The following is a 57,671-nucleotide window of genomic DNA, read 5'->3' as shown; positions in this document are numbered from 1 at the left end:
TATCGGGCACGCTGAGCCTGGGCAAGCCCAGTTTTGGCAGTATCCATACGCCCATCGAAAATGTCAGCGCCACCTGTAATGCTGCAACCACCACGTAGATCGCCATTTTACTGAACATAACCACCATGAACGTTGTAGGCATCGTTTTCAGCCTCAGGAAGCTGCCGTTGATGCGCTCCTTGACAATGTTACTACCAAGGGAGACGACCATGAAAAACATGGCAAAAATCGTCCAGGCCGGCACATTGTGCTGGGTGGAATTGGGAATAGCGGTAGAATTGTTATTGCGCGCCACGATCTGATCGATGCCCACGCGGTTGGAGATCATCTTGTCTTTGAGCCTTGCCGATCGTTCTGCGATATCCATATTGGCATACATACGGTCGATCATCAGCGAATTTTCGATCACGCTCATATAGGACTGGATCACGCTCATAACCGAGTAGCTGTAATTTCCCTGTAAAACCGGGTCGTTGTAAAACGAAAGCCTGGGCATGGAGACCTTCCGGCGGGCGGTCGTATCATGCGCAAGCCCCAGATCGTCCATTAAAATCGTGCTCACATCCTCGGCGTTACTTTCAAGGCCAGCCGAAAAGCTGGCCGGGATGTAGAGGGCGATCATTTTCCCTCTCGATAGCAGCTCGGACTTTAAAGATTGCTGCTCAATAGCATTCTGTGAATCGATCTTGAAAAGACCCGATTTGGTCAGCAGATCTACCAGCTTGGCTCCTTCGCTGCCTTTGTCCTGATTGACAACCAAAAGCGGTATCTGGTTCTCGTTGACCATCTTATATGCACTGTCCTGGATGATGGTAATGATAAAAACCAGCAGCAAGGGCATCAGAAACATCAAAGCCAGCCCTACTTTATCATTGATAAGCAGCAGCAGTTCTTTGCGTAATGATGAATACAGTTTGAACATAAGCTTAATCGCGGTATTCCTCGCCGGTCAGATTGATAAATAATGTTTGCAGGTTTTCGACCTGGTGCTCAGCTTTCAAATGCTGCAAGCCTCCCGCTGCAATAAGCTTTCCGTGATCGATCAGGGCGATATTCTTGCAAAACTCCTCGGCTTCCGACATATGGTGCGAAGTATAGATGATGGTCGTTCCCCCCTGGTTGATCTGCTGCAAATAGCGAATAATTGCATTGCGGCTCTGAACGTCCACACCGACGGTCGGCTCATCCAGAAAAAGGATCTGCGGCTGATGAATAATGCCGATCGCAAGGTTCACACGGCGTTTCATACCGCCTGAAAACGTGCCCACCTTCTTGTCTGCCGCTTTTTCAAGGCCCAATACTTCCAGCAAATGCTCCCGGCGTTCTTTGAGCCTGTTTTGGGAAAGATTATACATCGCCCCGAAGTAATCCAGGTTCTGGCGCGCGGTCAGCTCCTGGTAGAAGGCATACTCCTGAGGCACAAAGCCGATGCGGCTCTTTCGTTCGGCATTCGAGTAGGGCGTGCCATTGTGAAAGAAGCGGACATCCCCGGAAGAGACCGGGATGATCCCGCAAAGAATGGAAATCAATGTGGTTTTGCCCGCTCCATTGGGCCCCAGCAAGCCAAATACATCGGATTGCATAATGTCGAGCGACACCTCGGACAGGCTATCTTCCTGGGCGGATTTATAACGCTTACACACGCCTCTGATCTGAATACACACCTGGTCCATCGAGACTTATTTACCCAGTTTCAGGCTGGAAAGCTTTTGAAATGCCTCTTTTTCAACCAGACGGATTTCCAGCATCATATCGGCAATTTCTTCAAAGTCTTTCTGTTCTGTGAGGCGGCCCTTGTAGACGCCTGCCATTTTGATCGCGCTCGCCCGCCACATGTCGCCGGCTTTGGTGAAATCCTCGGAGATGTTCGATACGCGCTCGTCCTGCAAATAGCCGGCAGCTTCTTCCAGAAACGCGCCGTACAAAAAGCGAAAACCGCCTCCGCCCGTACCGATCTCCTCCTGCATGCGCACGATCTGGCCCAGATAAAGGCTCGCCTTGCGCAGTCCCAGCTTATCACGCCACTTACGGACGTGGTTAGAGGTATGGCGAATGCCGTTCACCCCTGCAAAATTGCCCGGGATGCTCAGCATATCGCGCACATTGCGGCGGATCCCGCTCACGATACCTTTGCGGATCATCTCCTGGGAAATCGGCTTTATTTTTTCTGGGAAGTAAATATGTCCTTTCGGCGCCAGCGGGCCCTGCGCGAAACGGACGCGGGAAAGCTCTTCTTTGGAAAGCGATGTGACATCTTCCATCACCGGGTCGCTGATCAGGTAGCGCCCGTCCCGCTCACCAAAAACAATCAGGTTATGCGCATTGAAATGAAAGCGGTATTCCTTGGGAAAATAGCTCAGGTGAAAAACCCCCACCTGGCAGCCTACCGGCACACCCTGCTTTACTTTTTGGTCCAGAAATGCTTCTGCGGCAGCCGGATTCGAGAACTTCTTTCGGGTAACCTCCACGCCAAGGGATTTGCAAGTCCGTTTAAAGATCGCGCCAGGCATCGTCCGGAACGAGATGGCCGGACCGTTGTTAACCGTCAGAAAAGGTATCTGTATATAAAACAGCCCTGAGCCCATACCGAAAGCCAATGGCTCGCTCATGAATTCCAGGCCATGGTAGCGCAGTAGCGCGGTTGTGACCCCGTTTTCGCAATGGGCCGTCTGGACGTGATGGAACGCATCCGTTTGACTTTCAATATTCACTGTATCAACCTTTAAAATTTTTCAACTCGCTCACAGTAATGTCGAAAGCCCTGGCATATTTTTCCAGTTTCCTTTCGCTGAGACCTTTAAAAACCGATGGCTTGAAATGTCGTTTGATAAAAAACGGGAAGAAACCCGTGTAACCCGACAGGACCGGTAAATCCATCAGGCGAAGTTCCATAAAATAGTATACCGGGCTTTTCTCACCACTAGCCACCGCCCTGCGCGCATCCTCCACCCGCTCGTTGACCTCCTCCCAGGCACTGTCCAGCGCCTGTTTTTTCACATCCCATCCTTTGCTCAACGCGGTTTCGTACTTGCCGTCCTGGTTTTTGACATAGCATACTTCCCGGGTAAATTTGTCGAGCGCGCCGGGATCTTGCGGAAGGTCTTCCTTTTTCATGGGTTATGGGCAGCTTTTGTATGGTTTCAGCACACGGTCAGCAGGCAGAACATATACGAGAAACGCGAGCTCTCGGGCACTGCCAGCAGTATTTTTTCGCCCTTTTTCAAGGCGCCGCTATTGAATACTTCTTCCAGCATCATATAGATCGAGGCCGCGCCTACGTTGCCTTTGGTGACAAGGTTGGTGTACCATTTCTCTTTGGGAATAGCCATGCCGTTTTCCCTGAAAAATTCATCGATCTTGCCCTCAAAGAAGTAGCTCGACAAATGGGGCAGAAAATAGCTCACATCCGCTATTGTCACCCCTCTTTTGAGAAGAATATCCCTGAGCTTGGCAAAGCCCAATTTAACGATTTTTTCGCCTAAAAGCTTCACATCCTGCTTGATGCTCAGCACCGAACGCTCCTGGATTTCTTCGGCAGTAAAGTCCTTATAGCTTCTGAGGGTGCCGTCTTCGAGCTTATCTGCGCCCATGTACATGCACGCTTCGATCTCGTTGGCATATGAGCAGCCTTCAATCCAATCTATTTTCAGGGAAATGCCCTCCTTGTTGGGAGCCGGCTCGACCAGGAACGCGCCCGCGCCGTCTGAGAGCATCCAGCGAAGGAAATCCTTTTCAAATGCCAGAAAGGGGTTCTTTTCAAGCCGCGTGAGCTGCTGGATCTCATCCTCGAACTGGTCTGAGCGCAAAACCGTCGACAAACGCTCGGATGCGCAAGCCACCGCTTTTTGCTTCTCGCCAAGTTTGACGGCCATGTAAGCATATTTGAATGCATGCATCCCCGCGCAGCATACGCCCGAGGGTGATACAACCTCTATTGAATCGGCCTGGGGCAGATAACCGTGCACCATTGAACCGTGAGAGGGCATCAGCTGGTCGGGACTGGATGTAGCGCAGCTGAGCAAATCCATTTCGCCAATCTCTGCCGGATTGTTTTTAAAAAGATCCTGGACGGCAAGGGCGGCCATTTCTGCATTGGTATGCGTAGGCGTTCCGTCTTTGCGCAATGCGTAAAACCGGTTTTTGATACCGTTATTACGCAAAACAATGGCTTTTGATTTGGATGGTTTTCCGTTGATGTATCCTAAGTATTCTTCCATTTCCTCATTGGAAACGGACTCATTCGGTAAAAACTTGGTAATCCTGGTAATATATGCTTCTGACATTATGATTTGGTTTCTACACCACAAAAGTATTCTTTTTTCTTCTTAATCGCATTGGCGGCAAAGGGTGCTATCAACACCCTGTAAACCGTAACCAGCACAGGCGCCACCATAAAAAGTGCCACCAGCAGGTAGTATTTAAAAAAACCGACCAGCCGTTTCCGCTTTTCAGGCGTGGTACCTTTGGTTTTGATCAGCTTTGCCCAGATCCGGAATAGTTTCTTGGCCCGCGCTTCGATAAAAAGAATATCAGTGGGTATGTTAATAAGGCCTGTGGCCATGATTTCTCTCTGCAAACCGGCATACTGCCCGCTATCGTATGCCTTTTTGACAATTGCCCCAAAGCGCGAGGCGCTCTGAATGTCCTGCTCGCTCACGCCCGGCTTTGGAAAAATACCCCATTTGCGGTCTTTGCGGCCGGTGAGCATCCAATGCAGAATGGTTACCGCGCTGACAAGGTTGGAAACGCGGTCCATCAGCGGGATATTGCCAACCAGCCTGCCGCCCGCATCGGCGATCAGCTTTTTGACGCTTTCCTGCGAATTGAGCCACATATTCCGCCCCCCGATCACAGTTACGATGGGCGTATCTTTCACCCTGGCTTTAAAGACAGGGCTGTGCAACAGCGCTGTTATCGGCAGCGACGGCGACAAAAACCAGGGCTGGTAACCGATCACGATCAGCTCGTAGCGCTCGGCACCAAAATGCAGCGGTTGGAGCTCGATCGGCTCCTCATGCACGCATTCGGGCATTTTGTCAAAAAATTCGTCGGAAGTCCAGGGAAACACAAAGGACTTTGCAGGAAATATTTCCAACCGCTCTACTCTTTCAGCATCGAACGGAGTCAGGAACTGATCGATGATTTGATTCAACTGACCTGATTGAGAGTAGTTTACAACTAGAATATTTTTCATTGATCCCCAAAAATTCCTTTTAATGCATTCCTATTTAAGATCCGATTCTTTCAACACCTTCGAATCCCTGGCATAATCGGCGATGACGCTTTTAAGGTCTGCGTCCAGCTTCTCATAGCCAGAAACGACGGCCTGTTTGTCGGCATCTATTTCCTTGTTGTATTTCAAAATCCCCGGCGCGTGCTCCTGTACGGTTAGCCGCAGGAAGCGGAACTCTGTATTAGCCGGGTTAGCTTTAATTTCATCTTCGAGCAGGTGCGCGCCTTTTTTGAAAGTCTTCACCTTGCCTCCTACCCCTTTGACAAATCCCGCTTTCTTCATCGTCAATGCACCTATGTAGGCATTCACTTTCGGGGAGGACCTTTCCGCTTCCAGCCTTGTGAGCACCTTATCGATCGATTCCTGCTGGCCGCTGGACAATGCCTTGTAATAAACCCCCTTGTCGATCTGCGCCTGGGCCGACACCGCAAGCAGGACAAGAAGCCAAAGAGCCACTATTTGCTTCATAACAATCAATATTTACGTACTCGGGATCAAAACGGACCGGCCATTAAGCCTTTTTCCTGCATTCCAGAATCGTATGATAGCTGTCGCCAATGAGCGGATAAGTATTAACGACCTCAAATCCAGCCTGGCCGACCAGCTCTTTCATGACACCGATCCTGTACATTTTGCTATTGCCGTTGGCCATAATTGTAAAATACAAAGATGTCGCCACCAGGCTATAATGCGCAGCAGGATAATTCTGGTTATCAAAAAATGGTTCCAGAATGTATAATGTGGTGTTTTCAGAAGCTGCCTGGAAGGCGTTTTCAAGGATTGCTACAATTTGTTCTTTGGAGAAACAATCCAGAAACTGGCTCATCCAGATCACATCGGCGCCCTGCGGGATTTTCTGTGTCGTATCCAGCAGATCGATCGCGTGGAAATCGATGCGGCCCAGCAAACCTCTTTCGGTTGCATTCGCACGCGCTACGTTGAGCTGCACCGGTAGATCGAGTATTTTAATCCTCACATCCGCGTCATGATCGCAGCAAGCAAAGGACCATTTACCCGTATTGCCGCCAATGTCGAAGAGCAGTTTCGGCTTTTTAGCAAAAACAATCTTCAAAGCGTCCGGAAACGCATTGTCCGAATAATAATGATCGAATTCAAACCAGGAAGTTTTCGCGGGTTCGGGAAGGATCGAGAGCCCTTCATAGATCGTCGGCCAGTTGCCCAGCTCTTTGAGCCCTTCGGGTTTACCGTTGACGATGCTCTCGGTCATGTGGCTTGCGCCCTGGTAGCACACATCCTTCATGAAATTCATGTTCACGCGCGTCATCTCGTCCTTCAAGAGGAAAAAACCGACTTTACTGATCTTGACGATCTCATTTTCTATTTCCACCACACCCAGGATTTCGGCCGCTTCCAGCAAGAGGGTCACCCCGTATTCGGAGACATTCACATTTTTGATGATCTTATCAATGCTTACTCCCTTACGGTTTTCGCTGATGTACTGCAAGATACCCAGGTCCCTGAGGGCCACCACCGACTGGAAATACATCGGGCCGAATGCTATCTTCTGTGCTTCATACTTGGCTTCAATAGCCGACAATTCTTTTTTCATTGTACGCTTTTATTGTTCCCTGATTGTTCGGAAGAGGGTATCATCCGATCCTTGTATTTTCTCCTGTATTTCGCTTTTTTCAGATCTTGCTCGTGCCAGACGATGTACTTGCCCATCGTGCCGCGAAAACGTTTGAAAAAACCTTCCTTATCTGAGAGCTTGACAAAACCTTCCTTGACGACTGCATTACTATGGTCGGCCTTGGGCTCGTATACATTCATTGTTTTCACCGTATCGATCACCGTCGGCAGCAACCCGATCGGAAGTTCAAATTTTTTGACGAACTTCTTCATATAGCTCGTCTGGATAGGATCGGTGGCAAGCGCAATTTTCGAAAAGCCAAGCTCTTTTGCAAGGCGGTAGGAATAATACACGTTTTCTGTGCTGTGCTGGGCCCTTTCCTCGGTGAACAGGTGCTCGCGCGGGATGCCGAGCGCCTCAGCGTAATTGGCCATTACTCGGCTTTCGATGTAGGGCGTTGCTACCGCTCCGCCCGAGAAAATCACGTTTTTGGTATAACCCTTCGAGTACAGATAATAGGCCCAGTGAATGCGGAGCTGATGTACCATGTCCCATTTCTGGCCGTTGTAAGGAAAGCCGGGAACGATAATGGCCTCGTAAGGCGCTTGCTTGGCACCTTTCGTGAAAGCCTTTGCCGCTGAACGGTAGAGCATTTTGCCACAGCTTGTCAAGAGCAGGCAGATCAGCAGCAGGGAAAACCAATGGGCGATGCGCACGGTAACGGGTTAGCGGTTTTAAACAGTAAGCTGTGAACGTTCACCGGATTCAGGCAAACAGATCACAGCTTACAAGACGATGATATGGTATCGGTAATCAATCTGAACTTTAAAAATAGACAATTCTATTTACTTTTTAAGCTTTGAATGATTTGCTCCACTTTTTATAAAGGCTTTTGTCGATTTCCTGGTTGATCTTGTAAACCCCGCCGGCCCAATAGTTGCGAAAACCAAAGCCGCCCGCTTTACCTTCCACTTTTTCGGTATGGATCACCTTTTTGGTTGCAAGGTCAATGAATGTAACCCAAACTATGAGCTTTTCCGCATTTTTGTTCAGGCTTTCCACTACATAAACGATGCCGATGCCATCCTTTTCGCTCAGCGAATATTTGGCGACCGATTTCTTGACCTGCTCTTCGGTAATGCTGTACTCGTCGTCGGTGATATTTTTCTCCACGTTCACCGATTTGTTCAAGCTCACCATATCCTCCACTTTCGACTTGTACTGATCGTCCTTAAGGCTGAATGCCTTTTGCAGAGAAAATTTCTTGGCTTCGAGCTCGATCAGGTTGTTCCAGCTTACAATATGCTGGTTTTGAATTGCCTGCGCATCGGTAAAACCTACTTTGCCAATGTATTTGGCTTGTGTAAAATCAAGGCCCAGGAAAACCAGCTTGGTTTTACCTGCAAAAAGGTCAGCCATGGTGTTGTCTGCGTTGGCCACGCTCACCACATGAAACAACACAAATGCGATCAGTAGTAACTTTTTCATAACCGGAAGTAATTTGGAACGTTAGTTTATTTTAGTTTTTTATCCAGAAATGCCGCCAGGGATTTGCCCGCTTTCGCATAAGACTCGGCAATGCGGACGCCGGTATCGAAGTCGAAACCGCCGAACTGGCCGCCCGGAACATTTCTCATTCCAATTTCTGCAACTTTATTGGATTTGTTAGCCGATTCGACAAGGTCTACTTCAAAATCCACATACGCGTTCTTGCGCATCACCCCCACGTTGAAACCCGGTTCTATGAATTTGGTTTTCACAATAAGGGTATACTGAGCGTCGGGACGGGCCGTAACGGCTGAGATACCTTTATCTGCCAGACCTTTGTTGAAAAGCTCTTCGAACTTGGGTTCATAGCGGGCCTTACGGTCTTCCACCCAGGCCTTTTTCCAGGTATCGCCTTTGCCTGCCTCCTTGGCATTGTACTCGGCCGATTTCTTGTCGAGATACTCCTGTTCTGTGGCAAATTTACCTACTCCGAACGCTGAGTAATCGTATTCCACGTTAACGGTTTTCTGGCCCGACAGCACCCCTACATCCCCTGAACGGAGATCGACACGCTGGGCAAGAGCTGCATCTGCGGCAAGGAAGGAAACGGCCATTACAGAGGCGTAAATCAATTTTTTCATAGTAGTAATTTTATTTTTATGGTAACAGAGGCGTCAAATATAGATCAATTTCTCAGGTTTGCGTTTCTCCTGTTTGTAGATCCGGAAAGTTAGTTCTTCAGCGGTCACGAAAGTTAAAGAGGGCGATACGCGGAGCCTGGATTTGAAGAGTGAATGCATGGTTTCCTTGAATGCCGAAGTCTGCAACTGCATGGGCAGCACCACGGTGATCTCATCGTTTCCAAACTCGTTTTTAGATACGACAACCTGGTACAAATCGATTTCCTTCACCGCGTCGAGCACATCAAACAATGCAGGCGGGAATATGGTCGTCCCTTTGAATTTGATCATTTGCTGCTTGCGCCCTACCACTGGCCCCAGGCGCGGGCTGGTGCGTCCGCAACCGCAAGGTTCGTAATACACATTACAAAGGTCGCCGGTCTTGTAGCGCAGCAGCGGCAGGCCTTCCACGCCGAGCGTAGTTACTACCACCTCGCCAAGCTCACCGTCTTTGACCGCATTGCCTTCATTGTCTACTACTTCCAGGATCAAAAGCTCCGGGTTCAGATGCCCGCCCTTGCCTTCGCTGCATTCAGTGAAAGCCGCACCCATTTCAGTAGACGCATAGGTTGAATACAGTTTCACCTCCCATTGCGAGGTGATGCGTTTGCCCAGCTCATTGAGCGAAAAATCCGGGTTACGGATCGGCTCGCCGATGCAGATAATGGATCTGATGCTCGATGAACGGTAATCGATATCGTTGGCAATGGCATAGTCGATCAGTCTTGGGATGAAGGACGGAATGGCAATGATAACTGTCGGCGAAAACCGCTGGATCGACTCCCATTGCAGAAAAGGCGCTCCCGGGCCTACGCGGATCATCCCCGCCCCCATTTTGCGTGCACCCATCCAATAGGCCAGCCCGGCCATAAACCGCCGGTCGATCGTCGTCATAAGCTGGTAAATATCATCCTGGCTGCCACCGGCGCAACGGAAAGATTCAGATTCGTTGTTTGCAAGCCTTTCCACGTCGGAATCTGTGAGGTAAAAAGCGACCGGATCGCTAAGGGTGCCCGATGTGGTTACAAAATCGGTAATGCGGCTTTTGGGCACGCAAAGGAAGTCGTCGTTGTATTGGGCCAGATCGTCTTTGGTTGTAAATGGCAGCTGGCCAAGGTCTGCAACCGTCCGGATCGTGTTTATATCAATATGGTGGGCGCTGAAAACCCGCTGGTAATAGGCGGAATTAGCAGAAACGTAGGATAATAGCTGCTGCAAGCCAGGCTGCTGTGTTTCAGGACTCATGGCAATCAAAAGTTGACGTGGAAAATCTAAAAAAATGGACAACAGCCGTTAATGGCTTTTGTTTGTGCATTCGGTTATCCGCCTCCGGATCGATTTCTGCTCGCTCAGCGATGAAACCTCATGCTTCAAAGCCTTTTCATAGTAACCGATGGCTTTGCCAAAATCACCTTTCTTTTGGTGATACTGTCCGAGGAAAAAATAAGGAAGATAACTCTGCGCGTTATTGGCAATAAATTCCTTCTCGGCCCCTGCCGTCAGCGAAAGCGGTGTGTCCAGCATCACATATTTAGTGATTTTCTGTCTCAGAGATTTAAATGCTTCAAACTTTTTATAATCCGCCGATTCCAGAAAAGGATCACGGGCGATTTCCAGCGAGTCAAATGATTGAAATTGACCTTTTTGTGCAAAAACACGGGTAAGGTCATATCCTACAAACTCGCCGAGCTGGTAAGGAGAAGCTGAAATCCAGAACTGTTTTTGGGCAGGTTTGAAAACAATGCCATGGTGGGCGATCAGCTGGTTGAGCAGCTTCGAGTTGCCATAACCGATAAATTTATCATCTACCCCTTTTTGATCACGCAGAATAGCCGTGGCCTGATTCACATCCATCGGGTAAGATCTGCCCATGAGCTGGTTCATACGGTCAAAACGCGCTTTGGAGTCGGTATCCCTGATATTTTCGATATTGACCGAATCCTTCACAAATGCACTGCTCTGATAATGGTTTGCGCAAACCAGGTAATCTTTGCCCGGATCATACACGCCCATTTTCTGGGGAGATTTCTCGATGATCACCGCCTTATCGTCGGCGGACGAGCCGATCAGCAGCGATTCGGAAACAAATGTCTCGCTTTTGGAAGCAATTTTCCGCGCCTCTTCGATGGTACCGGCATATTGCAGGATCTCCCGCGCCAAAATAGAAATAGGCTCCTTGGCCGAAAAGGGGATATCTGATTTGGAAGCGTTTAATGTAACGGTAATGCCCTTCTCATTCATACCCGAGACCACCCCGGTAAGGCCCGCCCAGGCGTAGGAAGCAAATTTGTATCCTTTCTCGGGGTTCATAAAGACGATCAGCTTGTCCTCGGCAAACGCATCGCCCATGTAAAAGTCGAAGTTGCGGGCAATCAGCAGGGTAGAATCCTTGGTGAGCGAATGGTTGACGGCAAACGAGGTGCAGCCGACCATATTCAAATCCGTCAGCGCGTGGCCGATGTCGTGGGCGGCGTGGTAGTTGAGAATACGGTAATATTTGGGGCCGATGTAGTCGAACTGGTCTGAGAAAGACTGGGAAACACCGTAAATCTCCTGCTGGTTTTCCGCTGGGATATACTTGTAAATCTCGCGGTTGAACCAGCCCACAAAACCTTTCAATACTTGCAGGAACATCGCGCTCGGGATCATCTCCTTGATCTGGCTAACAAAATGCACTTCCTGCTTCTCCATCAGCTCTCTGGCAAGGATCCCGTAAATAAGCCCGCGCTCATAAGGGGAGCCTTCCAGATACATTTCCCAGATGCCGTGCTTGTTCTTTCTGAGCCAGTTGTTGCCCACCCGGTAATGGTTCTCCCCTACCTGCTCGCGCTTGTAACTTTCGACAGTTTTAGTACTTTCAACCTCCGGACTTGGCACGTGGATACGCCACAGGAACAATCCAAAGAGTATGCCGATGATCAGAAGGAAAATCAGGAATGCTTTGAGCGCAGAGCGCAGAACTTTGTTTTTAGGCCACATAAAATAAGCAGAAGGGCCCATCATGTCAGGCCTGATCTGATACCAAAATTAGCAATAAATGGGCATCGTTTCTATAAAAACCATTTCACCGGTATCAATGCTGGCCCTTTGGCGTATGAGCGAACCCTGGGAAGATTTGATGGCTATGCTGGATTTGCCCGCCACCGAACTAGAAACGCTGATGGCAATTTCAAAGGCTAAACGAAGACAGGAATGGCTGGCTTGCAGGGTTTTGCTCAAAGAAATGCGGGGGCAAAATACCCTGATAGGCTATGATGCCCAGCGCAAGCCGCACCTGGCCGGATCGGCCACCGAAATCTCTATGTCACACTCGGGCGAATATGTGTGCGTGTACCTGCGTGAGGGTGCGCCGGTGGGAGTCGATATCCAGCAAATGAAACCATCTATTTCAAAGGGTGCATTCTATTTTTTAAATGATGCCGAGCTCAAATGGGCTGACCTGGAAGACAATCTGCAAATGCATCTGATCTGGTCGGCCAAGGAATCGGTTTTCAAATATGCAGGCAATGCTTTGATCGATCTGAAAAAACATATCGTGATAAATTCGTTTTCCGGCAACCAAAACGGCGGTTTTGAAGTTAATCTGCAAAAAGGCGATTTACCGGAAACGATACAGATTCAATTTGATACATTTGAGGATTATGTACTGACCTGGACGCTATAAGCAGCCCTAAATCAACCACCTTAACCCGTTATGCATCGTTTCTTTACGCTCGCACTGGTACTGTTTGCCACCAGGCTTTTCGCACAGACACCCTCGCTGTCTTCCAGTGAAATCTTCCAAAACATTAAAAAACTAGACGTGCTCGGCTCTGTGCTCTACATTGCGGCCCACCCCGACGATGAGAATACGCTGATGCTCTCGTATTTATCCAAAGACCAGCTCGTGCGAACGGGCTATCTCTCGCTCACGCGCGGCGATGGCGGCCAAAACCTGATCGGCGCCGAGCAGGGCTATAATATCGGCGTTATCCGCACCCAGGAGCTGCTGGCTGCCCGGCGCATTGATGGCGCCCAGCAGTTTTTCTCGCGCGCCTACGACTTTGGCTTTTCCAAGACCCGCGATGAGACGCTCAACTTCTGGGACCGCGATAAGGTCCTTGGCGATGTGGTGTGGATGATCCGCAAGTTCCAGCCCGATGTGATCATTACCCGCTTCCCACCCGATCCGCGGGCGGGCCATGGCCACCACCAGACCTCAGCATACCTGGCCGAAGAAGGTTTTAACCTTGCCGCCGACCCGAAAGCATACCCTGATCAGCTCAAATTTGTCAAAACCTGGCAAACCAAGCGGCTGGTTTGGAATACATTCACGCCCGGCTTTACCAACAAAGCGCCCAGTGATGAGAAGAATCCATTCATTTCCATCGAAATCGGCGGTTATAACCCCGTTATAGGAAAATCCTACACGGAGATCGCCGCATTAAGCCGCAGCCAGCACCGCAGCCAGGGCTTTGGCAGCGCCCCTCAAAGGGGCGACCGGATTGATTTCTTTTTGCACAAAGTCGGGGCGCCCGCGGAGAAAAACCTCTTCGACGGCGTGGATGTAAGCTGGAAACGTGTGAAAGGAAGCCAGAAAGTACATGCCCTTGTTGCGGCAGCGATCAAGAACTATTCGGTAAACAAGCCGTCGGCCTCCATCCCGGAGCTTTTGAAAATCAATGCAGAGCTTAGTAAGCTCGATTCGGGTAACATTTATGTCAAAGCCAAAAAGGAGGAAGTCAAAGACCTGATCCAGCAATGCGCCGGACTTTGGTTTGAGACTAACCCCAATGACTTTTCGGGTGTTGCAGGCGAGCAAGCGCGGATTAATATCGGTGTGGTGAAAAGGTCGGACTATCCTGTAAAGCTCGTCTCGCTGCATTGGACCGGCGAATCGGCCGACAGCGTCCTGAACCTTGCACTGGCTTCCAATGAGATGAACCTGTTTGCCAAAAAGGCGCTATTGCCGGCCAACCTGAGAACCAGCCAGCCCTACTGGCTGGAAAAACCGATCGAGCGCGGCATTTTCCAAATCGATAACCAGCAGGATATCGGCTACCCCGAAAACCGGCCCGAAACCAAGACCAGCTACCAATTCGAGATCGGCGGGCAAGAGTTTGTCTTCGAAAAACCGTGGGTTTACAAATCAGTCGATCCGGCGGAAGGCGAGATTTACCGCCCCTTTGAAATACGCCCGCTTGTTACCACCACCATTACCGAGCCGGTTTTCATATTTCCTTCGATGGAAGCCAAAACGGTCAATATCATCGTCGAAGCCCAGCGCAGCGGCGTGAAAGGCACATTGAAACCTGAAATCCCGGCGGGCTGGAAAGCGGTCCCCGAATCGGTGGAATTCAGTTTAACCAACAAGTACCAGCAGCAATACTTCTCCTTCATCATCACCCCGCCTGCAGGCAATCAGCAAGCCATTATCAAGGCAATCGCGGTTGTGGATGGTAAAAATTATGATAAATCGGTCAAAACCATTGCCTACCAGCATATTCCAAGCCAGACGCTCTTTCCGGAATCCTCGGCCAAACTGGCTAAGATCGATGTAAAAACGACCGCTAAAAACATTGGCTACATTGCCGGTGCGGGCGATGATGTCCCGACCGCATTGCGCCAAATGGATTGCCAGGTAACGATGCTCAACGAAGCCGGCCTTGCCAAAGAGCTCAATGCTTACGATGCGATCGTTGTAGGTGTGCGGGCCTACAACACGGAAGGTTATTTGAACAACTATCAGGCCAAACTGATGGATTACGTTAAAAACGGCGGCACGATGGTGGTCCAATACACGATTCCGGGCGGGCAGAAAGTGAGGCAGATCGGCCCGTTTAATATTGAACTAGGGCGAGAAAGGGTTACCGAGGAAGATGCCCAAATGCATTTTCTGCAACCTGAAAACCCTATTTTGAATTACCCCAACAAAATCACGCAAAAGGATTTTGAGGGCTGGATTCAGGAGCGCGGGCTGTATTTCGCCCAGGATTGGGACAAAAAGAATTACCAGGCATTGTTTTCGGCCCATGACAAAGACGAGCCTGCCCGCGAGGGAAGTACGCTTTACGCGCAATATGGCAAGGGGCACTACATTTACACCGGCCTGTCATTCTTCCGGGAGCTGCCCGCGGGCGTGACCGGCGCCTATCGCCTTTTTGCCAATATGATCTCGGTTGGCAGCAAATAATTAAAGTGTTGTCAGGTGTTGTCATGGGTTGAATATGCGCATCTGAGCGGCAATAGCTGACAACACCTGACTTTACTTGACGTTCTTTCTTCTGTTGCGCTGAAAATCTTCGAGTACAAAGCCGCCTAGTCCCTGCAAATTGCTGTAATAAGCCCGGCCGTTGTTGACCTGCGTGAAATTCTGCACAAACTGTTTCAGGTAAGGGTCAGTGGCGATCATAAAGGTCGTTACCGGAATATCGAGCCTGCGGCACTGGGCAGCTAATGTGAGTGTTTTATTGATGATCTTCCGGTCCAGACCGAAGCTGTTTTTATAGTAGCGGATGCCTTCTTTCAGACAGGTCGGCTTACCGTCGGTGATCATAAATATCTGCTTGTTACGCGTTTTCTTGCGGCGCAGAATGTCCATTGCCAGCTCCAAACCAGCCACCGTGTTGGTGTGGTACGGACCTACTTCAAGGTAAGGCAGGTCTTTGAGCTGTATCTGCCAGGCATCATTTCCAAAGACAATGATATCCAGCGAATCTTTGGGATATTTGGTCCGGATCAGCTCGGCGAGTGCAAGCGCCACCTTTTTAGCCGGCGTAATGCGGTCCTCGCCATAAAGGATCATCGAATGGCTGATATCGATCATGACCACAGTCGCAGTAGTGGTTTTTTGCTCGCGCTCTACCACTTCCAGGTCCTTTTCCATCAGCATAAAATCCCCGATACCGTGATTGACCTGCGCATTTTTGATCGATTCGGTCATCGAAATCTGGTCGAGCGTATCCCCGAACTGAAAATCGCGGATGTCGCTGGTCAGCTCATCGCCCGCGCCCAGGTGCGGCGTGTGATGGTTACCGCCGGATTTGGACCGTTTGAGCTTACCAAAAATCTCGTCCAATGCGCTCTTGCGAATGCTTTTCTCGGCTTTGGGCGTCATAATGAGCCTGCTTTCGCCTTCCTGCTTTTCTTCGGTGACATAACCTTTCTTTTTCAGGTCTTCAAAGAAATCACCTATCCCGTACGAATCGTTGGTCAGGTTATATTGGCGGTCGAGCTGGCTCAGCCACGACATGGCCTCCGAGACATCGCCCGAAGTCATCAGCAGCAGCTGTTGAAAAATATCAAAAAGCTGGTCGAACTTGCTGTTAGGCCCTTGCTCGGGCGGAATGTATTTCGTGAAACGGTGTCCTCGCATATGGGCAGCTATTAAAACAGACGGCTACTTTCAAATGTAATCGAAAGTAGCCGTCACCTGATTAAATAAGTTTCGAATTATGCCTCTTCTGTGCAGAATTCTTCGAAAGCCATTTGCAAATGCTGGGCGATCATCTGGGCCGAACGGCCTTCGATATGGTGGCGCTCCACAAAATGGATCAGCTCCCCGTCTTTGAAGAGCGCAACGGCTGGCGAAGATGGAGGATAAGGCAAAGTATACTCACGCATTTTAGCGGTAGCTTCCAGGTCAGCACCTGCAAATACCGTTGCCAGGTGATCAGGCTTTACCTCACTGCCGGCTAATGCCGCTCTCACGCCCGGACGCGCAGCACCTGCCGCACAGCCACATACCGAATTGATCACAACCAAAGCAGTTCCTTTGGTATTTTGCATGAAGTTGTCGACTTCCTCTGCCGTTGTCAGATCCTGAAAACCGGCGCTGGTCAGCTCGGCTTTCATCGGAGCCACTAATTGTGGTGGATACATATATTGTAATGTTTAAAAGTTGTTGTTACTATTTTACATGAACCCGAGCTCGAGCTTAGCCTCCTCGGACATCATTTCTGTGGTGTATGGCGGATCAAAGGTCAGCTCTACGCTCACATCGTTTACCCCTTCTACTTCGCGGATCTTCTGCTCGACCTCGCCGGGCAGCGTTCCTGCCGACGGGCACGAGGGCGAGGTCAGCGTCATGGACACAAATACATTGTTGATCGGAAACACTTTCAGATCATATATCAATCCAAGCTCATAAACGTCAACCGGTATCTCCGGGTCGTAAACCGTTTTAATGGCGCGGATCACCTCTTCTTTCAAATCTTCCTCTGACATCGCAAGGTCTTATTAGTTGTTATGCATTCACTGATTTGGCCTGGTAAGCAAAGCCGTATGCTTTCATTTGTTTGAGCATCGCTGCTAGCCCGTTCGAGCGGGTTTGAGCCAAATGCTGGTGCAGACCTACTCTTTCCATAAAATACACATCGGCTTTGGCAATTTCCTCAGGGGTATGCCCCGAAAGCACCTTCACCAGCATGCTCACCAGCCCGCGCACGATAATCGCATCGCTATCGGCCTCAAATTTCAAAAGCCCTTCTTCCATGTAAGCATTCAGCCACACCCTCGACTGGCATCCTTTGATAATATTATCCTCGGTTTTGTATTGCTCTTCCAATGGGGGGAACTGCTTTCCGAGATCGATGATGAACTCGTATTTGCTCTCCCAGTCATCAAACAATTCAAAATCCGAAATTAGTTCGTCCTGTGTTTCGTTTATGGTCATTTGTAAAAATCAATTTATGCCATCGCTAAAATGAAACAATGCCAGTAATTTAAAAAATTATCTCAACATCCGCTTCACCTTATGCAGCCCCTGCACGAGCTTGTCTATCTCCTCGATCGTATTATAAACAGCAAACGATGCGCGTGAGGTTCCGGTAATATTAAAGCGGTTCATCAGCGGCTGCGTGCAATGGTGGCCGGTGCGGACTGCGATGCCCTGCTGATCGAGCAAAACGCCGATATCCTGGTGGTGAATGCCATCGATCACAAAGGATAGCACACTTACTTTCTCTTTGGCCTGACCAATAATTCTCAGCCCTTCGATCTCTTTTACCGCGCCGGTTGCATAGGCCAGCAGCTCGTTCTCGTAGGCGGCGATGTTTGCTTTACCCAACGCGTCTACATAATCCAGCGCGAACTTGGCTGCTACCACATCGGCAATATTAGGCGTACCGGCTTCGAATTTGTATGGCAGCTCGTTATAGGTCGTCTTGGCGAAAGTAACTTCTTTGATCATCTCCCCGCCGCCCCGGTAAGGAGGCATTGCATTCAATAGATCGCGCTTGCCGTATAGAATGCCCATTCCGGTAGGGCCGTATATTTTGTGCAGCGAAAGCGAATAAAAGTCACAATCCAGATCCTGCACGTCGATTTCAATGTGCGAGCTGGCTTGCGCCCCGTCGATGAGCACCTTCGCCCCGACTGCGTGAGCCTTGGCGATGATTTCCTTGATCGGGTTAATAGTGCCCAGTGCATTGGAGACGTGCACCATCGAGACGAATTTGGTTTTTTCCGTGAGCAGTTTCTCATATTCGTCCATCAAAAGCTCGCCCTGGTCGTTGATCGGGATCACTTTCAGGATGCAGCCCTTCTCTTCGCAAAGCATTTGCCAGGGCACAATGTTCGAATGGTGCTCCATGGTCGAGATGATCACCTCGTCGCCTTCCTTGAGGAATTTGCGGCCATAGGAAGATGCCACCAGGTTGATACCATCAGTGGTCCCATAGGTGAAAATGATTTCTTCCGAATGGGCCGCATTCAAAAACGCCTGCAAACGCTTTCTGGACTGCTCGAATGCGGAAGTGGCCTTTTCTGCCAGATGGTGGATTCCGCGGTGGATATTGGCATTATAGTGCTCATAGTAACCCGCCAGCGCGTCCAGTACCAGGCGCGGTTTCTGGGTCGTTGCCGCATTATCGAAATAGACGAGTTGTTTGCCATTGACGACTTCGTTTAAAATCGGGAAGTCGCCTCTGATGGATGCGATATTGAGATTGTGGCTCATTGTGATTCGTCATTTAAGAAAAATACCCAACCCCAAAAATGGCGGTTGGGTACCAGGAAATGTATCAATTCGGACCGTTAGATCCGTTAAAAGCTATTTCGAAGCCAGTTTCTGGGTGATCACGTTTTCGAGGTATTCGCGAACCGAATCGATCTTGATCTGCGAGACCACATCGGCACAGAAGGCAAACATCAAAAGCGACATCGCTTCGGGCTGCGAGATCCCGCGAGAGCGCATGTAGAACAAGGCCTCCTCGTCAATCTGCCCGGTGGTGGTCCCGTGCGAGCATTTCACATCGTCGGCAAAGATTTCCAGCTGAGGCTTGGTGTTCATCGATGCATCCGGGGAGAGCACGATGTTTTTGCAAGACTGGAATGCATTGGTTTTCTGCGCGTCAGGCCGAACAAAGATCTTTCCGTTGAAAACACCTTTGGACTTATCGCGCAAAATACCCTTATAAAGCTCGTTGCTTTCCGAGTTGGGTTTCTGGTGATCCGCCACCGTATGGTTATCCACATGCTGGGAACCATCCGGGAAATACAGCCCGTACATGTGCGCATCGCAATGCTCCCCGTCCAGGACAATATTCAGGTTGTTGCGCGTGAACTTGCCGTTCAGCGTCACAGTTCCCGCGTAGAAATGCGAGCGGTCGGCCATGCGCACCTGGGTAGTACCGATGTGGTAGGCATTCTCGCTCTCATTCTGCACTTTATAATATTGCACGTTGGCTTCCTGGGCCACGTTAATTTCTGTCACCGCATTGGTGAAAGAGCGCTGCTCGCCCAAAGTCCTGAACGCTTCCGCTATTTTAACGTGCGAGTTTTTTCCGACTGAAATTATATTGCGCGGCTGGCTTCCTACATTCTTCTCGCGTGCATCGCTCACAAAACGAAGGATAATCGGGTGCTCTACCGACTGGTTATCCGGAATATGGACAAACACGCCGTCCTGCGTAAATGCCGTGTTCAATGCCGTGAATGCATCGTCTGCGTCTTTGGTCAGCTCGTTAAAATAAGAAGCAACCCTGGCCGGATCGTTTTTGTAGGCATCTGCCAGTGAGCTGATTGTGATCTTTTCGACTGGCGAAATAATGGTAGAAAGCTCGGCATTGTAGCGGCCATTTACAAAATAGAGGATATTGGCCTGCTGGGCGGGCACTTTCAAATCTTCCAGCTCGGCAAGGCCAATGGAGCTTTCCGCATTGAAATCGTAAGAAACACTGATAAGGTCCCTCACATTGCTATATTTCCACTCCTCGTGTTTGATTGTGGGGAAGCCCAACTGCTCAAAACGGGCCAGTCCTGCGCGTTTTTTCTGGTGGAATTCAGAAGACGCCTCACCGTTCATCACCGCTTCGCGGGCATGAAAATCGGTGATCAGTCTGGTTTTTAAATCTATTGTCTCGGTACTCATCGATAATGGGGTATGGTGCTGTGTTGGGTTAAGTTTTAAACGGACAATCTGCCTTTACTTAACCTACCGCTTCAACTTCCGCTTTGATCCAATCGTAACCTTTTTCTTCCAATTCGAGGGCAAGCTCCTTCGGCCCGGATTTAACGATGCGACCTTTGTATAAAACATGCACAAAATCAGGGACGATGTAATCCAAAAGACGCTGATAGTGCGTTACAACGATCGTGGCGCGCTCTGGGGAGCGAAGCGAGTTGACCCCTTCGGCTACGATGCGCAACGCGTCGATATCCAGGCCCGAGTCTGTCTCATCCAAAATCGCCAGTTTCGGTTCAAGAACCGCCATCTGAAAGATCTCGTTGCGTTTTTTCTCACCACCCGAGAAGCCTTCGTTCAATGCACGTTTGAGCAGCGAATCGTTCATGCTAACCAGCTTGGCCTTTTCACGCACCATTTTCAGGAACTGTGCAGCGTCCAGCGGGCTTTCGCCCTTGTATTTACGGATTTCGTTAACCGCCGTTTTCAAAAAGTTGATCGTGGTAACGCCCGGAATCTCAACCGGATATTGGAATGCGAGGAAAATACCTTCCGCAGCTCTTTCTTCGGGAGCCAGTTCAAGAAGATCTTTTCCTTCAAAAACTACACTTCCACCAGTAACCTCGTACTCCTCCCTTCCTGCCAACACCGAAGCCAAGGTACTTTTGCCGGAACCGTTGGGCCCCATAATCGCATGCACTTCACCCGGTTTGACTTCCAGATTGATGCCTTTTAATATTTCCTTACCTTCAATGGAGGCACGCAAGTCATTAATAGAGAGCATAACTGATTTTATACTTAAAAGATAGTTCGTGGTAATTTCCCGCAAAAGTAATACGCATTAGCCGTAAATGAAAATGAGCGTCAATGTCTTAAAGTGCGGGCCACTCATTTTGTACAACCTTTTTAAGTGGCAGGATGTTCCCGCACGGCAGATATTTATCCCTTAAACACCCAGAGATTAAGCGGGTTGAACCAGGGCCGGTTTTTAATTCCCAAAGAAACATTTACTTTGTGCCCCAAGCGTTCCAAACACTTCATTTATGGCTAATAATCCGATATCCGGACTTCCTGTTGGTGTATCCTCCGAAACAGCTACCCTAAGAAGGCTGCTGATCCACAGCCCCGACCGCGGCCTGGGCAAAGTGGTCCCCAGCAAAGCCCAGGACTGGCTTTTCGAGGACATCGTGCACCTGGATACCATGCGCAGGAAAGAATATGATTACTATGTCAAACTGCTGCTGTATTTTCTGGACCCTGAAAAAATCAAAGGCAAGCTTGCCGAAATTAACGAGGACCCGACACGCTCCTTCTTTATTCCCGGTACGGAAAAGTACTTCGCCTCAGATCATGTGGTGGACATTCAGCGGCTGCTGGGGGATATATTGGAAGACCCAAATGTCCGAATCAAGCTCACCGCCGCCATTTGCGGCATAGAACGCTGCTCCTACCAGATCCAGGAAGAGCTCCACCGCTTCGATGCCCACGAGCTGGCCCGCATATTCATTTCAGGGTATTGTTCCGATAAACGGATGCTCTTTGCGCCTTTGCCCAACCTTATTTTCACAAGAGACATCGGCATTGTCATCAACGACCATATTCTGCTCAATAAACCGGCCAAAGCCGCCCGTACCCGCGAGTCGATACTGGCGCAGTTCGTGTTTTTTTATCACCCGATGTTTGCCAATTTCAAAGAAAATATCATTGAAATACCTGAAAATGAGCGGCATTTTCTGCTGCCCGACGACGAAAAGGCCAGCGACTATCAACGCTGTACGCTCGAAGGGGGCGATGTGATGATGGTCGCCCCGCGGCACCTTCTGATCGGTTGCAGCGAGCGCACATCCATTTACGCTGCTCAGCAGGTGATGAAGATTTTGTTTGATAAAAGTGTGGTCGACAAGATCACTATCATTAAAATCCCTAAAAAAAGGGATTATATGCATATCGACACGGTTTTCACCCAGGTCAGACGAGACGTCTGGGTGCTGCTGAGCGCGCTGGCCCGCGTGGGTGATGAGGCCCGCAAGAAGGATGTGCTGCATTTCTTTGCGCCGGTAGATGTCAACAAGGAGTTCCGCATCTTGCAGTTTGTCAAAGGAAATCAACAGCATCCACGGGAAATCGAGAACCTGGAAGATTTGCTCACCGAGATCAGCCAGGGCGATTTGGGCGTGACCGGGCCGGTCCGCTTCATTTATTCAGGCGATAATGAATTTCCCTACGGAGAGCGCGAGCAATGGACCGATTCCTGTAACCTGCTCGCACTGCGCGACGGCGTGGTGATCGGCTATGACCGCAACGACAAAACACTCGAAGCATTCAAAAAACAGGGCTTTAAGGTAATAACAGCCAAAAGACTGCTTGAAAAATTCGAGCACAACGAGCTAGCGCCCCAGGATCTTACCGACACGTTCATCACCTTGCCCTCTGCTGAGCTTTCCCGCGCGCGCGGCGGCTCGCATTGCATGAGCATGCCCCTGCTACGCGGGTAGTTGCTTGGCGGCCGCTGCCTGGGCATCCGCGCTACCAAACTTTGTTCTTGTAATCGAGCTGTCAGAATCGTAAATTGCATTAGGGACTTTCGTCCTCATTTTCAAAAAATCCGGTCTCCAAACATTACCTCATACTCCTATGCGCGTCATCACCTCATCCGCTCAAATCCAGCCGCAGTCCACAGCCCGGATCATGATGATCAGGCCCGTACGGTTCGGATTCAACCAGCAAACTGCTGCAAGCAACGAGTTTCAGCAGGAGTCCTTCGCCCGACAAACCGAAGGTACAGCCCAGCAAGCAGCGCGGGAAGAGTTCGAGCTGATGATCGACCAGTTGGAAAAAGCAGGCCTGGAACTGCATATTTTCGATGATACGAGCGATGTAGACCGGCCCGACGCTGTTTTTTCCAACAACTGGGTCTCCTTTCACCAAAGCGGCAAGGTGGTATTATACCCGATGATGGCCGAAAACCGCCGGCTGGAACGACGTGCCGACATTATCGATTCGCTGGCTGGCGATTTCAATGTCGAAGAAGTGATTGATCTGACCCATTTTGAAGCGCAGGGCAAATTCCTGGAAGGCACCGGCAGCATGGTCTTCGACCGCCGTTACAAGATCGCCTATGCGTGCCTCTCACCGCGAACACACAGGGAAGTGCTCGATGCGTTCGCCGACGCGTTGGGCTACGAAATTATTGCATTCTCGGCTTCCGACGAGCACGACAGGCCCATATACCATACCAATGTGCTCATGTGCGTCGGCGACATTTTCGCGGTCGTATGCCTGGAAGCGATCAAAGACATCGACGAGCGGTTGATGGTAAGGTCGGTGCTGGAAGAAACAAATAAGGACGTAATCGAAATATCGCTCGAACAAATGCGGCATTTTGCAGGCAACATGCTGATGGTCCGAAACGGGAAAGGCGATAAGTTCCTGGTCATGTCCACCCAGGCCTATGAATCGCTCGCGCCCCGGCAGAAAGACCGGCTCGATGACTATGCGCGCCTGCTGCATACAGACCTTTCGGTGATCGAAGGCAATGGTGGCGGTTCGGCCCGCTGCATGATGACTGAGATTCATCTGCCTGTCAGATAACAAAAAAATGCTCCGGAAAAACCGGAGCATTTTTTATTATTGCATAACCCTCATCAATTTATTAGTCCTTCAAGTCTGCCTTGGCTTTGGCGATTTTTTCTTTGGTGTTGGCCTTGAACTCGTCCCACTTGTCGGCAGTCTCGTTCTGGGCGCGTTTCCAGGAAGCCTGCAATTCTTCTTTCTCTGCATTCAGCTCTTTTCTGCGTTGCTGCCATTTGGCTTTTTCCTTGTCGGCCGTCTTGTCAATTTTGGCATCGGCCTCCTCTATTTTGCGGTCGAGCTTGCCGATCGCATCGTCGATATCTTTTTTCAATTCATCCTTGTCTTCTTTCACTTTGGCCTCAAAATCATTTCCTGCTTCCTTGATATCGGCTTTGGCATCGGCTACATTTTCGTCCATATCGTTTTTAGCTTCTTCCACCGTCTCTTTGGCGGAGTCTTTTGTTTTGTCTGAACAGCTAGTCAGTGAAAGTGTACCGACAAGCAGCAGCGAGGCGACAATCCAGGTGATCTTTTTCATGTTTTTCGGGTATTAAAGTTGATTTCAGTTATTGTGTGATTGGCTGTATCAGAGCAAAAATCTTACCAGCCCTCAGCGCGCAGATCCGCGTGATTTTTGTGGAAAATTCTTCTCAGAGCGCCGGAAGTCGTTGAACTTCGCGCCAGAGTGCGCCGTTAAGCACCTAGCCAGATCTTGAAACTGTTGGCATTTATCATCAGCTTTGCATTATTGAAATATACCTAAACCTATATGCTCAAAATCTCTATTACCGGCGCTCTTGTTGCTTTCCTTATTATCCATCATTCAGGGCCCGTATTGGCCCAAAGCGATTCGCTGCAAACCCGCCAGCTGCGCGAGATCACCGTGCACGCGTTTGAATCCGAAAAAGATCCCCTTACTACCACTGCAACAGTCGGAATGCTTGCGCCCCGTTCGCTGGGCAGGTTTTCCAACTACACCTGGGCCAATGCGGTCAATACGATCCCTGGCGTGCGCATGGAAGAGCGCTCTCCGGGCAGCTACCGGTTTTCGGTCCGCGGCAGTCTGATCCGCTCCCCGTTCGGCGTTCGCAATGTGAAGTTTTACTGGAACGGCATCCCGTTCACCGACGCCAGCGGCAATACGCCCCTGAACTCGGTCGATTATGGTGCTATTCAGAGCATGGAGGTAATCAAAGGCCCCGGCAGCAGCATTTACGGGGCGGGGACCGGCGGGGTCGTGCTCATGCACAGCCGCCCGGATAATCAATTTCAAAACAGGGCTGAACAAAGCGTAAGTTTTGGCAAATACGGCTTTCAAAGCCGGAATTCGACTTTACAGATCGGTGATATATCCATCCAGTACGGCCATAGCCAGCAGGACGGCTACCGCAACCACAGCGGCATGATCCGCGACGCGGTCCGGTTTACTTCTTCTTCCAGCATTGGAGAAAAAGGCACGCTCTCACTGCTGGGAATGTACTCGGATTTGTATTATCAGACCCCGGGCGGCATCAACCTTGCCCAGTATCAGACCAATCCCAAACTCGCCCGCCAGTCGACAGCGACCTTGCCGGGCAGTGAAGCGCAGAAGGCGGCCATTTACACCAGGCTGGCATTGCTGGGTGGCAATTATGTATTGCCATTATCTGATAAATGGACCCAGTCGACGGCGCTGTATCTGACTTTCACCGATTTTGCCAACCCATTTATTTCAAACTTTGAAAAAAGGGATGAAAACGGCATCGGTGGGCGAAATATCTGGCAAAACAAATCCGAATGGGGTAATGTAAAGACCAACTGGACCAGCGGTTTTGAATGGCAATACGGCAAATCCGCCCAGCGGAACTATGACAATAAAGGCGGCATTGCCGACAAGCAACAGACGGCCGAGGACATCCGCACGGCGAACCTGTCTGTTTTCAGCCAGCTGGAAGCGACTTTGCTCACTGATCTGACTTTGAGCGCCGGTTTGAGCTACAATACCTCAAAATATAAATACGAGCGCTATTTCCCGCTTCCCTTCAACGAGGACCAGAAGACTTTTGACGGGATCTTCATCCCGCGCTTTGCGGCCAACAAGGTTATTGCCGGAAACTGGTCGGTGACCGCCTCCTACAGCGGCGGCTTCTCCCCTCCTACCTTGCAGGAAGTGCGGCCCTCGGCGGGTGGTTTCCGCAAGGATCTGGAAGCTGAAAAAGGCAGCAATACAGAGATCGGTATCCGCAAAGCCGGCAAAGTCATCTCAGGCGAGATCAGCCTGTACCATTTCGGGCTGCGCAACGCGATCGTGCGCAGGCTCGACCAGGCTGGGGCAGAATATTTCGTCAATGCAGGTAAAACCAAGCAAAACGGCCTGGAATGGAGCATTGGATGGGACATTCTTTCCGACCCGAAACTGCCGGTAATGCTTAAAGTCTGGAATACGGGCACTTACACCAAATACACCTACGAAGAATTCCAGCAGGCTGACGCGGACCTGAGCGGGAAACTGATTCCGGGCATTCCGCGTTTCTCACAGTCGACCGGCCTGGATGTGCTGCTTAAATACGGCATCTCGGTATTTCTTACCTACCAGCACGGCGATTCGTTTTATCTCAATGATGCCAATACGGTTAAAAACACCGCCTACAACCAGTGGACAGGGCGCATAAGCTGGAAAAAAAGCTGGGGCCAGCATTTTTACAGTGAGCTGTCCGCATCGGCAGAGAAGGTCAATGCAGGCATTTACAGCCTTGGTTACGATCTGAACGCGTTCGGTAACCGCTATTATAATGCAGCGCCGAAAAACAACCTCTGGGCCGGTGTGAAGATCGGCTGGGAGTGGCAGAAAAATTCAAAATAATGCATTTATACATCCATATCCCTTTTTGCAAACAGGCTTGCCATTATTGCGATTTCCATTTCAGTACCAACACCGCCAGCAAAAGCGCCATCGTGGAGGCCATTGCCAGGGAAATCGTTTTGAGAAAATCCTATCTGCCCCAAGGGGATATGGAAACCATCTATTTTGGTGGGGGCACGCCCTCGTTGCTCGACAAGGCCGAGCTGCATTTTCTGCTTGAAACCATTCGCGGGCATTTTCGGCTGTCACCCGATGCCGAGATTACCCTGGAAGCAAACCCGGACGATCTCAGCGCAGCTACCCTTCAAATGTTTGCCCATGCGGGCATCAACCGCCTTAGCATCGGGATTCAGTCTTTTCACGAGCCGCATTTGCGCTTTATGAACCGGGCGCATTCTGCCACGGAAGCCGAGCAATGCGTAAAACTGGCCCAGCAGGCTGGCATCGACAATATTTCCATCGATCTTATTTACGCGATTCCTTCGGAGAATCATGACATTCTGCTCAGTGACTTATCGAAGGCATTTACATTGAATGTCCCGCATATTTCGGCCTACTGTCTTACGATCGAGCCCAAAACGGCCTTTGGAAGCTGGCTGAAAAAGAAGAAGATCAGCCCGATCGAGGAAGAATATGCGGCCCAGCAGTTTGAAATACTGCTCCAATCCCTGGGCGAGCATGGTTACGAGCAATACGAGATCTCCAACTTCGCCCGAAACGGCCGTTACAGCAACCACAACAGCTCCTATTGGAAGCAGCACCCCTACCTGGGAGTTGGCCCGAGCGCGCACTCCTACAATGGCGCTAGCCGCCAGTATAATGTTTCCAATAATGCTAAATACCTGGAAGCGGTTCAAAAAGACATTATTCCCGCTACGCTGGAATTGCTCTCGCCGGCCGATCAGACCAATGAATACCTGCTGACGGGCCTTCGCACCAAATGGGGGGTTGAATTACAGGTGCTGGAAAAACTTTCTGCCGGGGCATTCGCATTACAGGCCAGCGAAGAACTGACCAGCATGAGCCGCAAAGGCTGGATCAGACAAGATTCGGGGGTACTGCTGCTCACCCAGGCCGGTAAGCTCTTTGCCGACCGCATTGCAAGCGATCTTTTTATCGATTAAAAAAAAATCGCCACACTGCGCGCAGCGTGGCGAATCTTCGAAAGTCAAACCGTGATGGGCTTATACCAGCTCCGCGTTCAATGTAATTTCCGTGTTGAGCAGCTGCGAAATAGGGCATTCCTTTTTCGCTTTGTCGGCAACCTGTGCGAACTGCTCGGCGCTGATGCCCGGAACCTGCGCCTTCAATTCGATAGCGCTTTTAACGATCTTGCCCTGTGCCGGATCAAGAGAAATAGTAGCTGTTGCATTCAGCTCGTCGGCTGTGAAACCGGCCGCATTCAGCTCGAAGCTCAGCTTCATGGCAAAACATCCGGCGTGTGCAGCGGCCACCAGTTCTTCGGGGTTTGTTCCCTTACCTTCCGCAAAACGGGTATTGAAAGAATACTGGGTATTTTCCAGAACTGTGCTCTGCGTGCTGATCGTACCTGCGCCTTCTTTGCCGGTACCTTTCCAAATGGCTGTTGCTTTACGGTTAATCATCGTTGTTCCTTTTAATGTTGGTTGATCCTAAAATCGTTGTTTTCGGGAAAAGTAGCATGCAAACGATATCTACGCAAACAATACCTTCAATTAAAATACAATAATTACTTACCGTCCTCTGTTCCAGTATGTGCCTCCCTTTGATGTATGGAACGGCATTTTTTAGTTAACAAAGGTTAATGCCCGATCGGGATTTAAACTTTATAATTGCATCATCATCTAATCACAGATTTTTAACAGATTTCTCAATTATTTCAACTCACAAGTCATGAACAGAAAACTCTTGCCCCTGCTGTTACTCGGTGTCATTGCATTATTCCAAAGCTGCACCGGGCCGAAAGGTGATCCCGGACCGCAAGGAGGCGATGTGCTGGGAATAACCTTCGATATTATTAACGTGGACTTTACCGAGGCCAACGACTGGGGCTACGTGCTGAATTTCAAGGACAAAAATATTGAAGTCCTGCCTTCCGACGCCGTGCTGGTTTATGTAAACTGGAATACCGTAGGTGGCCTTAAAGCCTACCGTCCATTGCCGCAAACTGCATTCCTTAACAACGGTGTTTTGGTTACTTACAATTTCGATCGCACCGATGTGGATATGGAAATTTTCTTGGACGGAAACAGTGACAAAACCAAACTCCCTACCGACTGGACCCGTGGATTCGAGTTCCGCGTAGTGGTGGTTCCATCCGACTTTTTGAAACGTACCAACGCCGAAGTGGATCTGAACAGCTACGAGTCGGTTATCAAAGCATTCAACATCGACGAATCGAAAGTGAAGAAAATTTCAGCCCAATAACTTAAAAAGTTCCCGCGTTTTTGGGTTTCTGGAATAATTTTTATAAAATCCGGTAAAAATTACCGGATTTCTTTTTTCCCTACCGTATGAAAGTTGTTTTAAGCACACTCTTTACAGTTCTGGTCGCGGCGTTTGGATCACAAGCACAAACTTTTACCGAAGAGACTAATCAGTACAGAAAGCATTACAAAGACGAGTTCCTGCGCTCGGAGAACTCGCCGCTCAAAGAAGCAGATCTGCCTTATCTGCAATTTTACGAGCCCGACTCCTCCTACCGGGTGGAGGCCCATTTCGAGAAGGCGAAGGGTAAGTCTTTTGAAATGCCTACTTACAGCGGGATGAACAAGACCTACGTCAAATACGGGGTACTCAAATTCAAGGTCAATGGCCGCAGACAAAAGCTGACGGTATACCGCAGCCTGAGCCTGCAACAACTCGCTAAATACAAGGATTATCTCTTTGTCCCTTTCAAAGACAAAACCAACGGCTCTGATACCTACGGCGGCGGCCGCTATCTGGACCTTAAAACGACCGATCTCAAAGACGGCAAATGCATTCTGGATTTCAACAAGGCATATAATCCCTACTGCGCATACAGCACCGGCTACAACTGCCCGATCCCGCCGCTCAACAACCACATGGCGATCGCGGTCACAGCGGGGGAAAAGAATTTCACCAAACATCACCAGGAGGCCAGCATCAAATAGCTGCCAACAAAAAAACGCCCGACTTATGCAGCCGGGCGTTTTTTTGTAATGGCCTTTGATCAGGCTTTCAGCAAATCTTTCTGCTTTAAAATCCGCTCGAAAACTTTGATATCGTGCTCGGAAGTAAAGATCGAGAACGGCAAATACAGGAATTGTCCTTTGGAAATAACCAGTACATAAGCATCCTTGTCCTTGTAACCATCCAGGATCTGCTCCCATTTCATCACGCTTCCCTCTTTTTGGTTAAGCTTCATCAGTATCTGGCGGTTATCGATCTCGTAGGAGAACTTCTCGAACATCGGCTTGTACTGCGCCAGCTGCGTAATACCGGTAAATTGGATCAGCCAGAACAGCACATAAAGGATCGATGCCACCACAACGGTAATGTAAATCCACAAATTGGGATACACACCTGTGAGGCTGACAACCGCGTTGATCAGAATCAGGGCCACGGGTATAAGCACCCATTTGAGCTGCGTCTTGAAAAAATAACGCATGGCCAGGGAAATGTATTTTTGGGTAGGTAAGGCGTACTTCTTGGTACGAACCGCGGCCGGGTTCGTAGGCATTTGATAGACGGGCTGGTGTTTGTTTACCGAAACTTTGGCCATAACTCTGTTTAAATTAACGATCTTCTCTATCTGCGAGGGCTCGGAGAGCTTACCTGCGCAAATCAAAGTGCAAAGTTAGAAAAAAGCACCCGAGATATGAGAAAGGTCTACAAATAAAAAACTGTTATCAGAAATTGGTGTAATTTGTCTCTGCTAACTGCGTTGAACATTTGAAAAGTGCCATTTTGAAACCATATTCGGCCACTGATCATTGACATAAGACTATCCTAAGCTACATGAGTTTCCTTTTTCCGTCCTTCCTGTGGGGTTTACTGGCCGTATCGGTTCCGATTGCCGTACACATTTTCAATTTCAGGCGGACAAAAAGGGTATACTTCACCAATGTAGCATTTTTAAAAGCGGTTGAAACCCAGACCAAGTCCATTCGCCAGATCAAGCATTGGCTGGTGATGGCAGCCAGGATACTGGCCATCGCCTGTCTGGCATTCGCATTCTCCCAGCCATTTATTCCCGCTGAAAGTAATGTAGCCGTCGACAGGCGGGGCATTACCAGCCTGTATCTGGACAATTCGCTGAGCATGGAAAGCGAGCTGAACAATAAGCGCTATCTGGATATTGCTACCGGCCGTCTGGGGGATTTATTGGGACTTTTTAAAAATGCCACCTCGCTTCAACTGGTCACCAACGATTTTTCGGCCCAGGAACAGGGCCTGTACCCTGCCGAAAAGCTCCGTGACCGCCTGACCACGATCGGCCTTTCAGGCACACCGCGTACGCTCGAACAGGTCTACAAACGCCAGCAGAACCTGATGGCCCGGCATTCACAGTCGGGCAAAAACCAGCTTTTCTGGTTCTCGGATTTTCAGAAAAGCACCGCCGGAAACCTTTCGGCCATTCAAACCGATTCAACCAACCAGATTTTCCTGGTGCCCGTCCAGGCTGAGGCTGAGAAAAATGTATTTGTGGATTCTGCCTGGCTGAATACGCCTTTCATCCGCGAGCTTCAAAACAATATACTGTTTGTAAAGGTGAGCAACTCCGGCAACCGCGAGGCGCGCAGCGTAGTGCTCAGGCTCAGCCTTGACAATACCCAGGCCTCCACCGCCTCGGTCAACGTTCCTGCGAACGGCAGCGCGACGGCCAAATTCAATTTCAACCTCAAAGGGAAAGGCTATAAAAAGGGGCAGATTACCTTTGATGATTTCCCTGTCACCTTCGACAACAACTATTATTTTGTGCTCAATGCCTCCCCGCTCATCCGCGTGCTGCACGTCTACGGGCAAAAGCCGGAGGGAAACTATATCGAGAATGTATATGCCAACGACAGTCTGTTTACCCTGCAAAGTTACAGCGCCCACAATGTCGATCCCGGCCTGATCAAAAACGCGGACCTGGTCGTGCTGGAAGGCGTTACCCAGCTTTCGGGCACTTTACCGCAGGACTTGCAGGACTTCGTCCGCCGGGGCGGCAGCCTGGCCATCATCCCTCCTGCTGCGCCCGCAGCCGATAGCTATGGCCGCTTTTTGAGTGGTTTGGGTATTAATGCAGTTACTGCTGAAAAAGCACAGGCCCCGCTTGCGCTGGCCGTACCGGACCGCAATAATCCGTTTTTCAGCGATGTTTTTGAGGAATCGATGCGGCAGGAGCTCAACCTTAACCTGCCAGGCGCGCTGCCTGTGTGGAGTTGGGCAAATGCAGGCCAGCCGCTGCTGAGCTTGCGCAGTGGCCAGACCTACCTTAATCAGGTGCTCTCGGGCTCGGGCAAGACTTATCTGTTTGCCGCGCCTTTGGCCCAGGAATATGGTAATGTTGCCCAGCACGCCATATTTGTGCCGGTCATGTATAAAATTGCCGCATCGAGCGTGCGGCAGCAGCGCACATCGTTCACTTTTGACGAGAATCCCATCAGCCTGACAGTCGGCAAGCCCAAACCTAACTCGGTTTATAAACTACGGCGCAATAAAACCGAGATTATCCCCGTCCAGCGCGTGGCTGGCAACCAGCTTCTGCTTGAAATTCCGCAAGGCGACCAGGCATCGGACGGTCTCACCGCGGGCTATTTCGAGCTTGTTTTGGACAACAAAACAGAGCAGATCATCGCCCTGAACCATAACCACGCAGAATCCAAGCTGCAATACTACTCCCCTGACGAGCTGCGGGCCGCTTTTTCAGGCAAAAAGAACGTGCAGGTCTTCGACCGGATCGATGACGAGGCTTTTTCCACCGCCTTCCAGCAGCAAAACATGGGGACTAGTCTGTGGAAGTTCTTCCTGTACGCAGCGCTGTTCTTCCTGTTGGTGGAAATTGGCCTGATCAGGTTTATGAAATAGCAATTTGATGACATTCCTTTTTTCTGACCCGTTTTTAAACCAATTTTGCGGGAAAATATCACTTAATAAATGCTCTCATCCCGAATTGGAATCCTTGGCGGCGGGCAGTTGGGGCTTATGCTCCTGCAAGCGGCCGTGGACTGGAACCTCGATATTCATGTGCTCGATCCGGACCCGGAAGCACCGTGCCGGAAAATAGCCCCTCATTTTACCCAGGGCTCCCTGCAAGATTTTGACGCCGTCTATAACTTCGGTAAAGACCTTGATGTCATTACCATCGAAATTGAGAAAGTGAATGTGGAAGCGCTGGAAGCGCTGGAAAAGGAAGGTAAAAAGATCTATCCCCAGCCTTCGGTGATCCGTCAGATACAGGACAAGCGCATTCAAAAACAATTCTACGCTGACAAGCAGCTTCCTACCGCCGAATTTATTCTGACGGAAAACCGTGAAGATGTTGCCAACTATGTCTGGTTTCTGCCCGCTTTCCATAAATTGGGCAAAGATGGCTATGACGGCCGCGGTGTGCAGAGGCTGAGCTCGGCCGATGAGCTGGGCAAAGCCTTCGATAAACCGGGTTTATTGGAAAAAGCAGTTCCGTTTGAAAAAGAACTCGCAGTTATCGTTGCCCGCAATGCAAACGGGCAGATCGAAACCTTCCCGACCGTGGAAATGGTCTTTCATCCCGAGCACAACCTGGTAGAATACCTTTTTGCACCAGCCCAGATCAGCGGGGAAGTTAATGCGAAAGCGCAGCAGATCGCGCGCAAGACCGCTGAGGCATTCCAGATAGTAGGATTGCTGGCCGTAGAATTGTTCCTTACCCCCGACGGCCAGGTGCTGATCAACGAAGTCGCCCCCAGACCCCACAACAGCGGCCATCACACGATCCGCGCGAATGCGACCAGCCAATACGAACAGCATTGGCGGGCTATTCTGAACCTGCCGCTAGGCAGCACGCACGCTTACGGACCGTCGGCGATGGTCAACCTGCTTGGCGAGGATGGTTACCAGGGCCCTGCTGTTTATGAAGGAATGGAAAAGCTGCTTGCAACGCCTGAGGTATTCCCGTTCCTTTACTGGAAAGCGATCACCAAGCCTTTCCGCAAAATGGGCCATATCACCATCATGGATTCGGATATCGCATCGCTGAAAGCAAAAGCGGATTTTGTCAGAAACAATATTAAAGTAATCAGTCACAAAACAAAGTAACACATACCAATGGTAGGGATTATCATGGGCAGCCTTTCTGACAGAAAGGTAATGCAACTGGCCGCAGACGCATTGACCGAGCTGGGCGTTTCATATGAAATGGAGATCGTATCAGCGCACCGTACGCCCGAGCGTATGCTCGAATACGCGGCATCCGCGCGTGGCCGGGGCTTGCAGGTAATCATCGCCGGCGCGGGCGGAGCTGCTCACCTGCCCGGAATGGTCGCCTCACTGACCTCCCTTCCGGTGATCGGGGTGCCGGTTTTGTCGAGCAATTCGATAGATGGCTGGGACTCTGTGCTTTCGATCCTGCAAATGCCAGCGGGCGTTCCGGTGGCGACCGTGGCCCTGGACGGCGCAAGAAATGCCGGGATACTGGCTGCCCAAATCATCGGAGCCAGTGATGCGGACCTTGCAAAAAGGCTTGATGCATTCAAAGAGAGCCTCAAAGAGAAAGTTGCAGTGATGAACGAGGAATTGAAAAATCAACTTGGAAACTAGGTTGTCTTTATTATTTTCGTAGAAAATTAACTCCACTAAAAAATAGAATCCGGCCAGATTATGGAAGACGAATTCCCGAAAAAAAGAAATGTCCGTCCCACTGAAAAGTCGAATCTGCCTATTGTAACATTACTCGTGTTGGTTTTGCTGGTACTGGCAATGCTCTATGTGGGCTACGAATATATTTCTGACAGCTCTTCCAGCTCCGAGGAGCTCACATCCGTAGTTGTCGATTCGACCCTGGAAGAGAATGCTGCCGAGCCCGTCAGCGACGAGCCGGTACCCTCTGAGGAACCGGCAGAGAAACCCAAGCCCGAACCGGTTAAGGAAAAGGCCGAAGAGCCCAAGAAAGAAGATAAGCCTTCTATCTCGGCCGCATCCATTGGCGGGGAGCAAATAACCCACACTGTTCAGAGCGGGGAGACGTTTTCAAGCATCGCATCACGCTACAATCTAAAAACGGAAACTTTGAAGGGCCTAAATTCCTCGGTTTCTGATGTAAAAGGCGGTGTTACCAAGCTGAAAATACAGGTAAAAGCAGTTCACACCGTAGGCCCGGGCGACGTGCTTCGCGTGGTAGCCGGTAAATACGGTGTTACCAAAGAGGCGCTCATGAAAGCGAACGGGAGAACCCGTGACTTCTCCGAAAGAGGCGAAAAGCTCATCATCCCCTTCCCGGACAAAAAATAGATTTTGCCATTGCAAACAAAGAATCCCGGAGCCGAACGCTCCGGGATTTTCTTTGCACTGTATGAAGGGTTTAATGTTTTAATCGTTGAACCCCCGGCCGCCACCGGTTCCGCGCTCGCCGCCGCGCGGGTAACCCGCTCCGCCTTCCATATCACGTCTTCTGTAATTTCCCTCGTTGTTGGAAGGCATCTTGCCGAAGTTTCTGAGCGTGTAGGTGAATGTGAGCATAGCGTATTGGGTGAGCACCCGGTTGGTCACATCCTGCACGTAAGTTTCGGTAACATTGCGGGTAATACTGTTGTTCTGTTTTAAAATATCGAATACGGTCAGTTTCAGCTCCCCTGCATTGTTTTTCAGGAATTTCTTACCAATGCTCGCATTCCAGAGCGTAAAATTCTGGTTGTAACCCGCGCCCAAACCGCGGTAGGATTGGTTGTTGATATCGCTTTGAAGCACAAATCCCTTTCCGAAAATCCAGTTCACACGGCCAGTGATGCCTTGTGTGTAATAGTTGTTGTTCAGATTAGGCTGGATCGTGTTGCGCACCACATTGTAATTACCCGAATAAGAAACTGTAAAGTCGAGCTTGTCGCTGATGTTGCTGCTTACCACCAGGCCTTGTGAGATCGCGTAGGTGTTCGAATAATTGGGCACGTTGTTGATCATCCCCGGCGAGCGCACGTAGTTGAAACCGGTAGTCAGGTTCAAATTCAGCTTCAATGGCGCAACAGGCTTTCCGTAGGCGATGAATGAGCGCGCATTCCAGCTTCCGTCCACGTTGATCGGCGCGGTGAATTTGGCGCCTCTTTCCAAAAACAGCCCATTAGGCAGCGTCTCGGGCTTTTGGGCGATGTAGGTTGAATTTACGATCGCATTGTTGGTTTGCGTAACAAAAATCATCGCATTGAAACTGTAAGGTCTTTTCGCGCCGGCCAGCGAATAGCGCACGTTGACCATATTGCGGTACTCCTGTTTCAGATCCGGATTACCGGCTGTGAGCGATAGTGGGTTGCTGTTATCGACCACATTCTGTAACTGCGAAATCGATGGCTGGTTGGTTGAGCTGCGGAAAAAGGCCCGGAACTGTGCACCTTCTTTGGAGCGGTAGTTTACCATAAAGTTAGGCAGGATGTTGGTAAAGGACTGATCGACTTTATTGTTGACCGGCGCGAGTTGCTGGCTGTATAGGCCGGTATTCTGAAAGTCCAGGCCGATATTTGCCGACCAGCTGTTCTTTCTGTACCGGTAACCCAGCCCTGCACGGTTGGTAATGTAGCGGTTATCAAAATTGTTGGTCAAAAGCGTATCCAGATCCGAATAAGTGCCCTCATCATAGCTCATATTGTAGGTATCCTTATTGGAATTGCTGTTCTGGATTGTCAGGCCGTAGTTGAACTGCAACTGGCCGGTTGTACTGATCGGCTCGGTATACACCAGGTTTCCGCCCAAAGTGATGCCGTCCGAATGCGTAAAGCTGCGCTGATCGATCGTATCACCCCGCATGGCCGTATCACCCAGCGCGAGGTTATCGAAATACGTATTTCTTGAATAAAGGTCACGGCGGCCGTTTTTATCATTCACCTGTGTATTGAAGTTCAGTGAAACCGTACGGCCTTTTTTCTCGAACGCGTGCCGGAACAAAATGTCATTGGAGAAATTATAGCCCTTGTTGGCATTGCCCTGGCTGTTATCGGAGCTGTTGACGTTGCTGCCGTCGGAGGCCAGCGTGGTCAGCCCCGCCTTGACGCTTCCTGAATGGTTGTCCTGAAAGCTCAGCCGCGGAGTGATGATCAGCGAGTTTTTGGGGTCGATATTGTATTCAATGCGGAAGTTGAGGCGGTGATTTGAATTGGTTGTGTTAGTCCGGCTGTTTTCATTGTAAAACTGACTACTGCCCGCGCCTTGCAGAAAGTACTCCTGCGAGAGGCCCTGCACATTGCTGTTGCTGGTTCTGTTAAAGAAATAGCTGCCGCTGACATCGAGCTTCTTGCCAATTTTATTGGAATAATTTAAACCAAACGAATTCGTACCAGTGATCCCGCTCTGGTTCCCCACCAGGAAATTACCCGCAGAGCCACCCCCACCCCGGTTCCCCCCGCCTCCACCGGAGACGCCCAGCAGATCCTGGCTGGAAAAGTTCTGGTTATTGATATTATTGCTCAAGCCGATCACCGATATACGCTGGTTGCCTTTGAAAAAGCTCACATTCCCGCCCGCCTGATAGCGGTCATCGAGCCCGTAGCCTGCGAAAACTTTCCCGAACTGCCCCATCCGCTTATCGGCCTTGGTGACGATGTTGATTGTTTTCTGAGCGCTGCCATCGTCAAAACCAGTGAATTGGGCCTGATCGCTGAGCTTATCGAACACCTCGATCTTATCGACCACTTCTGCGGGAAGGTTTTTTAGGGTTAACGCCGCGTCGTCACCAAAAAATGGCTTACCATCCACCAAAACCTTATTTACGGTTTCCCCGTGAGCCGTCACCGTTCCATTTGCGACGGTAATACCGGGCATTTTCTGGATCAGATCTTCGGTAGTCGCATCCGGATTGGTCTTGAAAGCCGCCGCATTAAACTGGGTGGTATCTCCTTTTTGCTCCATGGCCGTCACCTGACCGACCACCTTCACCTCTTTCAGGTTTGCGACCGCTTCGGTAAGGGTGATCGTCCCCAGGTTTTCAATATCCTTTGTGAGGATAAGGGTTTTGGCGAAATCCTTATAACTTAAATAGGAGACTTTGACAAGGTAAGAAACCTGTTTGCTCAGACCGGTAAAAGTGAATTTCCCATTCACATCCGTGGTCACATATTCAGGCTTTGCGTCCGGGGCGTTGCGGCTGACGGCCACATAGGCTCCTACCACCGCTTCGCGGCTCACACTGTCCAGGACCGTGCCGGTAATCTGCGCATTTTGCGCCAGAGCCGGGGTGGCCAGACCGGCGAGCATCAGGACGAAGAATGTAAATCTGTTCATGACTTGTAAAGGTTTATCGCTGGTTAGAGCTCCCTTTCTTACCAAAGTTTAATGCGCTCCGGCAATAAACCTTTACAATCGACAGTATCGGATATTTTAATAGACCAACAGGCACTTTTCACCGACGAAACGGCCTGGCGTCAGCAGTCAGCTATCGGCGGTCGCAACACTATTACAGCCATTCACCCAGCAATCCCTTATAACTTGCCAGAAAACGCTCATAGGCCTTTTCCAGCTGCGGCAGCGCCTCTGCGAGCGTGCTGGTGTCATCGGATTTGAGGCGCCACTCGGCATCGCGCGCAATCTCGGCAACCTGCGAGACGCCCACCGTACCACCGCTGCCCTTCAATGTGTGCAGGTTGCTCTTGACAGTTTTTATATCACCTGTTTTATAAGCCTGCAACGCGCCGGCTACCAGCTCGTTGGACTCAGTGACGAAATCCTCGAAGACCGACCACACCAGATCAGCGCCTCCGATTCCATTGAGCTGATCGATGATTTCCTTGTCAAGGACGGGCACCATCGCCTCCTGGGCGATCTCTTTTTGCTTTTGTTCGAGCTTGCGGTTTTCGAGGTTGCCCATCAATTCCTTCACCTTCTGCACCAGCGTCTGCGCGCGGATCGGCTTGGCAATATAATCGTCCATTCCCTGGCTCATGAACCGGTCGCGATCCTCCTTCATCGAATAGGCCGTCATGGCCACAATCGGCGGAAGGCCCTTCGAGAAGCGCTTTTTGAGCTCCTGTGTCGTTTCGACCCCATCCATATCCGGCATTTGAATATCCATGAAAATGATATCGTAGCCCTTCGAATCGGAATGGTACCTTTTCTCTACCATTTCAATGGCCTTGAAACCACTTTCTGCCATGTCGGTCTCGCAGCCCGATTTTTTCAGGATCTCATTGGCCACCTTGCGGTTGACCGCATTATCGTCCACCAGCAAAATCAACGGATGGTAATCGGCAAATACGTCCTCGATCGGCGTATCTTCCACCTGCGTGATGGTGCTCACCTGCGCGATAGAGGTTTCCTTTGTTTCAAAGGTAAACCAGAAGGTGCTGCCTTCTCCGAGCGCAGACTCGACACCAATCTCCCCGTTCATTAAGGCGCAAAGCTGTTTGGAGATAGCCAGGCCCAGGCCGGTCCCGCCAAAGGATTTCCGCGACGAATTATCGAGCTGGGTAAATGATGTAAACAAGATCTGCTTATCGGTGGCACTGATACCGATTCCCGAATCCTGCACTTCCACTTTGATCTTGTGGAACAATCCCTCTTTTTTCACCAATGTCAGAATGAGCTCAACTGAGCCATTCTCGGTGAATTTCAAAGCATTGGACGTAAGATTGGACATGATCTGCAAAAGCCTTGTCTGGTCTGCAATGATGAATTTGGGAATATCGGGCCCGATACGATAGGTGAGGGTGTTGCCCTTGCTTTTGGCAGTTTGCCCGAAAAGCGAAACCAGTTTAAGCAGCAGTTCCTCCACGGCGATCGGCGCCTCGTGCAGCTCCATTTTACCCGCCTCGATTTTGGAAAGGTCGAGAATATCGTTCAATATGTTCAACAGCGTTTCCGAAGAGCGCTTGATGGTCAGCACATAATCTTTTTGCTCGGTATTCAGCGGCGTCTCGCCCAGCAAATCGATCATCCCGATCACCCCGTTCATCGGCGTGCGGATCTCGTGGCTCATGTTGGCCAGAAACCCTTCCTTTACTTTCAATGAACGTTCGGCGTGCTCCTTGGATTTGAGCAGTTCCAGCTCGTTGCGTTTGAGCTCGGTAATATCGCGCGCCAGCACGGCCACTTCGGTGGGTTTGCCTTTATCATTGGTAAACATCAGCATATTGATCATAAACTGACGCTCGGTGCCGTCCTTGCGGTACATGGTAATCTCGAAATTCCGCAGGCTTTTGGTTTTCCGAAGCCGTATCAATGCAGAGTGAATCCGCTTTTTGTCCGAGAAGAACTCGGTGATCTTATGCCCTATCACTTCATCGGGCAAATACCCCAGCCGTTTGAGCACCGACTGGCTGATCATGGTGATCTCGCCCATTCGGTTGATACGGCAATAAATATCCTGCAAGTTTTCAAAAATCCCCCTGAAAAGCTCCTCACTGTGCCTGAGCGAAAGCTCGGCTTCCTTCCGCCGCGTAATGTCACGGGCAATACCGGAAACCTCCTCGATGACCCCATCGGCATAATGAATCGGGTTCAGGTAAAATTCCAGCCACATTTCACCCGAATCTTTCCGGTCGATCTTGAATTCGAAATATTGCGGCTCACCGCGCAGCGCCTGGCGGTACTTGGTTTCAAGCGTCCGGCGGTTGCTGTTGCCTACCATCCGCCAGCCGAACTTCTCGGCGCTGGATTGAAGCGAAGGCCTCACCCCTAGCTGGTTATGGATAAGGTCTGCGTAATTTCTGTTAAATGAGGTCAGTTGCAGCGATTTGTTCACCGACCATATCAAATGCGAGCTGCTATCGAAAATAGCGTTCAACCTTGCCAGGTACTTGCTTAGCTCCTCCTCGCTCTGTTTGCGCGCAATCGCCATCGCCACCTGGCCCGAAATGAATTCGAGCAGTTCCAGATCGCGGGTGTCGAACATATTAGGATCGTCGTAGGACTTCACCCCGATAATCCCTGTGACCCGGTCGCCGATACGCAGTGGCACGCACAGGAGCACTTTTGGGGTGACGCCGTACAAATAAAGGCTATTGGTTTTGGCCAGCTTTTCAATGTCCTGGTCAGACAGGAACAGCGGCTTGTTGGACGCGATCGCATATTCGGTCAGCCCATTACCCAGCTTTCGTTTGGTAAACTTTACATTCCCTTTGAAATACTGGTCTACATAATAGGGAAAATAAATGAAGCTCTTGCTGGGGTCGTATAATGCGATAAAGAAGTTGCGGACATCGATGATCTTGCCCAGTTCTTCATGGATACCGTGGTAGAATTCTTCCAGGTTTTGGGTATTAACAGTCCAGTTGGCAATGCTGTAATACAGGCTCTGGGCTTTCTCTGCCCTTATTTTTTCTGTAAAATCATTTAAAATACAGCGAAATGCAGTCGGTTTGCCATTATCGAAACGGCAGTTGACGCTGCCTGCCACAAATACCTTTTTACCGTCGCGGTTCATAAAAACCGCTTCGAAACTCGGATTGGCGATGCCCTGCTCGATCCGCTTCAACTGTTGGAGCGCCTCCTCCTTATGCTGCGGGTGCAAGATATCCTCCATGCGCATGGAAGCGATCTCATCCAGCCCGTAGCCGAGCACCTCGCGCCAGGCCTTGTTTACAAATATGAATTTACCGTCGATTGCCACCAGCTGGATCAAATCGCTGGTATTGTCTACCAGGTCCTGCAACTGGGAATTAGATTTGGCAATGGCCGATTCCATTCTGCGTCGGCGGGTGATATCGTCGCCTACAAGTGTAATGCATTCGACCTCTTCGTTTTCCTGGTGGATCAGCACCGAGTTGATCGAGAATGTGCGCAGCGTTCCTTTCTGCGCAAGAAAGGGCACCTCGCGCTGTTCCAATTTGCGTTTGCCCTGGATACCCTCTTCGAGCATTTGCCGCACTTCCTCCTCCTCCTCGCGCGGTATCAGCTTGTCGAATATGCTGAACCCCACCAGATCCGATTCGTGCCAGCCCGTTTTCATGAGCGCATGCGGACTGACGCTTCGTACGATGAAGTCTGGTGAAAAGGTAATTCCTATCAGATTTAAATGCTGAAGTGTGTGGTGAATAGTCTGCCAGTCAGTTTGGGATAAAATCAGTTCCATGGGTCCCGTACAATCGCACTTTTAAGTTTCCTTCCAATTCTTTATTCGATAAATCTACGAATTAAGACGTAATTTTGGCCTGTGAAAATGAATTATAAAAAACCGGATAACACCAAAGTGCGTGCCAAAAAGCATCTGGGCCAGCACTTTCTGAAAGATTTGAATATTGCCCAGCGCATCGTCGAGGGCCTCTCCGGGCATGGTGGCTATGACCGCGTGCTGGAAATCGGTCCGGGTATGGGCGTGCTTACGCAATTTCTTTTACCTAAAACCAATTTCAATACCTACGTCATCGAGATCGACACCGAATCGGTAGCCTATCTTGAAAAGCATTATCCCGAGCTCGCTCCGCGCATTATCGCCGGTGACTTTCTGAAATTCAACCCGGGCGAGTATTTCCCGGACAAATTCGCGATCATCGGCAATTTCCCTTACAACATTTCTTCGCAGATATTTTTCCGGGCGCTAGAAATACGTGACCGCATTCCCGAGATCGTTTGTATGCTGCAAAAAGAAGTGGCCCAGCGCATCGCATCACCTCCCGGTAACAAGGATTACGGAATTTTGAGTGTGCTTCTGCAGGCATTCTACGAGATCGATTACCTGGTATCTGTGCCTCCCGGGGCATTCGATCCCCCTCCGAAAGTACAATCCGGGGTCATAAGGCTCCGTCGGAACGGGGTTACCGCATTGGCGTGCGATGAAAAACTGTTTTTCAGAGTGGTCAAAACTGCATTTAACCAGCGACGCAAAACCCTGCGTAACGCATTGAAACCGGTAGGCGAAATACCGGACCACCCCCTGCTCAACAAACGGGCCGAGCAATTGAGCGTCGACGAGTTCGTTACCTTGACGTTACTTGCCCAAAATGCGCAGGAAAAGAACTAAACCTGCTCTGAGAGAGTATATTAAGTAAGCTAAAAGCATTTCGCCAGTCGCTAAAAGCTCATTTACGATGACCTTCGAATTAACCCAGCTATACGTAGACCACATCCAGGAACTGATTGAGAAAGAGGACTCTGCGGCCATTCGGTCGGAAATGGAGAACCTGTTTCCTGCCGATATTACCAGCTTGCTATACGAGCTGGAAACAGAAAGCGCAAAATTCCTGATTGGTCAGTTGAATATTGAAACCGGCGCGGCTATTCTGGCCGATATGGACCGGGACGAACGCCGGGACTTTTTAAAAGCCTTCACTTCGGAGGAAATATCCAAGTTCGTCAACCTGTTTGACTCGGATGACGCCGTGGATTTGCTGAACGAGCAGCCCATACGCGTGCGCGAAGAAGTGATCGCATTGCTGGAAGACCGCGAACATGCACGCTTCATTCTGGACCTGCTTCATTACGACGAAGATGTGGCCGGCGGTCTGATGCAGAAGGAGCTTGTAAAAGCCAATGTCAACTGGACGGTGAATCAATGCATTGAAGAGCTGCGCACGCAGGCCGAGGATGTCGAGAAGGTGTATGCGGTGTATGTGGTCGACGACTTTGGCAAACTGCTTGGCATCCTCTCTTTGAAAAAGATCGTTCTGGCGCACAAAAACACCAAAATTGAAAGCTTGTATGATAAGGACGTCATTTTCGTGGAGACTTACCGCCCCGCAGAGGACGTAGCCGAGCTCATGCGGCGCTATGACCTTGACGCGCTGCCGGTTGTAAACGTCCAGGGAAAGCTGCTCGGCCGCATTACAATCGATGATATCGTGGACGTCATTACCGACCAGGCCAGCTCCGATACGCTGGCTATGGCGGGTATTACCGGTGATGTAGAGGAAGATGATAGTATCTGGCAACAAACAAAGGCGCGTTTGCCCTGGCTGCTGGTGGGTATGATGGGAGGAATTCTGGCGGCAAAATTCATCAGTTTTTTTGAAGGGGACTTAAAAATCATCCCCGCTATGGCCGCCTTCATTCCTATTATCGGTTCAACAGGGGGAAATGTAGGGATTCAAACCTCCTCGCTTATTCTGCAAAGCCTGGCCGACAAGACTGGTATCGATACTACATTAGGTCAGAGATTGATCAGGATGTTCGCCGTGGCATTTATCAATGGGATCATTATCAGTGCTATTGTATTTGGGTTCAATATGCTGATTGGAAATGAGGTGCAACTGGCGCTTGTCGTTTCGATCGCGCTAATGTCAGTGGTCTTCCTGGCCTCGTTTATGGGAACCTTAACCCCGATTGTGCTCGAAAAGATCGGCATTAATCCCGCCGTAGCGTCCGGGCCGTTCATTACCACAGCCAATGACCTGATCGGCTACGGCGTTTACTTCGGCCTGGCGCATTTACTGTTGCGCTTATAATCTCATCGAATCAGCATTCGCTCAGACTGATCGGAATGTTCACTGCAAGGCCGCCCTCGGAAGTTTCCTTATAACGGTTATTCATATCCAATGCGGTTTCCCACATGGTTTTAACCACATTGTCCAGCGAAACCTTGGCATTCTCGGGATTGCTCTGCAATGCAAGCTGGGAAGCAGTAATAGCCTTGATCGCCCCCATCGTGTTGCGCTCAATGCAGGGGATCTGAACCAAACCGGCCACCGGGTCGCAGGTGAGCCCGAGATGATGCTCCATAGCGATTTCTGCGGCCATTAAGCACTGCTCCACACTTCCGCCCGAGACCTGGGCGAGACCTGCCGCCGCCATCGCAGACGACACGCCGATCTCTGCCTGGCAGCCACCCATTGCCGCTGAAATCGTCGCACCTTTCTTGAAAATGCTGCCGATCTCACCCGCTGTCAGCAGAAAGCGGAAAATATCCTCTTGCGTACCGCCGCAGAATGTCATATGAAATTGCAGCACCGCCGGGATCACACCCGCAGCGCCATTGGTAGGAGCTGTTACCACGCGGCTATAAGAAGCGTTCTGCTCGTTGACTGCCAGCGCGAAGCAACTTACCCAGTCGAGCGTATAGTTAAACCCGGAGCCGCTGTTACGAATCAGCTCGATCCATTCGTCGCAGCCGGCGCAGGCATGTCCTTTCAGCAGTTTCTGGTTCAGTTCCGCTGCCCTCCGCTGCACATTGAGCCCGCCCGGCAATATCCCCTTATGTTGGCAACCCAGGAAAATACTATCCTGCATTACCCGCCAGATATTTAGTAGATCTTTCCGGATAGCCGTATCATCCTTCCAAATACGCTCATTGTCCAGCACCAGCTCCCAGATCGCCTTGCCCGTAGCACGGTGCCATTCAAGCAAATCCGAAGCCTGGTCGACCGGATAGGGAATTTCAGCCGATGCTGCGCTGCCCGAAGCCTCCCGGCCCTCCTGGATCACAAAGCCACCGCCTATCGAGTAATAAGTTTCTTCGAGCACCTGCCCCTCAGAGCAAATCGCCGCAAAAGCTACGCCATTCGGGTGAAACGGAAGTGACTCCGTTTTGTGAAACACCACATCTGTTTTGGGATTAAAATGAATCTGCATTTCTCCGTGCAAACGGATCGTCTCACTCGCCGCTATATCGGCGAGAATGCGGTCGATCGAGCTAGTCTCGATCGTCACCGGATCATAGCCGCTCAGTCCGAGGATCACTGCAATATCGGTACCATGTCCCTTGCCCGTTTTGGCCAGTGAACCATAAAGATGCGCGGTGATCTTCTGTACGCATCCCAGCAAGCCCTTCTCTTTTGCTGTACCCAAAAACTGCTGCGCCGCGCGCCACGGCCCCAGGGTATGAGAACTCGACGGGCCAATGCCTATCTTAAAAATGTCAAAAACTGAAATGCGTTCTTCTGTCATACAATGTGGTGCCCCAAAAGAGTTACTTCTTAACCTGTCGATCGCGAAGCTCGGGTGGTAGTGGCGTATTTTTCTGTCATTTTCATAGCATCATAACAATTTTGATACAAGAAATGCTGCGTAATTTACATTTTTTTCAAAAGGACACCAGCCTCCACCCCAATATCCCCATGCATTATATTCTCTACTGATCATTTCGTAGTTGTTACTAATAGTGAGTCTATACCATCTTGTCCCGGACGCTGTGCTGCCGGTAATCATTTGATTACCCGGTAAGCAGGTTTACCCACCAAAAATGCGAACGGTCATATCCATCGAACCAACGGCTTTTTAAAGCTTACACAGGTCATTTTTAGAAGAGAACCCGTACTTTTGCCCTCATTCAGAAGTATCGACATATTGAAATATGATTGCAGTAATCCAGCGCGTGAGCAGCGCTTCGGTGACCATCGACGGTAAAGTAAAAGGAGAAATTAAAACCGGTTTTATGGTCCTGCTGGGAATCACTCATGCTGATTTGCCGGAAGATATAGAGTGGCTGGGAAAGAAGATCGTCGGGCTCCGCGTATTCAATGACGAGGAAGGCAAAATGAACCTGGATTTGAAGACCGTGAATGGGGATATTCTGCTGATCAGCCAGTTTACATTACATGCGAGCACCAAAAAAGGCAACCGCCCGTCCTTTATCGAGGCGGCCAAACCGAATATCGCCATTCCTATCTACGAGAAGATGATCGAGTTCCTCTCCCAGGAAGTCGGCAAACCTATTCAAACCGGCGAATTTGGCGCAGATATGAAAGTGTCGCTGCTCAATGACGGACCGGTAACCATCGTAATAGATTCGAAAAACAGAATATAAAACTGAGATTCAAAAAGTTACTAGTCACTCATTCAAAATAAGAATATGACCATTCACGAAGCACAAGACCAGGTCGATCAATGGATCAAAACCTACGGCGTCAGATACTTTTCAGAACTGACCAACATGACGATCCTTACCGAGGAAGTGGGCGAACTTGCGCGCATTATGGCGCGTACCTACGGCGACCAGTCATTCAAAAAATCGGATATGGGCAAAGATCTTGGCGATGAAATGGCTGATGTGCTCTGGGTACTGATCTGCCTGGCCAACCAGACGGGCATTAATCTTACCGAAGCATTTGAAAAGAACCTGGCCAAGAAAACGGAACGCGACAAGGACCGCCACAAGCAGAATGAGAAACTGCAATAGCCTATAACAAAACAGGCCCGGATCTCCGGGCCTGTTTTGTTATCTATTCTTAGAAAACGATAATACTACATATCCAACAACAGACGCATCGGGTCTTCGAGCAGCTGCTTCACGCGTACCAGGAAGCTTACCGAATCCTTGCCGTCTATCGTGCGGTGATCGTATGACAACGCTACATACATAATCGGGCGAACCACGATCTGACCATCTACTACAACCGGGCGCTCTACGATATTGTGCATACCCAGGATAGCCGATTGCGGCGCATTGATGATCGGGGTAGAAAGCATCGACCCGAATGTACCACCGTTAGTGATCGTGAATGTTCCGCCGGACATCTCATCAAGTCCCAGCTTACCATCCCGTGCGCGAACCGCCAAACGAACGATTTCCTTCTCGATTGCGGCAAACGATAATGTTTCGGCATTGCGGATAACGGGTACTACCAGCCCGCGCGGTGTTGAAACTGCCACCGAAATATCAGCAAAATCGTTGTAAACCAGCTCCTCGCCATCGATATAGGCATTTACAACCGGGAAGTCTTTCAACGCGACCGTTACTGCCTTCACGAAGAATGACATAAAGCCAAGCCCTACTTCGTGTTTTTCTTTGAATTTATCCTTGAATTTAGACCGCAGATCCATTACCGGTTTCATATCCACCTCATTGAAGGTGGTAAGCATGGCCGTTTCATTTTTCACCGCAACCAAACGGCGTGCGATGGTTTTACGCAGCGAGGACATTTTCTCGCGGCGCGACGCACGCGCGCCAGCCGATGCTGCGGCAGTCGATACTGCGGCAGCAGGAGCCGGAGCAGCAGGTTTAGCCGCAGCAGGAGCCGCCGCTGGTGCTGCCTTTTCCGCTTTCAAAGCATCGTCCTTCATGATTTTGCCTCCTGAACCGGAACCGTTCACATCTTTCGGATCGATTCCTTTTTCAGCCAGGATTTTGGCAGCAACTGGCGATGCATGTTTTTCGCTGTAAGCTTTGTCGGCAGAAGCCGCTGCCGCCGTCTGGCTGCTCGCCTGCGGAGCTGCCGCCGGAGCGCCCGCCGTCACCGCGATCGTGCAGATAACTGCGCCAATCGAGAGCGTGTCTCCTTCTTTTCCTACAATTGTGAGTATACCCGCAGCTTCTGCCGGCAGTTCGAATGTTGCTTTATCGGATTCCAGCTCACAGAGAATTTCGTCCACCGCTACATAGTCACCATCTTTTTTGCTCCAAGAAGCAATGGTAACCTCACTGATAGACTCGCCCACAGCCGGAACTTTCATTTCGTAGACCTGGCCAGTCGATACGGGAGCTGCTGGTGCAGTGGATGCTGCCGCAGTGGACGCTGCCGGGGCTTCAGCCTTAGCGGGTTCTGCCGGGGCTGCCGCAGCAGGAGCCGGTGCTGCTTCCGCTTTGGGAGCAGTTTCTTTCGGAGCAGCGCCATTAGCGGCATCGATGGTGGCGATCAGCTCACCGATATTCAACGTATCGCCTTCCTGCGCTTTAATATGCAATATACCTTCTGCTTCCGCAGTAAGTTCAAATGTCGCCTTGTCCGAATCCAGCCCGCAGATCACCTCGTCCATCTTCACAAAATCACCATCATTTTTGAACCAGTTTCCTATCGTAACCTCGGTAATCGACTCGCCAACGGGCGGTACTTTTATTTCAATTTCAGCCATTTTATGTGCAATCTTGTTATTGAATTAAGTCAAAAATTATAGGAATATCATTCAAAAGCCCTGTTGATGATTTCCGCTTGCTCCTTTGTATGGATTTTTGAGAAACCTGTCGATGGCGAAGCACTCGGCTCGCGGGCGATTACCTGCAATGGTTTCACGCCTTTGTACATGCGCAGCAGGAATGTCCAGCCGCCCATATTGAATGGTTCTTCCTGTACCCAGTAAACACTTGCATTTTCGTACCGGCTCAGGTGCGCGTCGATCTGCGTTTGCGGGAACGGATGCATTTGTTCCAAACGAATGATCGCCACATCGTCGCGCTTGTCGGCTTGCTGCCTTTCGTATAGTTCATAATACAGCTTGCCGGTGCAAAGCAATACTTTCTTCACTTTCTTCGGATCTGCATAAGTATCGCCGATCGTTTCCTGGAATGAGCCGCTTACAAGGCTCTCGATCGGGGAAACGCAAAGCGGGTGACGGAGCATCGATTTCGGCGACATCACAACCAACGGTTTCCGGAATGGAAACTTCAACTGCCTGCGAAGCAAGTGGAAGAAGTTGGCTGGTGTGGTTACGTTCGCTACGATCAGGTTGTAGTTAGCCGAAAGTTGCAGGTAACGCTCCGGACGCGCATTGGAGTGCTCGGGTCCCTGGCCCTCGTAGCCGTGCGGCAACAGCATCACCAGACCTGTCCAGCGGTCCCATTTGGTTTCGCTCGATGTTACAAACTGGTCGATAATCACCTGTGTGCCGTTGGCAAAGTCTCCAAACTGCGCTTCCCAGATCACCAGTGCATTCGGGTTTGCCATCGAATAACCGAATTCAAAACCCAATACCCCGTATTCGGAAAGCAGCGAGTTGTAGATCATGAATTGGCCCTGGCCTTCCTGGATATGCTGCAAGCTATTGTAGGCTTCATTGGTTTCCACATCGCGCAACACTGCATGGCGGTGGGAGAATGTACCGCGCTGTACGTCCTGGCCGCTCAAACGGACGATATTGCCTTCCGTAAGGATCGAACCGTATGCAAGTAGCTCGGCAGTAGCCCAGTTTACCTCCTTTTTATCGAAGATCATTTGCTCACGGTCTTTGAGCAACTTGTCGATCTGTTTCAATCTGTTGAAGCTCTCAGGGGTGCTGATCAGCGCTTTTCCTATCTTTTCGAGCACATCCTGAGGCACGCCGGTCTCTGGCGATTTCTCAAAATCTTCGGGTTTGGATTTACGCAGGCTGTGCCATTCCTGTTCCAGTTTCGGCATGGTGTATGGCAGCGCTTTCTGCTTGACCATATCAAGGCGCTCCTGCAATAGCTGCTTGAACTCCTTGTCCATATTAGCCGCCAGCTGTGCATCCACATCTCCGCGTTCGGCCAGTGTTTTCTGGTAGATCTCGCGCGGATTCTGATGGTTCTCGATGGATTTGTAGAGAACCGGCTGCGTAAATTTCGGTTCGTCCGCCTCGTTGTGTCCGTGACGGCGGTAGCAAACCATATCAATGAATATGTCTTTGTTGAACTTCTGACGGTACTCTACCGCAAGGCGCATACAATAAACAACTGCCTCCGGATCATCTCCATTGACGTGTAATACCGGCGCATCGACGATTTTAGCGATATCCGTACAGTATATCGACGAGCGGGCGTCGACAAAGTCGGTCGTAAAACCAACCTGGTTGTTGATCACAAAATGGATGGTACCACCGGTGTAGTAGCCATTCAGTGCCGACATCTGGGTTACTTCATAAACGATACCCTGGCCTGCCACTGCGGCATCGCCATGGATCAATACCGGCAGCACGCGGTCGTAATCGCTATCGTACATCCCATCGGCGCGGGCGCGAATGTAACCTTCCACTACCGGGTTGACCGCTTCAAGGTGCGATGGGTTCGGCGCCAGTTTCAGGTGTACGTTGTTACCGTCTTTGGTGGTGATCTGGCTGGCAAAACCCATGTGGTATTTCACATCGCCGTCTCCCCAGACCTGATCGGGCAGGTTACCTTCAAATTCGTTGAAGATCTGTCCGTAGGTTTTCTGCATGATGTTGGCAAGCACGTTCAGGCGGCCGCGGTGGGCCATACCGATCATCACTTCCACCACACCCATTTCGGCAGCTTTGTTGATCATCGCGTCCAGCGCGGGGATCGTCGTTTCACCGCCTTCCAGCGAGAAACGCTTCTGTCCGAGGTATTTGGTATGCAAAAAGTTTTCGAAAACAACCGCCTCGTTCAACTTCGAGAGAATGTGCTTTTTCTCATCGATCGAGAAAGTCATTGTCAATGCTTCCTTTTCGATCTTCTTGCGCAACCAGCTTTTTTGCTCGCGGTCGCGGATGTACAGATATTCGAAACCGATATTTCTTGCATAGATCGTCTTCAATGAATCGACAATCTCACGCAGCGTGGCCGGACGATCAAAGACCTCAACACCGGCTTCAAAAACGGTATCGAGGTCTTCGGGGCCCAGATTAAAATCAGCGATGTCCAATTGGGGGCGGCGGTCTTTCCTTTTCTGGATCGGGTTTGTAGTCGCCAGAAGGTGTCCCCGGGACCTATATCCACGGATCAAATGCACCACTTCCATTTCCTTGCGGATGCGTGCAGGGTCCGATTTTCCAACTACCGCGGCCTCCTTGCCGTTGGCAGAACCATTGGCGTGTCCGTTGCCGGCGACAGGAAATTTTTGATAGAAATCATAACCTTCAAAAAACTTTTGCCAGCCTTCGTCCACGGAAGCGGCATCTTGCTTATAGGAATTGTACAATTCTTCAATATAAGCGGCGTCGGAATTTGCTATATAAGTGTATTTATCCATCACAAAAGTGAGTATTTCATTTACGGCACAAAGGTACGAGAGTTATGTAAAGATTACGAATAAAAATATCCTTTTAACTTAACTGAAAGACGATTTGGAATGGCTCTCGACATCAATATTTCTGGAAACCTTTGGGATTGGGAATAAATTTCAGCATGAGCTCGTGGATCCCTTTCGGCCCCGAGTAGGACGCATAGATCTGTTCTGCCTGCCGCGTGCTGTAAAAGTAGCCCAACCGCACATTTCTTCCCAGCTGAACCTCAGCGGTTAACTGCAAATAATCCACTTTTGCCGATACAGCGTTATATCCTCCGCCCACGCGATAAGACGCGCCTAACCCTACCTTCTCCCTGAACCAAAACCGCGAACCGACATCAAATCTGAGTTTATGCTCCTTTTCCTGGATAAATAAAACATGCGGCAGCATCATTACGTCTTCGCTCAAATCGTAGCTTCCGCCGGCCGTGATGTAAAGAGGCCGGCGGTAAAGTGTCCCTATGATCTGATCGCCGAATTTCTGTGAGAGCACTTCCGGTTTGGAAATACCAAAATACAGCTGATCCGAACGCAGCCAGGCACCCAGCCCGAAACTGCCCAGCGCGCGGTTGTTGCTGATAAAGGTACCATCCGAAACCGGCAGCACATTGATCCCGCCCTGCGCGCCAAGGCCCAGTTTCCAGGTCTCGGACAAGCCCAGGTGAAATGCGAACGAGCCGACGAAACCGGTAGTTGTGAAATAGCTGGTTTGGTCATTCAAAGCCTGAAAGCCTATCCCGAACTTGCCGTTTGCGATTGTACCGTCGGCAGCGAAGGTTTGGCTGGTAGGCGAATTGGGGATATTGAACCATTTCCTTCGAAAAATGGCGGTCATATTAAAGTCTTCTCGCGCGCCCGTGAAGCCCGGGTTGATCGACATCGGGTTCTGAACATATTGTTCATACAACACTTCCCGCTGCGCCGTAGCCGCGCCAAGGCTTCCCGCTAGTAATGTTATCGCAAGAAAAACCTTTCTCGAATAGTGATGTGTGTTCTTCAAGAACATAGCACTGAATTTGGGTTATTGTAAACAAAAATGGCAGGAGAGTCAGTCTCTTGCCATCTTTATAACGCTCTGATATTGCTTTTTTACTGCCCGGTCCGATCAAAAATCGTAACCCAGTGTTACGTAAGGAATTGGCTTGTTGGTATAACCGTTATCAACTCCCCAGGCGTAATCAAATTTGGCATAGAAGCCAAACAATGTCGTTCTCACCCCGGCCCCATAGCCCATCAGGTAAGGGTTTTTATAGTTGGTAACCGTTGCCCGGAATGGCTCGTTTTCATCCCCGATGATCTGGGTGTTCAGGCTGTTATTCTCGCTAAATGGACCTTTGCCCGTCCAGGCAGTCCCAATATCGCCAAAGCCGACGATCTGGAAGTTGCGCAGGAAGCTCGATGTGATCGCGCCACGGTAAAGGTATTTTACCAGCGGGATTCTCAGTTCGGCGTTAAGCAGCATGTAGCTTGTGCCCGATAGCCTGTTCAGTTTAAATCCGCGCAGGTTTGTCGCGAAATCGGCAAAGAAAATGTCGCGATTGTCACGCTGGAAGTTCAGCGGGTTATCACCAGTACGGGTTTCTTTACGGTTACCCAGCCAGTTTTCCATACCTCCAAGGATATTCTGCTTAGGCGCCCGTCCGCCCGAATGGCTGGCAGATGCGCGCACGGCCAGGATCAGGTCGCGGTGGATTTTCTGATAATGGCGGAAGTCGAGACTCACGCGGTTGAAGCTCTCGTTTCCGTTACTCAAACCCTGGTACAAGTCGTAACGCAGCTTGAAGCGCGTTCCTTCCATCATATTCATCCCATTCACGCGGGTGTTGTCGAATACAAATTCACTGCGCAAACCTCCGTAGTTAGAAGACATATCCGGATTGGTCAGCAGCACCTCGATCATTCTCGTGGAGGTGAACATGGGCGATACCGAGAAACGGCTCGTGGTCGAGAACGGGTAGGATGCCGTGAACATCAGCTGGTTGAAACGGTATTTCTGGATGAGCCCTTCCGAATCGTTGTAAAGTGTTTTGCGGTCCACACGCAAGCCAAAGTCGATGCGATATGTATTGTTGTTGTACTCGGCAAACAAATCGCTGTTACGGAAATTAGACGAAATGAAGATCCCGGCTTTAATCACGTGGTTTTCCAGCAGGTCATTCATCGAAATGGATTGTGCATAGCCAAATCCACGGATCGGGTCGATGCGCCAGTCCGAACTGGCGTCGTTGGTGATAAACAAGCCCTTATAATTGTATGGTCCTTTGATGGCGATATTTTCACGGACAGCCTTGGTACGTGTCGCCACACCCGGGGTGGTCGGGAAACTGCCCCGGTTCCTTCTGGATTCAAATGACTTTAAGATCTCTTCATCAAACTCGTAGTTATCGGTATCAACCTCGCCTTCTTTCAATGCGAGCTTGTTTGCTTGCTCGGCTTGCGCTGCTTTGGCGACAGAATCGGTTTTGGCGACATTGGCCGCGCCGGCATTACCGGGGCTACCCGCGCTGGCAACGGTCAGCGATGGCGGATTCACCGTTGCATTAATATCAAATCCATTCTTAAAAGCGGCAGTGTAATACCCGTCGTTCAGGTAGGTATAGGCCAATGCGCCGCCGGCAGCTTTCAGGTTTACATCGGCATTGCGAATATTCTGAATGTAATTTGTGAGCTGAACGCTGGTTTGGGAAGCACGGTTGTATTTGTATAGATTATTGACACCCTTGCCATTGGAAAGGTAAACCACATCATTTTCATCGGCGTAAACCGGGGTTACCTTGGTCTTTCCCTCTGATTCGACCAGCTTGATCATGTTCTCCGACCTTGGCGTGCCGTCGTGCTCAAACAAGGTATAGGAAGGGGCAATCGACTTGAAGTTGCCTTTGTCTCCCCTACCCAGCGAGTCGACCGGCCGGTTGGAAGAGAAAACGACCCTGCGAGAGGAACCTTGAATAAATCGGGGCGAAAGATCGTCGTAAAGGTCATTGGTCAATGGCAATGCAGAAGCCCTGGCCACGCTGATCAGGAAAATATCGTTCTGGCCGGCCTTATCTGCGCTCACGGCGAGCATAGATCCGTCGTGGGACACATCCATATCCACGATCTGGTCAAGCCCGCGGATATTGCGCTTCGTTTTGATTTTGATTTTCTTGGTACCTACATTTTCGAACATGTACAGGTTCTTCTTGTCGTTCTCATTGGCAAGGATCGTCAGTACATTGTTTCTCGACCAGCCCAAAAGTGGCGGCTGCGTTTTCATACGGCCACCGATAATGTCGAGCTTGCCCTGGCGTACCACTTTCTTGGAACCCGTTTCACTATCAAACAAATACACACGATAGCGACCGTTTTTGATCTCGCTTACAGCCGTAAACTTTTTATCCGGCGAAATCTTGATCACCGCGCTGGCGTCGGTCACGTTGAACTCATTGAGCTTATATTTCCAGCTCGGGTTGGGGTCTGTATAAAACTGTTCGGCGTTCTTGGTCTGGTTCAGGTAATAGGCCCGCCAGTCGCGCAGAAAACGGTTATAGGATTGTACACCGAGCGTGCTGGTAATACTGGTTTGCTCGGTACGGATAATGCGGGTCAGGTTTAGAATATCTGAAATCTTGTCCTTTCCGTAGCGCTCGGCAATGTAGTTCCAGATCGAATGCCCGATCAGCGTCGCGTCGTCGCCCGTCATCAGCGTAGGCTTGCGTATGTTGCGGTTTTTGAAGAAATCGCGCATGTAATCGTTCAGCTCAGGCGACCACCCCTCGGCAATGTAAGCCGCTGTTCCGGACATAAACCATTCGGGCAATGTGAGCAGCAGCGAGCTCTGCAACGCTTCTTTCATGTTACCGCCATAAAGCATGTCGTACACGAAAAGAAGGCTGATATCCCGCACCAGTTTCTTACGAAAACCGATCTGATCACCCGTATATGCCACTTCCACGCGTGACTGCGAAAGATTGAGCTTCTGGTCGCTGAGATTATCCAGCACCGAAAGCCCCATGTTGCTTTGTTCGAGCTCCGCGGGCGAATTGTAGAGAAATATTTTTACGCGGTTATAGGGCGTCCAGCCGAGTACATCGGTGATTTTATCAAATTCGCTTTCAGCATATTGCGCCGTCAGCTTGGCGAGTGCGGTGCCGCCCTGGTAGTGGTAGATTTCGAAGTTGGTGGTTCGGAATATCTTCCAGTTGAACTTCTTGTATTGAACCCGGTTCTTTCCAAAAGTCTCCTGTGAAGGATAGCGCTGTGCTATTGATTCTGTAAATAATCCCAAAACCGCTAAAAGACCGATCGAAAAGGTTAATGTGTAAATATATCTTCTGCTCATATTGCTTAGGCTGACGTCAACGGAAATATAACGAAAAATACCTTTTTATATTCACTAGCGGATTCAATTCTTTCCCGTAAATCAGGTGGTTACAAAACTCTTTTGCGAAAAAAGGCGCGAGTGTAACGCCCTTTGTGCCTAACCCATTGAAAATAGCGACATTAGAAAACTCCGGGTGGACGCCGATCAGCGGTCGCCGGTCGCGCACGGAAGGGCGGATGCCCGCCTGGGCGCCGATTAATGTGTAACCGGTATTCAGCAATCCCTTCAATTTGGATTCCAGCTCCGCGGTAGCCGCCTCCGTAGCCTCCCAGTCGAGCGGGTCCCACGAGTAGGTGGCTCCCACTTTCATCCTATTCTCAGCCACCGGCAATGCGAATATGCCCTGGTTTATGATGTACGGTTTCACCAAAACATCCGGGGTGATTTCCAGGATTTGTCCTTTTACCGGTGTAAACGGCAGCCAGTCGAACCAGCCGTTTTCCAAAGCAAAAAAACCCTGACTGAAAATGACCGTTTTGAACCGCTTGCCCCGCCATTCGATGCCCTCTTCTGTCCGCGAAATGTCAGCGGCATCAAAGGCGGCTTCCACATATAAATTTCGTTGCTGAAAATACCCGCGGCTGGCATCCAGCAAGACCGGCAAATCGATCCAGCCCGATTGTACCACTTCAAGCCCTCCGAAATCCGCATGGATGTAAGCTAGCTCATGCCCCGGGTCGGGCGTGTCGGCGATATAGCGGCGAATGCTCGGGTCGGCCGTTTGGGCATTGTAAGTATTCTGCTCCTCGATCGACCGGAAAGGTCGGTAAATCGGCGTGAGGTGCATTAATTTACACGCAAGTTTTTCTTGCAGGTTTCCGTAAAAGGATTTGGCATAAGGGAAAAGATCGTCGGCCAGCCAGGTCTTGACCAGCTTTTTGCCCGTCAGCGGATTAAAAATACCTGCCGCAACGCGCGAAGACGAAGGCATGGAAGAATCTCCAACGATTTGGAAGCTCTTTCCCAGATCGCACAGGTGCCAGGCAACGGAGGTGCCCCCGATCCCCTGCCCTATGATAAGGTATTCGTAGTCAAATTGCGGCATATCAGGCTTTATTGGCAGCGCGGCGTCTGAGTGATAGCCCGATTTGCTCGTCGGCAAGGCGCACGACTACTTCCACCTGCTCATCGAGGGTCATAAAAGAGTTGTCGATATAAATGGCATCCTCGGCCTGTCGGAGCGGACTTTCGGCACGGTGCGTGTCGATATGGTCACGGGTTCTGAGGTTTTCAAGAATATCGCCCAAATCCACAATATCTCCCTTTTCCATCAGTTCCAACTGGCGGCGCTGCGCGCGGATCAGCGGATCGGCGTTCATGAAAATCTTCAGCTCAGCCTGCGGAAACACGACGGTCCCAATGTCGCGACCATCCATTACAATGCCCTTGGTCTTCCCCATTCGCTGCTGCTGGGCCACCAGCGCGTGCCGCACCTCGGCGATTGCACTTACCTCGCTCACACTTTCGGAAACGTACATTTTCCTGATCTCGTCCTCCACATTCGAACCATTCAGGTACGTATCGTTGCGGCCGAGCTCGGGATGGCGGCGGAATGTGATCTGCACCTTTGATAAGGCGCTTTCTACTTCCTTGGGATTGGTAAGACTTATATGATTTTGGATAAAATACAGAGTAACAGCCCTGTACATCGCGCCGGTGTCGATGTAAGGGTAATTCAATTGCTTGGCAACCAGTTTTGCAGTCGTGGATTTACCACAACTCGAATAACCGTCGATCGCAACGATAATCTTAGGCATACTTTAAGGACAATGTTTGACAGACCGTAAAAATACATCTTTAAAACTCACTCTGCGGCGAGCTTAACAAACAAATGTTCGTCCAGTACCTGG

The 57,671-nt window shown here is 50.2% G+C and carries 50 protein-coding genes (2 of these 50 running past the window's edge); 16 read left to right on the top strand and 34 right to left on the bottom strand.

Annotation, left to right across the window (positions count from 1 at the left end; genetic code table 11):
• The 13 genes from ACTJJJ_RS18780 to ACTJJJ_RS18720 form a co-directional block, all read right to left on the bottom strand.
• Nucleotides 1–922: the 5' portion of an ABC transporter permease gene (locus ACTJJJ_RS18780; protein WP_426293655.1), read on the bottom strand. The gene continues 356 nt to the left of window position 1, outside the view; the window shows 922 of its 1,278 coding nt (coding positions 1–922); it begins with the start codon at nucleotides 920–922; its stop codon lies beyond the left edge, outside the window.
• Between the two features lie 4 nt (nucleotides 923–926).
• Nucleotides 927–1,673, bottom strand: a complete 747-nt coding sequence (locus ACTJJJ_RS18775) for an ABC transporter ATP-binding protein (protein ID WP_188932433.1) — start codon at nucleotides 1,671–1,673, stop codon at nucleotides 927–929.
• A gap of 6 nt (nucleotides 1,674–1,679) precedes the next feature.
• Nucleotides 1,680–2,711, bottom strand: coding sequence for a BtrH N-terminal domain-containing protein (locus ACTJJJ_RS18770; RefSeq protein WP_426293654.1), 1,032 nt, complete (start codon nucleotides 2,709–2,711; stop codon nucleotides 1,680–1,682).
• Nucleotides 2,712–2,715: 4 nt separating this feature from the next.
• Nucleotides 2,716–3,114 (bottom strand): hypothetical protein, encoded by a 399-nt coding sequence (locus tag ACTJJJ_RS18765; RefSeq protein ID WP_426293653.1) that lies wholly within the window; start codon nucleotides 3,112–3,114, stop codon nucleotides 2,716–2,718.
• 26 nt (nucleotides 3,115–3,140) lie between these two features.
• The gene (locus ACTJJJ_RS18760; RefSeq protein ID WP_426293652.1) at nucleotides 3,141–4,283 is read right to left on the bottom strand and encodes a beta-ketoacyl-ACP synthase III; all 1,143 of its coding nucleotides are present in this window, start codon (nucleotides 4,281–4,283) and stop codon (nucleotides 3,141–3,143) included.
• Entirely contained in the window at nucleotides 4,283–5,152 is an 870-nt protein-coding gene (locus ACTJJJ_RS18755) for a hypothetical protein (protein WP_440702641.1), read from the bottom strand. The genes ACTJJJ_RS18760 and ACTJJJ_RS18755 overlap by 1 nt, the downstream gene beginning before the upstream one ends.
• Nucleotides 5,153–5,224: 72 nt before the next feature.
• Nucleotides 5,225–5,701 (bottom strand): hypothetical protein, encoded by a 477-nt coding sequence (locus ACTJJJ_RS18750; protein ID WP_426293650.1) that lies wholly within the window; start codon nucleotides 5,699–5,701, stop codon nucleotides 5,225–5,227.
• 43 nt (nucleotides 5,702–5,744) lie between these two features.
• Nucleotides 5,745–6,803 carry a methyltransferase gene (locus tag ACTJJJ_RS18745; RefSeq protein ID WP_426293649.1) on the bottom strand — a complete coding sequence of 353 codons (1,059 nt, stop codon included), beginning with the start codon at nucleotides 6,801–6,803 and terminating at the stop codon, nucleotides 5,745–5,747.
• Nucleotides 6,800–7,540: a YdcF family protein gene (locus ACTJJJ_RS18740; RefSeq protein ID WP_426293648.1), complete on the bottom strand. Its 741-nt coding sequence runs from the start codon at nucleotides 7,538–7,540 to the stop codon at nucleotides 6,800–6,802. Before ACTJJJ_RS18740 ends, ACTJJJ_RS18745 begins: the two co-directional genes overlap by 4 nt.
• A gap of 136 nt (nucleotides 7,541–7,676) precedes the next feature.
• On the bottom strand, nucleotides 7,677–8,312 hold the full coding sequence (locus ACTJJJ_RS18735; protein WP_188932448.1) for a hypothetical protein: 636 nt from the start codon (nucleotides 8,310–8,312) through the stop codon (nucleotides 7,677–7,679).
• A 26-nt stretch (nucleotides 8,313–8,338) separates the two neighbouring features.
• Nucleotides 8,339–8,953 (bottom strand): hypothetical protein, encoded by a 615-nt coding sequence (locus tag ACTJJJ_RS18730; RefSeq protein WP_188932450.1) that lies wholly within the window; start codon nucleotides 8,951–8,953, stop codon nucleotides 8,339–8,341.
• 33 nt (nucleotides 8,954–8,986) lie between these two features.
• Nucleotides 8,987–10,237, bottom strand: coding sequence for a phenylacetate--CoA ligase family protein (locus ACTJJJ_RS18725; RefSeq protein ID WP_426293647.1), 1,251 nt, complete (start codon nucleotides 10,235–10,237; stop codon nucleotides 8,987–8,989).
• A gap of 48 nt (nucleotides 10,238–10,285) precedes the next feature.
• Entirely contained in the window at nucleotides 10,286–11,995 is a 1,710-nt protein-coding gene (locus ACTJJJ_RS18720) for a C45 family autoproteolytic acyltransferase/hydolase (RefSeq protein WP_426293646.1), read from the bottom strand.
• 34 nt (nucleotides 11,996–12,029) lie between these two features.
• Here ACTJJJ_RS18720 and ACTJJJ_RS18715 point away from each other — a divergent pair, with 34 nt between their 5' ends.
• The gene (locus tag ACTJJJ_RS18715) at nucleotides 12,030–12,656 is read left to right on the top strand and encodes a 4'-phosphopantetheinyl transferase family protein (protein ID WP_426293645.1); all 627 of its coding nucleotides are present in this window, start codon (nucleotides 12,030–12,032) and stop codon (nucleotides 12,654–12,656) included.
• A 30-nt stretch (nucleotides 12,657–12,686) separates the two neighbouring features.
• Entirely contained in the window at nucleotides 12,687–15,164 is a 2,478-nt protein-coding gene (locus tag ACTJJJ_RS18710) for a PIG-L family deacetylase (protein ID WP_426293644.1), read from the top strand.
• Nucleotides 15,165–15,236: 72 nt separating this feature from the next.
• Here the strand turns inward: ACTJJJ_RS18710 and ACTJJJ_RS18705 are convergent, their stop codons facing one another.
• The 7 genes from ACTJJJ_RS18705 to sufC all read right to left on the bottom strand — a co-directional run bounded on the left by ACTJJJ_RS18705 (nucleotide 15,237) and on the right by sufC (nucleotide 21,159).
• On the bottom strand, nucleotides 15,237–16,346 hold the full coding sequence (locus ACTJJJ_RS18705) for a vWA domain-containing protein (protein ID WP_188932458.1): 1,110 nt from the start codon (nucleotides 16,344–16,346) through the stop codon (nucleotides 15,237–15,239).
• Between the two features lie 77 nt (nucleotides 16,347–16,423).
• Entirely contained in the window at nucleotides 16,424–16,852 is a 429-nt protein-coding gene (locus ACTJJJ_RS18700) for a BrxA/BrxB family bacilliredoxin (protein ID WP_188932460.1), read from the bottom strand.
• A gap of 33 nt (nucleotides 16,853–16,885) precedes the next feature.
• Nucleotides 16,886–17,197, bottom strand: a complete 312-nt coding sequence (locus tag ACTJJJ_RS18695; RefSeq protein ID WP_188932462.1) for an SUF system Fe-S cluster assembly protein — start codon at nucleotides 17,195–17,197, stop codon at nucleotides 16,886–16,888.
• Nucleotides 17,198–17,216: 19 nt separating this feature from the next.
• A complete protein-coding gene (locus ACTJJJ_RS18690; protein ID WP_188932464.1) occupies nucleotides 17,217–17,645 on the bottom strand; it encodes a SufE family protein in 429 nt (142 codons plus the stop codon).
• A gap of 57 nt (nucleotides 17,646–17,702) precedes the next feature.
• Nucleotides 17,703–18,929 carry a SufS family cysteine desulfurase gene (locus ACTJJJ_RS18685; RefSeq protein WP_440702640.1) on the bottom strand — a complete coding sequence of 409 codons (1,227 nt, stop codon included), beginning with the start codon at nucleotides 18,927–18,929 and terminating at the stop codon, nucleotides 17,703–17,705.
• A gap of 93 nt (nucleotides 18,930–19,022) precedes the next feature.
• A complete protein-coding gene (sufD, locus tag ACTJJJ_RS18680; RefSeq protein ID WP_188932468.1) occupies nucleotides 19,023–20,342 on the bottom strand; it encodes a Fe-S cluster assembly protein SufD in 1,320 nt (439 codons plus the stop codon).
• Between the two features lie 58 nt (nucleotides 20,343–20,400).
• On the bottom strand, nucleotides 20,401–21,159 hold the full coding sequence (sufC, locus tag ACTJJJ_RS18675; protein ID WP_188932470.1) for a Fe-S cluster assembly ATPase SufC: 759 nt from the start codon (nucleotides 21,157–21,159) through the stop codon (nucleotides 20,401–20,403).
• A 259-nt stretch (nucleotides 21,160–21,418) separates the two neighbouring features.
• Here sufC and ACTJJJ_RS18670 point away from each other — a divergent pair, with 259 nt between their 5' ends.
• Both ACTJJJ_RS18670 and ctlX read left to right on the top strand, forming a co-directional pair.
• The gene (locus ACTJJJ_RS18670) at nucleotides 21,419–22,870 is read left to right on the top strand and encodes an arginine deiminase family protein (RefSeq protein ID WP_426293642.1); all 1,452 of its coding nucleotides are present in this window, start codon (nucleotides 21,419–21,421) and stop codon (nucleotides 22,868–22,870) included.
• A 139-nt stretch (nucleotides 22,871–23,009) separates the two neighbouring features.
• Nucleotides 23,010–23,966, top strand: a complete 957-nt coding sequence (gene ctlX, locus ACTJJJ_RS18665; RefSeq protein WP_426293641.1) for a citrulline utilization hydrolase CtlX — start codon at nucleotides 23,010–23,012, stop codon at nucleotides 23,964–23,966.
• A 61-nt stretch (nucleotides 23,967–24,027) separates the two neighbouring features.
• On the opposite strand, the gene ACTJJJ_RS18660 is transcribed toward ctlX, so the two are convergent.
• Nucleotides 24,028–24,486: a hypothetical protein gene (locus ACTJJJ_RS18660; RefSeq protein WP_188932475.1), complete on the bottom strand. Its 459-nt coding sequence runs from the start codon at nucleotides 24,484–24,486 to the stop codon at nucleotides 24,028–24,030.
• A 231-nt stretch (nucleotides 24,487–24,717) separates the two neighbouring features.
• Between ACTJJJ_RS18660 and ACTJJJ_RS18655 the strand changes: the two genes are divergently transcribed.
• A complete protein-coding gene (locus ACTJJJ_RS18655) occupies nucleotides 24,718–26,790 on the top strand; it encodes a TonB-dependent receptor (protein ID WP_426293640.1) in 2,073 nt (690 codons plus the stop codon).
• Nucleotides 26,790–27,914 carry a radical SAM family heme chaperone HemW gene (gene hemW / locus ACTJJJ_RS18650; RefSeq protein ID WP_426293639.1) on the top strand — a complete coding sequence of 375 codons (1,125 nt, stop codon included), beginning with the start codon at nucleotides 26,790–26,792 and terminating at the stop codon, nucleotides 27,912–27,914. Before ACTJJJ_RS18655 ends, hemW begins: the two co-directional genes overlap by 1 nt.
• A 60-nt stretch (nucleotides 27,915–27,974) precedes the next feature.
• Here hemW and ACTJJJ_RS18645 read toward each other — a convergent pair whose 3' ends face one another.
• A complete protein-coding gene (locus tag ACTJJJ_RS18645) occupies nucleotides 27,975–28,394 on the bottom strand; it encodes an OsmC family protein (RefSeq protein ID WP_188932486.1) in 420 nt (139 codons plus the stop codon).
• 268 nt (nucleotides 28,395–28,662) lie between these two features.
• Here ACTJJJ_RS18645 and ACTJJJ_RS18640 point away from each other — a divergent pair, with 268 nt between their 5' ends.
• Both ACTJJJ_RS18640 and ACTJJJ_RS18635 read left to right on the top strand, forming a co-directional pair.
• A complete protein-coding gene (locus ACTJJJ_RS18640) occupies nucleotides 28,663–29,196 on the top strand; it encodes a hypothetical protein (protein ID WP_188932488.1) in 534 nt (177 codons plus the stop codon).
• Between the two features lie 86 nt (nucleotides 29,197–29,282).
• Entirely contained in the window at nucleotides 29,283–29,903 is a 621-nt protein-coding gene (locus tag ACTJJJ_RS18635) for a DUF1684 domain-containing protein (RefSeq protein WP_188932490.1), read from the top strand.
• Between the two features lie 59 nt (nucleotides 29,904–29,962).
• On the opposite strand, the gene ACTJJJ_RS18630 is transcribed toward ACTJJJ_RS18635, so the two are convergent.
• Nucleotides 29,963–30,514, bottom strand: a complete 552-nt coding sequence (locus tag ACTJJJ_RS18630; protein WP_426293638.1) for a YcxB family protein — start codon at nucleotides 30,512–30,514, stop codon at nucleotides 29,963–29,965.
• Between the two features lie 236 nt (nucleotides 30,515–30,750).
• On the opposite strand from ACTJJJ_RS18630, the gene ACTJJJ_RS18625 reads away from it, so the two are divergent.
• The 4 genes from ACTJJJ_RS18625 (at nucleotide 30,751) to ACTJJJ_RS18610 (ending at nucleotide 35,205) form a co-directional block, all read left to right on the top strand.
• The gene (locus ACTJJJ_RS18625; protein WP_426293637.1) at nucleotides 30,751–32,805 is read left to right on the top strand and encodes a BatA domain-containing protein; all 2,055 of its coding nucleotides are present in this window, start codon (nucleotides 30,751–30,753) and stop codon (nucleotides 32,803–32,805) included.
• Nucleotides 32,806–32,874: 69 nt separating this feature from the next.
• Nucleotides 32,875–34,014: a 5-(carboxyamino)imidazole ribonucleotide synthase gene (locus ACTJJJ_RS18620; protein ID WP_426293636.1), complete on the top strand. Its 1,140-nt coding sequence runs from the start codon at nucleotides 32,875–32,877 to the stop codon at nucleotides 34,012–34,014.
• Between the two features lie 9 nt (nucleotides 34,015–34,023).
• The gene (purE, locus tag ACTJJJ_RS18615; RefSeq protein WP_188932498.1) at nucleotides 34,024–34,515 is read left to right on the top strand and encodes a 5-(carboxyamino)imidazole ribonucleotide mutase; all 492 of its coding nucleotides are present in this window, start codon (nucleotides 34,024–34,026) and stop codon (nucleotides 34,513–34,515) included.
• 60 nt (nucleotides 34,516–34,575) lie between these two features.
• A complete protein-coding gene (locus ACTJJJ_RS18610) occupies nucleotides 34,576–35,205 on the top strand; it encodes a LysM peptidoglycan-binding domain-containing protein (protein ID WP_426293635.1) in 630 nt (209 codons plus the stop codon).
• 78 nt (nucleotides 35,206–35,283) lie between these two features.
• On the opposite strand, the gene ACTJJJ_RS18605 is transcribed toward ACTJJJ_RS18610, so the two are convergent.
• Both ACTJJJ_RS18605 and ACTJJJ_RS18600 read right to left on the bottom strand, forming a co-directional pair.
• Nucleotides 35,284–38,178, bottom strand: coding sequence for an outer membrane beta-barrel protein (locus ACTJJJ_RS18605; protein WP_426293634.1), 2,895 nt, complete (start codon nucleotides 38,176–38,178; stop codon nucleotides 35,284–35,286).
• A 172-nt stretch (nucleotides 38,179–38,350) separates the two neighbouring features.
• Nucleotides 38,351–41,962: a PAS domain S-box protein gene (locus ACTJJJ_RS18600; protein WP_440702639.1), complete on the bottom strand. Its 3,612-nt coding sequence runs from the start codon at nucleotides 41,960–41,962 to the stop codon at nucleotides 38,351–38,353.
• Nucleotides 41,963–42,049: 87 nt separating this feature from the next.
• Here ACTJJJ_RS18600 and rsmA point away from each other — a divergent pair, with 87 nt between their 5' ends.
• Both rsmA and mgtE read left to right on the top strand, forming a co-directional pair.
• Complete coding sequence (gene rsmA, locus ACTJJJ_RS18595) at nucleotides 42,050–42,850, top strand: 16S rRNA (adenine(1518)-N(6)/adenine(1519)-N(6))-dimethyltransferase RsmA (protein WP_426293632.1); 801 nt, start codon at nucleotides 42,050–42,052, stop codon at nucleotides 42,848–42,850.
• 67 nt (nucleotides 42,851–42,917) lie between these two features.
• Nucleotides 42,918–44,270, top strand: a complete 1,353-nt coding sequence (gene mgtE / locus ACTJJJ_RS18590; protein ID WP_188932508.1) for a magnesium transporter — start codon at nucleotides 42,918–42,920, stop codon at nucleotides 44,268–44,270.
• A 10-nt stretch (nucleotides 44,271–44,280) separates the two neighbouring features.
• On the opposite strand, the gene ACTJJJ_RS18585 is transcribed toward mgtE, so the two are convergent.
• Both ACTJJJ_RS18585 and ACTJJJ_RS18580 read right to left on the bottom strand, forming a co-directional pair.
• Nucleotides 44,281–45,708, bottom strand: a complete 1,428-nt coding sequence (locus ACTJJJ_RS18585) for an L-serine ammonia-lyase (protein ID WP_440702638.1) — start codon at nucleotides 45,706–45,708, stop codon at nucleotides 44,281–44,283.
• A gap of 90 nt (nucleotides 45,709–45,798) precedes the next feature.
• Nucleotides 45,799–45,969, bottom strand: coding sequence for a DUF6934 family protein (locus tag ACTJJJ_RS18580; protein ID WP_440702637.1), 171 nt, complete (start codon nucleotides 45,967–45,969; stop codon nucleotides 45,799–45,801).
• A gap of 145 nt (nucleotides 45,970–46,114) precedes the next feature.
• Between ACTJJJ_RS18580 and dtd the strand changes: the two genes are divergently transcribed.
• Nucleotides 46,115–46,567, top strand: a complete 453-nt coding sequence (gene dtd, locus ACTJJJ_RS18575; protein WP_440702636.1) for a D-aminoacyl-tRNA deacylase — start codon at nucleotides 46,115–46,117, stop codon at nucleotides 46,565–46,567.
• Between the two features lie 45 nt (nucleotides 46,568–46,612).
• The gene (locus ACTJJJ_RS18570) at nucleotides 46,613–46,939 is read left to right on the top strand and encodes a nucleotide pyrophosphohydrolase (RefSeq protein WP_188932513.1); all 327 of its coding nucleotides are present in this window, start codon (nucleotides 46,613–46,615) and stop codon (nucleotides 46,937–46,939) included.
• Between the two features lie 65 nt (nucleotides 46,940–47,004).
• Here the strand turns inward: ACTJJJ_RS18570 and odhB are convergent, their stop codons facing one another.
• The 7 genes from odhB to ACTJJJ_RS18535 form a co-directional block, all read right to left on the bottom strand.
• Nucleotides 47,005–48,612 (bottom strand): 2-oxoglutarate dehydrogenase complex dihydrolipoyllysine-residue succinyltransferase, encoded by a 1,608-nt coding sequence (gene odhB, locus ACTJJJ_RS18565; protein ID WP_440702635.1) that lies wholly within the window; start codon nucleotides 48,610–48,612, stop codon nucleotides 47,005–47,007.
• A 47-nt stretch (nucleotides 48,613–48,659) separates the two neighbouring features.
• Complete coding sequence (locus ACTJJJ_RS18560) at nucleotides 48,660–51,422, bottom strand: 2-oxoglutarate dehydrogenase E1 component (RefSeq protein ID WP_440702634.1); 2,763 nt, start codon at nucleotides 51,420–51,422, stop codon at nucleotides 48,660–48,662.
• A 112-nt stretch (nucleotides 51,423–51,534) separates the two neighbouring features.
• The gene (locus ACTJJJ_RS18555; RefSeq protein WP_440702633.1) at nucleotides 51,535–52,464 is read right to left on the bottom strand and encodes a PorP/SprF family type IX secretion system membrane protein; all 930 of its coding nucleotides are present in this window, start codon (nucleotides 52,462–52,464) and stop codon (nucleotides 51,535–51,537) included.
• Nucleotides 52,465–52,563: 99 nt separating this feature from the next.
• The gene (locus ACTJJJ_RS18550) at nucleotides 52,564–55,779 is read right to left on the bottom strand and encodes a hypothetical protein (protein ID WP_440702632.1); all 3,216 of its coding nucleotides are present in this window, start codon (nucleotides 55,777–55,779) and stop codon (nucleotides 52,564–52,566) included.
• Between the two features lie 16 nt (nucleotides 55,780–55,795).
• A complete protein-coding gene (locus ACTJJJ_RS18545) occupies nucleotides 55,796–56,866 on the bottom strand; it encodes an NAD(P)/FAD-dependent oxidoreductase (RefSeq protein WP_440702631.1) in 1,071 nt (356 codons plus the stop codon).
• Nucleotide 56,867: 1 nt separating this feature from the next.
• Complete coding sequence (gene cmk, locus ACTJJJ_RS18540; protein ID WP_188932525.1) at nucleotides 56,868–57,578, bottom strand: (d)CMP kinase; 711 nt, start codon at nucleotides 57,576–57,578, stop codon at nucleotides 56,868–56,870.
• Between the two features lie 47 nt (nucleotides 57,579–57,625).
• Nucleotides 57,626–57,671, bottom strand: the end of a protein-coding gene (locus ACTJJJ_RS18535) for a GNAT family N-acetyltransferase (RefSeq protein WP_440702630.1). The gene runs 470 nt beyond the window's last position; only the last 46 of its 516 coding nucleotides appear in the window; its start codon lies off the right edge, out of view; the stop codon is at nucleotides 57,626–57,628.

It is taken from the genome of Dyadobacter sp. 22481 (genome assembly GCF_052044875.1).
GTDB classification, from domain to species: Bacteria; Bacteroidota; Bacteroidia; order Cytophagales; family Spirosomataceae; genus Dyadobacter; species Dyadobacter endophyticus.
Note: the sequence above shows the minus strand (reverse complement) of the source record. Positions and strands in the feature narration are given on the sequence as shown.

Excerpts from the sequence above, each read along its gene's own strand:
- rsmA (WP_426293632.1), top strand. The coding sequence starts at position 42,050 with ATGAATTATAAAAAACCGGATAACACCAAAGTGCGTGCCAAAAAGCAT.
- ACTJJJ_RS18645 (WP_188932486.1), bottom strand. The coding sequence starts at position 28,394 with ATGATTAACCGTAAAGCAACAGCCATTTGGAAAGGTACCGGCAAAGAA.
- ACTJJJ_RS18585 (WP_440702638.1), bottom strand. The coding sequence starts at position 45,708 with ATGACAGAAGAACGCATTTCAGTTTTTGACATTTTTAAGATAGGCATT.
- ACTJJJ_RS18715 (WP_426293645.1), top strand. The coding sequence starts at position 12,030 with ATGGGCATCGTTTCTATAAAAACCATTTCACCGGTATCAATGCTGGCC.
- purE (WP_188932498.1), top strand. The coding sequence starts at position 34,024 with ATGGTAGGGATTATCATGGGCAGCCTTTCTGACAGAAAGGTAATGCAA.
- ACTJJJ_RS18610 (WP_426293635.1), top strand. The coding sequence starts at position 34,576 with ATGGAAGACGAATTCCCGAAAAAAAGAAATGTCCGTCCCACTGAAAAG.
- ACTJJJ_RS18640 (WP_188932488.1), top strand. The coding sequence starts at position 28,663 with ATGAACAGAAAACTCTTGCCCCTGCTGTTACTCGGTGTCATTGCATTA.
- ACTJJJ_RS18670 (WP_426293642.1), top strand. The coding sequence starts at position 21,419 with ATGGCTAATAATCCGATATCCGGACTTCCTGTTGGTGTATCCTCCGAA.
- ACTJJJ_RS18735 (WP_188932448.1), bottom strand. The coding sequence starts at position 8,312 with ATGAAAAAGTTACTACTGATCGCATTTGTGTTGTTTCATGTGGTGAGC.
- ACTJJJ_RS18620 (WP_426293636.1), top strand. The coding sequence starts at position 32,875 with ATGCTCTCATCCCGAATTGGAATCCTTGGCGGCGGGCAGTTGGGGCTT.
- ACTJJJ_RS18605 (WP_426293634.1), bottom strand. The coding sequence starts at position 38,178 with ATGAACAGATTTACATTCTTCGTCCTGATGCTCGCCGGTCTGGCCACC.
- ACTJJJ_RS18580 (WP_440702637.1), bottom strand. The coding sequence starts at position 45,969 with ATGATTACCGGCAGCACAGCGTCCGGGACAAGATGGTATAGACTCACT.
- ACTJJJ_RS18725 (WP_426293647.1), bottom strand. The coding sequence starts at position 10,237 with ATGAGTCCTGAAACACAGCAGCCTGGCTTGCAGCAGCTATTATCCTAC.
- ACTJJJ_RS18600 (WP_440702639.1), bottom strand. The coding sequence starts at position 41,962 with ATGGAACTGATTTTATCCCAAACTGACTGGCAGACTATTCACCACACA.
- ACTJJJ_RS18745 (WP_426293649.1), bottom strand. The coding sequence starts at position 6,803 with ATGAAAAAAGAATTGTCGGCTATTGAAGCCAAGTATGAAGCACAGAAG.
- hemW (WP_426293639.1), top strand. The coding sequence starts at position 26,790 with ATGCATTTATACATCCATATCCCTTTTTGCAAACAGGCTTGCCATTAT.
- sufD (WP_188932468.1), bottom strand. The coding sequence starts at position 20,342 with ATGAGTACCGAGACAATAGATTTAAAAACCAGACTGATCACCGATTTT.
- ACTJJJ_RS18705 (WP_188932458.1), bottom strand. The coding sequence starts at position 16,346 with ATGCGAGGACACCGTTTCACGAAATACATTCCGCCCGAGCAAGGGCCT.
- ctlX (WP_426293641.1), top strand. The coding sequence starts at position 23,010 with ATGCGCGTCATCACCTCATCCGCTCAAATCCAGCCGCAGTCCACAGCC.
- ACTJJJ_RS18560 (WP_440702634.1), bottom strand. The coding sequence starts at position 51,422 with ATGGATAAATACACTTATATAGCAAATTCCGACGCCGCTTATATTGAA.
- sufC (WP_188932470.1), bottom strand. The coding sequence starts at position 21,159 with ATGCTCTCTATTAATGACTTGCGTGCCTCCATTGAAGGTAAGGAAATA.
- ACTJJJ_RS18630 (WP_426293638.1), bottom strand. The coding sequence starts at position 30,514 with ATGGCCAAAGTTTCGGTAAACAAACACCAGCCCGTCTATCAAATGCCT.
- ACTJJJ_RS18700 (WP_188932460.1), bottom strand. The coding sequence starts at position 16,852 with ATGTATCCACCACAATTAGTGGCTCCGATGAAAGCCGAGCTGACCAGC.
- ACTJJJ_RS18775 (WP_188932433.1), bottom strand. The coding sequence starts at position 1,673 with ATGGACCAGGTGTGTATTCAGATCAGAGGCGTGTGTAAGCGTTATAAA.
- ACTJJJ_RS18550 (WP_440702632.1), bottom strand. The coding sequence starts at position 55,779 with ATGAGCAGAAGATATATTTACACATTAACCTTTTCGATCGGTCTTTTA.
- ACTJJJ_RS18720 (WP_426293646.1), bottom strand. The coding sequence starts at position 11,995 with ATGATGGGCCCTTCTGCTTATTTTATGTGGCCTAAAAACAAAGTTCTG.
- ACTJJJ_RS18690 (WP_188932464.1), bottom strand. The coding sequence starts at position 17,645 with ATGACCATAAACGAAACACAGGACGAACTAATTTCGGATTTTGAATTG.
- ACTJJJ_RS18660 (WP_188932475.1), bottom strand. The coding sequence starts at position 24,486 with ATGAAAAAGATCACCTGGATTGTCGCCTCGCTGCTGCTTGTCGGTACA.
- ACTJJJ_RS18765 (WP_426293653.1), bottom strand. The coding sequence starts at position 3,114 with ATGAAAAAGGAAGACCTTCCGCAAGATCCCGGCGCGCTCGACAAATTT.
- ACTJJJ_RS18635 (WP_188932490.1), top strand. The coding sequence starts at position 29,283 with ATGAAAGTTGTTTTAAGCACACTCTTTACAGTTCTGGTCGCGGCGTTT.
- cmk (WP_188932525.1), bottom strand. The coding sequence starts at position 57,578 with ATGCCTAAGATTATCGTTGCGATCGACGGTTATTCGAGTTGTGGTAAA.
- ACTJJJ_RS18695 (WP_188932462.1), bottom strand. The coding sequence starts at position 17,197 with ATGTCAGAGGAAGATTTGAAAGAAGAGGTGATCCGCGCCATTAAAACG.
- ACTJJJ_RS18655 (WP_426293640.1), top strand. The coding sequence starts at position 24,718 with ATGCTCAAAATCTCTATTACCGGCGCTCTTGTTGCTTTCCTTATTATC.
- ACTJJJ_RS18730 (WP_188932450.1), bottom strand. The coding sequence starts at position 8,953 with ATGAAAAAATTGATTTACGCCTCTGTAATGGCCGTTTCCTTCCTTGCC.
- ACTJJJ_RS18570 (WP_188932513.1), top strand. The coding sequence starts at position 46,613 with ATGACCATTCACGAAGCACAAGACCAGGTCGATCAATGGATCAAAACC.
- ACTJJJ_RS18555 (WP_440702633.1), bottom strand. The coding sequence starts at position 52,464 with ATGTTCTTGAAGAACACACATCACTATTCGAGAAAGGTTTTTCTTGCG.
- odhB (WP_440702635.1), bottom strand. The coding sequence starts at position 48,612 with ATGGCTGAAATTGAAATAAAAGTACCGCCCGTTGGCGAGTCGATTACC.
- mgtE (WP_188932508.1), top strand. The coding sequence starts at position 42,918 with ATGACCTTCGAATTAACCCAGCTATACGTAGACCACATCCAGGAACTG.
- ACTJJJ_RS18545 (WP_440702631.1), bottom strand. The coding sequence starts at position 56,866 with ATGCCGCAATTTGACTACGAATACCTTATCATAGGGCAGGGGATCGGG.
- ACTJJJ_RS18710 (WP_426293644.1), top strand. The coding sequence starts at position 12,687 with ATGCATCGTTTCTTTACGCTCGCACTGGTACTGTTTGCCACCAGGCTT.
- ACTJJJ_RS18760 (WP_426293652.1), bottom strand. The coding sequence starts at position 4,283 with ATGTCAGAAGCATATATTACCAGGATTACCAAGTTTTTACCGAATGAG.
- ACTJJJ_RS18625 (WP_426293637.1), top strand. The coding sequence starts at position 30,751 with ATGAGTTTCCTTTTTCCGTCCTTCCTGTGGGGTTTACTGGCCGTATCG.
- ACTJJJ_RS18685 (WP_440702640.1), bottom strand. The coding sequence starts at position 18,929 with ATGAGCCACAATCTCAATATCGCATCCATCAGAGGCGACTTCCCGATT.
- dtd (WP_440702636.1), top strand. The coding sequence starts at position 46,115 with ATGATTGCAGTAATCCAGCGCGTGAGCAGCGCTTCGGTGACCATCGAC.
- ACTJJJ_RS18750 (WP_426293650.1), bottom strand. The coding sequence starts at position 5,701 with ATGAAGCAAATAGTGGCTCTTTGGCTTCTTGTCCTGCTTGCGGTGTCG.